Here is a 57,671-nt window from a genome sequence, read left to right as displayed (position 1 = left end):
ACCCCTGACCCTGGAACCCGCAATTACGGCCATGACCGTCTCGAATTGGATAGCGGACAATTACTACTGACCCAAGCGTCGAAAACCGGAGAATGAGCATGCTATGGAATAGCGTCTTCATAAACTCGGTGGGATGTTATCTTCCGCCCAGAGTTTCTATTGACTGTGACCCTACCATTGACCAAAAGAACACAGGTTTCGAGAGTTTCGCAAAGTCGGATAAACCTGAATACGTCATGGCTGGAATTGCGGCTAAGCAAGCACTAAAGAATTCGAGCCATGCCAATGACGCACTCTCGGCGATTGCATACGCGAGCATAACATTTAGCAGTATGGATCACTTGGCCCCGGTTTGCTACCTGCAGCGGATACTCGGCCAAAAAGAAGCTATCGCGTTCGAATTAAGCGCGGCTAGCAATGGTGGAGTCGCGGGAATAGAGGTCATTGGACGATTACTTTCTAGTGACCCTACCTCGCGTGCTGGATTGATTGCCGCGACATCAAGTTGGCCCGACGAAACAAGTCGGCAGACAAACGGGACCATAATGGGTGACGGGGCAGCTGCCGCAGTTATCTCAACAAAGCAAGGTTTCGCTCGTCTGCTTGCGAGCGCGAGGACGTGCCAGCCCGAGATCGAGGTGTTGCTCCGCAAATCTCTGGCGCAGTCAGGTGGTTTAGATGTAGGACTTTCCGATATCGAGGGAGCATCCCGGTTTGCCGAGACGATTGTACAGGAAAGTTCGGCCGCGATATATTCGGCGTTAGCTGAAGCAGAAATCAAGCTCGATGATATCTCCCACTTCTTGCTTCCTGGATTTCCGCCAGTCGTGTTAGAGCAGCTTTACCTGGCCCGTCATGGGGTTTCAATTGAGAAGACCTGTTGGAGTGAGCTTCAAAAAACGGGACACGTCGGTCCATCTGACCAGTTGCTCGGATTGTCGCATCTATTGAACACTAACCAGTTGAAATCTGGTCAATTGGTTTTGATGTTGGGTGTCGGATTGGGATTTCGATTTACGACGCTACTATTCGAAATAACCTAACTCAATTATCGCCTCTGATCACTGATCACCAGCCTGGTGGACACCACTCGATGTCACGATGCTCGAACGAGCTAAGAAACCGCGCCAAGATGGTCCCTTCCTTGGAGACGGCGGTCGTCACGCCACAGCCTCGGCTAGGTAGCCGACCATGTCGGAGAAATAGTGCAGATCAGCCTCGATTGCCACCGCGCATAGGCCGTGCATATCCGCCGGACAGGCTCGAGGAACGACCACGACCACGACAGCGACCGCAGATGATTACGCTCGTCGTGGCACCGATGACGAGTCGCTATGTGCGACTGTGCTTGTCACGTCGGATGTCAAATTGGCCGATCCGCTGCTTGACGACGGTTGGAACCACGGCCGGCCGCGACGGTTGAGAAGTAGGCCACCCAATCAGATTGGATGGGTGATCTCCTTGACCCTCGCTGCGGTGAAGATGCCGGATCAACGCCCAGTCTTCCAGGATCGGGCTGGGATCCGCCGGTTGCGCCGGGTCGGCTAAGTCTCGCAGGCCGAAATCGCACCGCAGCTGGGCCCGGCGCGCAACACAGTGGTCGCGGTGCATTCGGATTCGCCGCCGCGCTATCAACGCTCAACGATGACGACTTCGGCATGGGCGGAGATCGAGCCTGCGGAGCAAGTCGTGCTGAGCCAGTACAGACGGATGGCGACGACGGTGATCGGCTGCGCCAGCCGGCTGGGCGGGTGCGCATCCTTGGTTCGCCGAGGCCGTCGCGCGGATCCGTCCACAGCGCGGCCGTTTCGCGTTTTCTGCTAGTCCATTTGCTTGGTGAGCAGGTTCAGTGCGGACTGTGGTTCCCCGACCAGTTGGTGCTTGATCACGCCGGAGTGTTGCCGTCGTCCCCGTGTTGGTGCCGGTCGCCGTGTGTTCGCAGTACCCAGGCCCTTGATGCACGCCTCGGCCGTGTCCCCGCGCAAGCCGAGGCCGAGTGCTACGCGCCGTGAGGTTGTCGGCTCCGGTCGAATCCTGCGCAGTTTCTTCCGGGGTGGGTTCCAGTCATCGTCGCAACAGTTGATGGTCTGGTGAGGCTAGCAGGAGGGTGAAAAGCTCGGCGGGACTCCGGTGCCCGAGGATGCTCCTGGGCCGGTTATTGATCTCGTACTCGACTGCGCGCAGATGCTCTGCGGTGTACGTGTTCAGGGCGGTGCCTTTCGGGAAATATTGCCGCAGCAGACCATTGGCATTTTCGTTGCTGCCGCGCTGCCAAGGTGAGCGCGAGTCGCAAAAGTAGACCGGCGCACCGAGGTCGGCGGTGATGTCGATGTGCCTGGCCATTTCGATGCCCTGATCCCACGTGATGGATCGGACCAGCGTCACCGGCAAGTCGCTCATGGTGTCGGTGATCGCAATGCGGAGAGCGTCGGCGTCGCGGGCCGGCAGGTGTATCAGCCGAATCAGGCGCGTCTGTCGCTCGACGAGGGTGCCAATCGCCGAGCCCTGGTTTTTGCCAAGGATGAGATCTCCTTCCCAATGGCCAGGCTGGGAGCGGTCGGCGGGATCGAACGGCCGCTGGTGAATCGACAACATCGGCTGGGCGAAGCGCGGGCGGCGACGGCCAGGACGCTGGTGGGCGCGGCGATGAGTCCGTCCCGTGCGCAGCGGGCCGCGGTGCGAACTGGTGACCTTCGGCGGCCGGATCAGGCGTGATTGTGGCTGGTAGACAGCCTGATAGATACTTTCGTGGCACAACCACATCGACCGGTCCTCGGGGTACTTGCGTCGCAGATGCCGGGCGATCTGTTGCGGGCTCCAGCGTTGAGCGAGCAGCTCGGCGATCAGTTCGCATAGGGCGGCGTTCTTCTCGATCCGCCGCCGGTGACGGCGGGCTCGGCGTTGCACCGACCAGCGGTGCGCTTCGAACGGCCGGTACTGGCCATCGCGGCGACTGTTGCGGCGCAGCTCCCGCGACACCGTCGAGGGTGCCCGCCCGAGCTGGTCGGCGATCTTGCGGATACTGAGGCCCGAGCGGCGCAGATCGGCGATGTTGATCCGCTCCTCCTCGGACAGATAGCGACTACTAATTTGGCGCACAGCCAAACGATCGAGCGCGGGCACGAATCCGACGGCTTCGCCACGCCGATTCTTGTATCCCCGAGCCCAATTGTTTGCTGAGGTCCGTGACACACCAACTTCACGGCCCCCCGCCGAGACGGACCAGCCCCGAGCCCGCAGCTCCATAAACCGCTGACGCTTGGCCGACTGCGGGCGCCGGCCCGGCCCCTTTTTCACACGGCGAGACGATGACAACACAACCTCCAGAACCTAAAGAAGTGTTGCGACATCGCCTAGAAACCACCCGGCATCACCTGCTCACTTTTCGACCGGAACCGACAGAGGCCGGATAGCAGACGGGTCACGCGTAACGGGTGTGGGTGAAACCGGCGTGCAATCGGCGTGAAACCGCTTGGGGAACCCCGAAGACGCCTCAAGTAGTGAGGCACGTCCCCAACCCTTGTGTGCGTTTGCGCATTCAGGTACATTAACTATCTGTCATCAAGATGACGAATAGTCGTCATCTTGATGGTGTCAGCGCACAGGGCGCCAAACGAAAATTTTCTGTAGTGGATCCGTCGGTTTCGAATCTCGGAGTGGCCGCATGGTGGTTTCAGATTTTGAGTGGGGAGCGCCTGGAACGGCGTCCAGGAAGAAGACCATCAGCAATGCCTATCTGCACCGGTTACAGCGCCGTCACTTCATTCTGTTCGATATCTTACCTATTCTTGGAACTATAGCTGCGGTTGGGTTTATCCGAGTTCACCCGGTGGGACTAACTGAAGTCGTTTTGTTATTGACAATATGGTTTTTGACGGGAATCGGCATAACCGTCGGTTATCATCGGCTCTTTACTCACCGCACCTTTAAGGTGGCACCGTCTGTCGAAATACTGCTCGCCGTCCTTGGTTCTATGGCGGGCCAAGGTGGCGTTGTTTCGTGGGTTGCAATTCACCGCCGGCACCACGAATGTTCTGACAAAGAGGGCGATCCACACTCGCCGAACCTATCTGGGCACGGCCTCTTGGGCCGAATCCGCGGGTTAGCGCATTCTCATTTCTTATGGATGCGTCGGCACGAATACCCGAATATTGTCCATTACGCGCCAGATCTTATTAAGAACCGCCGCATCCTCCAGGTAGCCCGCCGTTATAATTACTGGTTTGCACTAGGCCTGATAATACCGGCCGTGGTGGGTGCAATCGTCTATCGAACTTGGGAAGGCGCCGTAAGCTGCCTGTTGTGGGGTGGCTTTGTTCGGGTATTCGTGCTTGAGCATATTGTATGGGCGATCAACTCTTTTCATCATCTGGTTGGAACGCGTCCCTATGCCTCAAGGGAAAACAGCAGAAATGGCGGCATCTTCTCCTTAGTTTCGCTTGGCGAATCATGGCATAACAACCACCATGCGTTTCCGGAATCACCATCGTTTGGATTGGACTGGTATCGCCTTGACCCTGGCTATTGGGTTATCAGGATTTTGGCAGCATGCGGTGTTGCCTACGATTTGCGGCTTCCGTCTGCGGAGCGGAGGGCCTCAAAAAGAATCCACCACTCGAAATCAGGGAAAACCCGCGCTACGGCGCTGTAAGGAAGCTAGGTAATGGATACACAACAAAGTTCAATAACTGATTGGTGCAGAAAGTTCATCGGCGAAGTTATCGGCGTCCCGGTGGAGCGGGTTGATCCAACTGCAGACTTTGATCGTCTCGGAGTTGATTCCGCGGTTGCGGTGGCAATGTTGATGGAAGTCCAAGAGCGCTATGGCGTAGATATTCCACTCGAAGCGTTGTTCGAGACGCCAACCATCAGTGCTGTTGCACAGTATCTTCATGCGCAAACGGCCAGCACATAGTTTGTTGCGATGACGCAAGACACAACGGGATCGAGCTCATATGCACGAGGAGATGTCGTCACGGTTCGCAGCGGCACGCAATCTTGGTTATGAGGCGCTCCTCGGCCGGCCTGATGCCATTGTCGTATCACCTAATCTGATTCTCTACAGGTGCGGTTACTGCACGAGCAACGGAAGTCAACCATGTTGAACGCGATGCCGCAGACAAAAGCCGAAGAGTGCATCCGATTCAATCCATTTACGGCTGAATTCAAACACAACCCATATCCGGTTTACAGGCGTCTTCGTGAGATAAAGCCGGTTCATAAAACTTTGGGCATGTGGGTGCTGACACGACACGCCGATGTGCTTGCGATTCTCCGGGATCGCAGCTTCAGTGCGGGACTTATCCCACAAATGGTCAGTATGCACGTGGAAAAATCGCAGATAACTGCGGACCGCGTCGAACTGCTAGGTAAGAAATCGCTAGTTTTTACCGATAATCCTGACCATGCGCGCTTGCGGGGGATCGTGAACCGCGCATTCACGCCGCAGTCAATTTCAAATCTGCGTCCACGTGTTGCAACGTTGGTGGACCAGTTCCTGGATCGCGTGTCTACCACGAGTGAATTTGACCTGATAGCCGAATTGGCGGAACCATTACCTAGTTTGGTTATGCAGGATTGGATGAGGTTGCCTGCGAGTATTCGCGATCAAGTCGGGCCCTGGGCGCACGACATCCGCTTTCTTCTTGAGCCGGGACTTATGAAACCCAGCGAGCTAAGCCGTGTACACAACGCAGTAGATGCTTTCGGTGCAGCGCTCGATGAAGCAATAGAATATCGCCGTCGGAAACCAGGCGACGACTTGATAAGTAATCTGCTTGCCGTCCAGACCAGCGGTGGCGACCGACTCAGTTCTGATGAGCTCTGCGTTATTTGTATGATGTTTTTCGCTGCGGCGAATGAGACGACGAAATCCTTGATTGGCAACGCGTTCTTGGCACTAGCGCAACATCGGGATCAGGATGCGCTGCTGCGTGAGCGGCCCGAGCTGGTTCGCAACTTTATTACTGAGGTGCTGCGATACGACAGTCCGGTTCAGGTGACAAAGCGATGCGCAACGAGGGATACCGAAATTGGTGGTGAACTGATTCGTGTCGGTGACCGCGTGCTTCTTTGCCTTGGAGGTGCGAACCGCGATCCAGCAATCTTTGAACACCCCGATCTGTTCGATATAACACGACCCGCCCAACGTCATTTAGCGTTCGGGTTCGGAATGCATGGTTGTCTGGGCGGCGCACTCGCAGAGCTACAGACGGAAATAGCTTTCGAGTGGGTATTGCGCCGCGGCGCACGCATTGAACTTACGACCGAGCAGCCCGAATGGCAGGACGAGAGCATCATCCTCCGGGGCTTGCAGCGATTTCCTGTAGTGATGCGTGGTGCACGATGAATGCGCGCATGACTGCGGGGGTATCGCTGCGAGCATTTCCGTCTGAAGCTTCTGTTGCGCTCCTTCTGATTCCCCATGCCGGTGGGGGAGCTTCGTCGTTCAACCAGTGGCTTGAGCCCTTGGCACGGGTCGTGGCGCCGATGTGCGTGCAGTTGCCGGGCCGAGAGGATGTCGCGAGCTTACCGCTGATGCGTGACGTAGCAGCAGTCGTTGAAGGGCTGTTACCTCTGATCGCCCAGGAAGTACAGGCACCACTGGCTCTCTATGGACATAGCATGGGTGCGCTCGTCGCGTTCGAACTGGCGTATGCGTTAGAAAATCTGGTCGCAAATCCGCCCTTGCACGTCTTCGTCTCCGGCCGGCGTGCCGCGCACCTACCGTCGAGCGTCCCGACCATCCATCACTTGCCAGATGACGAGTTGGCGACAGCGCTTCATGTGGCTACTGGGAGTGGCGCAGCGTGGTATCAAAGCAAGTCATTTCGCCGCTACGCGCTGCCAATCATTAGAGCCGACCTCGAGATTAACGAAGTTTACTCGTACCCACCGGGGCGAAAGGTGCAGTGTCCGATCACCGCCTTCTGCGGGATTGACGACCCCATTGCTCAACCGAGCGAAATGCGAGCCTGGTCCCACCAGACAGCAGCAACATTCACCTACCGCGCCTTGCCGGGCGATCACATCTTTCATCAGACTCGTCGTATGGATGTTATCCAACACATTATCGACACTATTGCAGGTGAAAATGGTCAAATTGCTTCCTGAACTTCTCAGTTTTCGAGCCTTCGAGGAGCCGAAACGCCGTGCATACGTGTTCGTGGACGACCATGGGCAAGAAATTGCTGAACTCACGTACCATCAACTACATGCCCGAGCCTCCACAGTTGCGGCGGTACTCCGTCGACACTGCGCGCCCGGGGACCGGGCCTTGCTTCTCTTTCCCCCCGGCTTGGATTTCATCGTTGCGTACTTTGGGTGTTTGTACGCGAATGTTGTTGCAGTACCGCTGAGTCCACCTCGACGCGGTCGCGTACAGCATTCGACTATCGCCATCATCAATGACTGCGATCCAACCGCCATATTAACCGTCGGTGACTGGGTTGACGGTATACGGACGGCAATTGAACCCGTGTTCGGTGCATTTCATTGGCTCGCGGTTGACCAGATAGAAATCGAGACAAATGTCGAGACCTTCGAGCTCGCCGCTTGCGCGCCGGAGTCGCTCGCATTTCTTCAATACACATCTGGCTCAACGGGCAATCCCAAAGGAGTCATGGTCTCGCACGGTAACCTTATCGCTAATCAAGAGATGATCAAACGTGCATTCCAGCACGGCCCTGAATCGACCGTCGTCGGATGGGCACCGTTATTCCACGATCAAGGTCTGATCGGCAATGTGCTGCAGCCACTCTATGTAGGCGCTACGAGCATCCTGATGTCGCCAATCGCGTTTATACGTCGTCCACTTCTGTGGCTGGAGACTATTTCTCGTTACCGCGCGCATACAAGTGGTGGACCAAATTTTGCGTTCGACGCCTGTGTTGCCAGAGCCTCGGCCAGCACCGTGCCGGCGATCGACCTCAGCTGCTGGAAGGTCGCATTCAACGGTGCTGAACCCGTGCAGGCTCAAACCATGGCTCGTTTCACCGAAACATTTGCACAGTACGGTTTTGATGCGACCGCCAACTACCCCTGTTATGGGCTTGCCGAGGCGACCCTGCTCGTCGCAGGCAGTCGGAAGGGCAGCGGTCCGTGGGTGGTCAATGTAGCCGTCGATCAACTGCGACGGAAACGGGTCGAACTGGATGCGGGAAGTAACACCCGGCCCTTGGTCGGGCTGGTCCTCCCGGAAGACCAGATCAGAATAGTCGATCCAGAAACGACCCGCGTTTGTCCGACTGGCGAGATTGGTGAGATATGGGTTGCTGGACCTCACGTAGCGATGGGGTATTGGCGCAACCCCCGCGCGACTGCGGCAACCTTTGAGGCGCGGATTGAAGGGCAAAGAAGTCAAACGTATTTGCGGACCGGCGATCTCGGCGCCATCGTCGGAGACGAGTTGTACGTCGTAGGCAGGTTGAAAGATCTCATTATTATCCGCGGGCGCAACTACTACCCCAGTGACATCGAGCAGACAGTCCACTCTGCCCACGTCGCATTGAGAGCGAATGGGTGCGCTGCTTTTGGGGTTTCTGGGGCTGCCGGCGAGGAACTGGTCGTGGTGCAGGAGATTGACGGTGACCACTTCGAGGACGTCGATGAGACCGACGTATGTGCCGCGATAAGGGGCGCCGTGATCCGCGAGCATGAGATTTCCATCCGCGAAGTAGTCCTGACCCCTCAAGGAGAACTGCAAAAAACTACCAGCGGCAAGGTCATGCGCGCGGCAGCACGAGAACGCTACCTGGAGTCGGGATTTAAGCAGTTAACGGCCGCCTTCCCTCAGAGGAGACAACATGAATACCAAGGTGCCATGGCCGTCCCCGAACCCAGATTATGAAGCGGCAGTAAAAGGCGCCGTCCTTGGCATGCCTGCTGCCAAATTGCTCGGGTTCAATTTTGGTCGAATGGCGCCGGGTGAAGCGGAGATCATCCAGCCATATCGCACCGAACTAACCGAACTGACTGGACACATCCAAGGGGGTGTGCTGGGTAGTCTCGCCGACTTCGCAGGGGGGTCTGCCGCGGGTACGCTACTCCCGGCCGGATGGGTGAATATGACCATCGATTTCACTGTAAAAATACTTGCGCCTGCAAAGGGCGATGAGATTATCGCTCGGGGACGGGTTATCAAGGCGAACCTCTCTACCACCACGGCGACCGCAAACGTCTACGCACGTCGTGGCGCCGATGAAGAGTCACTGTGTGCGACTGCGCTTGTCACGATGCGGAATATCAAAGTCGCAAATCGGTGAGCGGCGCTGGAAGGTCTGACCGAACACGCCGACATATGTCGGCGGTGAGATGGGCAATGCCGCACGCCGACGGGCAAATCAGCCATCGTAGTGCTCCGTACTGCGACCAAAGCCCGGAGCGTAATTCTGGTTCTCATCAGTTTAGCGAGGCCCAGGCAAATATCAGAGTTGGGAGCATTACGTTATGAGTCAATCAATCGCTGACGCTGCAGCGCCGCCTGAGGTTAGGTTGCCCCCGGCAATCTGGATCCCGAAGCTTGTGCAGGGCGTGCTGTTCACGTATTGGCGGCCACAGATAATCCAATGGCTGGGACGCCGTTACGGCAATACCTTCACACTGAACATCCCAAGATTCGGGCGCGTCATCGTCGTTGGCGATCCAAAACTGGCCAGGCAGGTATTCACTGCCAGTCCGCAAGATATCGTCAATATCAAGCCGAATCTCGGTCGAGAGTTGGGTTCCAGGGCGGTCATTGCGCTTGACGGCGACGATCATCGTCAGCGCCGCCGGCTATTGGCGTCCGTGTTCGGCCCCGCGAGCGTCGCCAATTACGAGACCCTCGTCGAGGAGGAGACCCTGCGGGAGACCGCCAACTGGCCAGAAGGGCGGTCGTTCCCGACGTGGCCGTCCACGAAGCAGATCGCAATCAACGCCATCCTGCGCGCGATTTTCGGTGGCGATGGCCAGGGTGTTGAATTCGATGAGCTACGCCAAATTGTCCCATCGTGGTGCACCCTGGCCCAGCGGGTGGCCGGCATGCCGGCCCCGAGGCGCAACTACGGCCGCTACAGCCCATGGGGCCGGATGGCCGCGGGGCGGCGGCGGTACGAGGCGATCATCGATAAGTTGATCGATGACGCACGGGCGGACCCCAGCCTCGCGGAGCGGACCGATGTGCTCGCGCTGATGCTGCGTGCTACCCATGACGATGGTTCGGTCATGTCGCGCAAGGATATTGGCGACGATCTACTCAACCAGCTGACCGCTGGGCACGAATCCACCGCGCAGCAGATGAGCTGGGTGTTCGAGCGGATAACCAGGCACCCGGATCTTCTCGCGGCTTTGGTCGAGGAGGCTGACAACGGCGGCGCGGAACTTCGGCAGGCAACAATTATGGAAGTCCAACGAACCAGAACTATGGTCGATTTTTCCGGCCGATCTGTTAATGCACCGGTTTTCCAACTCGGGGAGTGGGTCATTCCTCGAGGCGATGCAATTTTCGTTGGCCTCGCGCAGATCCATAACGATCCCAACGTGTTCCCCGACCCGGACCGCTTCGACCCGCAGCGCTATATCGGCAGTAAACCGTCTGCATTCTCATGGCTTTCATTCGGCGGTGGTAACCGACGTTGCCCGGGAGCCGCCTTCGCCAACCTGGAGATGGATGTAGTGCTGCGAACGGTTTTGCGCAGCTTCACCATCGAGACGACTACGGCTCCGCCCGAGCCGCGCTACTTCCGGGGTGTTACCTGCGCCCCGAAGTATGGCGGCCGAATTGTGGTTCACCGCCGCTGAATACATGACAATGTACAGTTCTGACGAAGCGCCTAGCTAGACAAAGAAGCATCATGCCATGTCGCGATACCTTGCACCGCAATGGGTTTCACGCGTGCCTGGATATGAGAACGTCACGGAGCCCGCCAGCGACAGCACTGAAAGACGACATCACCGGTTCGCCGGGCACGTACATCATGAGGTGAAGAGGCATTTTGCATGAGACGGCGAGTACGGAGCTCGGAAAGACGCTCGCGTGCCAGGGCGGGCGGTGTCCTGTTGGTGCCACGAAAGTTCTTTGCCACGTTCCGGACTCATCTTCCGGCCGTAGCTGGGGCAAGCGCGGCGAACGCGCCGGATACGCCCGTCACGTGCCGTCGCGAGCGCCGTCGCCTCGCGGGCACGTGGCACCGGGATCACGAATCGATCTACCCGTTCAATGACGATGCGGATGGCCAATACGGATGGACGGTAAATGCGATCTCCACTGTAGCTTCGGAATCTGGACTTCCACGTGAAAGCCCGCTCACAGAAGCTAAGTGGAACACGCGCTGTGGCGGTGCCGCGATAACCGGCTGGAAGCATCTGCGGTTGCTCAACAAACGTCCTTTGAACCACTCAAATGGGAGCGGAGGTCAGATCTGACAACCAATAAACGCTGCTGGAGCGTGTTTTGCAAAGTCAATAAAGAGAGTTAGGAGGAAGGGAAGACAGGCGTCGGCGATAGCCGTGTTCCCGCTACCCAATGAATAACGTACATAACGGCACCCTGTCCATCGCTTCAGCGCCGGCTATTAGCGATCGAGTTGCTATAATCGGCGCTGGTCCGGCTGGAATACATATGGCGCATCTGCTTAAGCAGCGGGGCCATACCAAGGTAACAGTGCTGGACTCTGAGCCTCGTGTGGGCGGAAAATCCCGCACTGTATATGTCCGCGACCTTCCTATGGAACTCGGAACCACTTGGCTTAAAACCACATATCGTAGACTGCCGGCACTTCTTACCGAAATCGGACGCAATGATGTTCGACCAGTTTTGTCGAGTGAAATATATCTCTCACAACCTGGGTCGCAAAGTAAGATTTCAGTTGCCGAATGGGTCGCCCAGATGACTGCGGCCGCTGCTGCCGCAGCATCTGACGGGCAATCTTCCGAACCGCCCACCCCGCTTACCGCGCTGGCCGCCCAGTATCATGCATGTAACGAAGCCTTATATGGCCGAAGTCCTCATCGCATACCTCAAGCACCCGGATCTGAAGCGTCCGACTTGCTCTCCAAGAACTTCGCCGAATACTTGCACGACGTATCGCTGGACCGGCTGACGGCGGCGTATTTTCTTACCGGCACCATGTTCGGTTACGGTTTCGCCGATTCCATTCCTGCCTACTACGGCAATTATTGGATGGATGCAGCGACGATAAGTGCCATGTCTAACTTCGGCAATCCGCAACCCGGCGGAGACGATCCGATATCGGGACGAGTGGAAACACCCGTAGCTTACATGCTTGCAAACGGATTCGAATTTTTGTGGAGGGATCTCGCGGACAAATCTAGCGCAGATCTGCTGCTCGGCGTCACGATAACCGGGATTGAGCGGTCCGAAGCCGGCGGCTTACGGAACAGTCCCGCGACGATTCGCTTCGTCCGCAATGGGCTGGAAGAACGTCTCGAGTGTGATTTTGTCATACTGGCGATCCCAGCGAAGCAGGCGCTGCAATTGCTCGACCAGCCGACGCCGCGGGAACTGGATAACTTTAGTGGCCAAGTATTCCAACGCAAATATGCCAACACGCTCGTTGAGGCACAAAACCCATTTTCTGGAAAGGGTCTGATTTTCTGGCCGGAAAATATGTTCGATCATTCAAGTGACCGGGTTACCTCGATACGCGAAACGTCTGCGATGCTCGATCCTTCAAAAAATGATTCAGCACGCAGCCTACTTATAGTAGGTCAATCTTACCCGACGACCGTTAATTATGACCCCGATAAATCGTTATCTGAACTCGAGCAGTTCCTGGCGAAGAACGGATACGTCATCTCCGATGTTCTTGAGCGACAAGAATGGGATTACTTCCCGCGATTTGATGCGGCCGCCATCGAGCGGGGCGCGCCGTGGGATGCGATCGCCAACCAGGGCAATATGAATACCTGGTTCATCGGGTCGTCGGTGAGTTTTGAATCGGTTGATGCGGTACTCGAATTCAACCACTTCATGATCGACAAAGCCAACGAATTTGGCCATTCCGGAGTCGAAGGAGCCCGGATGATCGGTGTCACCTGACGCCCGAACTGTTGAGGGAGTTCGACTGGCTACTGGTGCCGAATACTCGGCGGCGTGCTCCTAGCCTGCGCCGTCGTTTGCCCACGCATAGGCGTCCAGAAGGTGCACCGCGGGGGAGCGGGCACTGAACAGCGGGCACGGAACAGCACGCCGAGGCCGCTCCGGTCCGGCGCCGCTGATGTCTTGGCACCGACGAATGGGTGCGGTGCGGTGCACCGTATCGTGCAGCGAAACGTGCTGTGGGACTGCGTCTTCCGATGCATGGTGCAGCATCCCGCACCGCCCCGCCGGTGCCCGACGCCGTCGCAACCTAACCGTCGAACGAGCTCGACAAGCCAGAGCGAACTCGGCGTGTGGGCCGGCCGAACGGCACCCATCTCGACCGGCCGACGCCATGTCGGAGCCGTCGACGTCAACACCTGTCCCAGGTTCGGTCGACGGCATCGCGTGCAGTTCGCGGCCGTACCAATCTGCCACGCGCTGCGGTGTATCGGGATCAGCGAGTTGTCGACTCGTCTTTAACGAGCCCGATGCCGAGGGCAAATGCCCGTCAGAGTCGCGGTACGGTAGCTTAACGTCGTCTAGCTTCCATGTCCGCGTGCGCAATCTGGAGCCACCCTAATGCTGCTCAATCCTAAGAATCTGCAACGCCAATACCCGGACAGCCGCTCAGGGGAGATCATGGCGGCGACGGTGGACTTCTTCGAATCTCGGGGAAAGGCGCGGCTGAAGCGCGACGAACACGACAAGGTCTGGTACTCAGACTTCCTCAACCACATCGGGCGCGAACGCATCTTCGCTTCATTGCTGACGCCGGCCAATTACGGCGCGCATGACTGTCGTTGGGACACTTATCGGATCAGCGAGTTCGCCGAGATCATCGGCTTCTACGGGCTGAGCTACTGGTACCCGTTCCAGGTGACCGCCCTCGGGCTGGGCCCGATCTGGATGAGCGACAACGAGGACGCCAAGCGCAAGGCCGCCGCCCAGCTGGAACAGGGTGAGGTGTTCGCATTCGGCCTGTCCGAACAGACCCACGGCGCCGACGTCTACAAAACCGACCTGATCCTGACGCCGTCGGAGCACGGCTGGGTCGCCAATGGGGAGAAGTACTACATCGGCAACGCCAACGTCGCCCGGATGGTGTCGACCTTCGGCAAGATCGAGGACACCTCAGGCAGCCCGGAGTACGTGTTCTTCGCCGCCGACTCCCAGCACGACCGCTACGAGCTAATCAAGAACGTGGTGAACTCCCAGAACTACGTGGCGAACTACGCGCTGCGCGACTACCCGGTCACCGAGGCCGACATCCTGCACCGCGGGCCTGGGGCCTTCCACGCCGCCCTCAACACGGTCAATGTCTGCAAGTACAACCTGGGCTGGGGCTCCATCGGCATGTGCACCCACGCCTTCTACGAGTCGATAACCCACGCGGCGAACCGTCACCTATACGGAACCGTGGTGACCGACTTCAGCCACGTGCGACGGCTGCTCACCGACGCCTACGTGCGGCTGGTCGCCATGAAACTGGTCGCCACGCGGGCCAGTGACTACATGCGCAGCGCGTCGACGAACGACCGTCGCTATCTGCTCTACAGCCCGCTAACCAAGGCCAAGGTCACCAGCGAAGGTGAGCGAGTCATCACTGCCCTGTGGGATGTCATCGCGGCCAAGGGTGTGGAGAAGGACACCTTCTTCGAGACGGTGGCCCGCGAGATCGGCCTGCTGCCGCGGCTGGAAGGCACCGTGCACATCAACATCGGGCTGCTGGGCAAGTTCATGCCCAACTACCTGTTCGCCCCTGATGCCGAGCTACCCTTGATCCCGCGCCGCGACGACGCTGCAGACGACGAATTCCTGTTCGCCCAGGGACCCACCGGGGGCCTGGGCAAGGTGCGTTTCCACGACTGGCGCGCGTCGTTCGACAGCTTCGCCCACCTGCCTAATGTCGCGCTGCTGCGCGAGCAAGTCGACGTGCTCACCGAGATGCTGGCCAGCGCCACCCCGGACGCCGTGCAGCAGAAGGACATCGACTTTGCGTTTGGCGTCGGGCAACTGTTTGCGACGGTGCCCTACGCCCAGCTGATCTTGGAGGATGCCCCGCTGTCGGGTGTGGACGAGGTGTTGATCGACGAGATCTTCGGCCTGCTCGTCCGGGACTTCAACAGCTACGCCGTTGAGCTGAACGACAAGTCCGCCACGACCGACGAGCAGGCCCGGTTTGCGCTGCGGATGATTCGCCGTCCGGTGCACGACCGGGCGCGTTACGAGCAGATCTGGAAGGACCACGTCCTGCCCCTCAACGGCGCCTACGAGATGCGTCCGTAGGCCTGGCGATCCTGGCAATTCCGGCTAAGCCGCGCCTTGACTGTGAACTACCTCACAGTAGAATGACCAGTGGTCATTAACGTGGGGAGGATAAGTGCCGACGGTGACTTGGGCGCGGGTCGATCCCGCGCGTCGGGCGGCCATTGTGGAAGCCGCCGAAGCCGAGTTCGGGGCCCACGGCTTCTCCAACGGCAGCCTGAATGTCATCGCGCGGCGGGCGCGGGTGGCCAAAGGAAGCCTGTTCCAGTATTTCGCGGACAAGCGCGACCTCTACGCGTTCATCACTGACATTGCAAGTCAGCGGGTACGCGCCTACATGGAAGAGCTCATCGGCAAGCTCGACCCGGACCGGCCGTTTTTCGAGTTCCTCACCGACCTCCTCGACGGCTGGGTCGCCTACTATGCGGAACATCCACGGGAACGTGCGCTGCATGCCGCGATCACCCTCGAGGTCGACACCGAAGCGCGGATCAGCGTGCGCAGCGTCAGCAACCGTCACTACCTGGAAGTGCTGCGGCCGCTGATTCACGCCGCGCAAACCCGTGGAGATCTGCGCGGAGATTGCGATACCGATGTGCTGTTGTCGCTGCTGCTGATGATCTTCCCGCACTTGGCTCTGGCGCCCTACATGCGCGGCTTGGATCCGATTCTCGGGCTCGACGAGCCCACACCGGAGCAGCCGGCGCTGGCCGTGCGCAGGCTCGTCGCCGTGCTGTCGGCCGCGTTCGCTCCGCTGTCAGCCCCGATACGATCTGAGGAGGTCACATGACACGGACACGTTCCGGCTCGCTCGTGGCGGGCGGGCTCAACTGGAACAGCCTGCCGCTCAAGCTGTTTGCCGGGGGCAACGCGAAATTCTGGAATCCTGCCGATATCGACTTCTCCCGCGACCGAGCGGATTGGGAGAAGCTGACCGACGACGAACGTGACTACGCCACCCGGCTGTGTGCCCAGTTCATCGCCGGCGAGGAGGCGGTCACCGAGGACATTCAGCCGTTCATGGCCGCGATGCGGGCCGAAGGTCGGCTTGGCGACGAGATGTACCTGACCCAGTTCGCGTTCGAGGAAGCCAAGCACACCCAGGTGTTTCGCATGTGGCTCGACGCCGTCGGGATGACCGGCGACCTGCACGGCTACCTCGATGACCTTCCGGCTTACCGCCAGATGTTCTACGACGAGTTGCCCGACTGCCTCAACGCCTTGACCACCGATCCCTCACCGGCCGCCCAGGTTCGGGCTTCCGTAACCTACAACCACATTGTCGAAGGCATGTTGGCGCTAACCGGTTACTACGCCTGGCACAAGATCTGCGTGGAACGCGGAATTCTGCCCGGAATGCAGGAACTGGTCCAGCGCATCGGCGACGACGAGCGACGCCACATGGCGTGGGGCACCTTCACCTGCCGGCGCCATGTCGCTGCGGACGACGCCAACTGGACGGTGTTCGAATCGCGCATGAACGAACTCATCCCGCTGGCGCTGCAACTCACCCAGGACGGCTTCGCCTTGTACGCCGACCCGAAGCCCTTCGGCCTGAAAGAAGACGAGTTCCTGCAGTACTCCACCGACAAGGGCATGCGCCGGTTCGGGACGATCGCCAGCGCCCGGGGCCGGCCGCTCGGCGAAATCGACGTCGATTACTCGCCTTTGCAGCTGGAGGACACGTTCGCCGACGAGGATCAGCGCGCCCTGGCCGGTGTCTCGGCCTAGTCCCGCTCACCGCGGCATCGCTACCCGATCCACACCGTCTTGACGTTGCAGAACTCGCGGATCCCGTGTGCTGCGAGCTCCCGGCCGTAGCCGGACCGCTTGGCGCCGCCGAACGGCAGCTCCGGATAGGAGATCGTCATCCCGTTGATGAAGACCTGTCCGGCCACGATGTCGTCGATGAAGCGCTGTTGCTCGGCCTCGTCCTGCGTCCAGGCGTTGGATCCCAAACCAAAGGTCGTGGCGTTGGCGATCTCGATGGCCTCGTCGATGTTTTCGGCACGGAACACCGAAGCGACCGGGCCGAACACCTCCTCGGTGTAGAGAGCCATGTCCTTCGTGATGTCGGTGATCACCGTCGGCGGGTAGAACCACCCCGGTCCGTCAGGGCGTTTGCCGCCGCAGCGGGTCACCGCGCCCGCGGCGACAGCGTCCTCGACCTGCTTGGCCACCTCGTCGCGGCCCTGCTCGGTGGCAAGCGGGCCGACATCGGTCTGCGGGTCGGTCGGATCTCCAACCTGTAGACCTCGCATCCGCTCAACGAACTTGTCGAGGAACTCGTCGTAGATGTCGGAATGAGCGATGAACCGCTTTGCGGCGATGCAGGATTGGCCGTTGTTCTGCACCCTGCCGGTAACCGCAGTTTGGACCGCAGCGTCGAGATCCGCGGATGGCATGACGATGAACGGGTCGCTGCCGCCGAGCTCGAGCACGGTGGGCTTGATCTCGTCGCCGGCGATGGCGCCGACGGACTGGCCGGCCGGTTCGCTACCGGTGAGGGTGGCCGCGGCGACACGAGGATCGCGCAGGATTCGCTCGACGGCACCGGAGGGGACCAGCAGTGTCTGGAAGCAGCCGTCCGGGAAACCGCCGCGGGCAATGACGTCGGCGAGATACAACGCGCACTGCGGCACGTTCGATGCGTGCTTGAGGATGCCGACGTTGCCCGCCATCAGCGCCGGCGCGGCGAACCGGACGGCCTGCCAGAGCGGAAAATTCCACGGCATCACGGCCAGTACCACGCCGAGTGGCTGATACCGTGCGTACGCCCTGGATGCGTTAACTTTTGCGGCGTCGGCCGGCTCGTCGGCCAGCAGCGCTTCGGCGTTCTCGGCGTAGTAGCGAAAGCCCTTGGCGCACTTGAGTGCCTCCGCCTTGGCGGCGGTCAGCGTCTTGCCCATTTCGAGGGTCATGAGGGCGGCGGTCTCGTCGGCTTCGGCCTCCAGCAGGTCGGCGGTGGCATTGGCCCACTGGGCCCGTTGGGCGAAGCTGGTCTGTCGGTAGTCGGCGAACCGCTGGTAGGCGCGGGCTATTGCCGCCTCGACTTCATCGTCGGTTGCCGGGGTGAAGGTCTTGACTGTCTCGCCGGTGGCCGGGTTGATAGTGGCGATTGGCACGCTGACCATCCTTCGTCTGGTTTGGCTTGTGAGATGTCTGCGTATCCAGCCTGCCACTATCGTGGCCAGAGGGAGGTGCCCGGATGAGTACAGCCGCTGAGCTGATGGTCAAGTGCCTGGAAAACGAGGGGGTGACGGTCGTCTTCGGGTTGCCTGGCGAGGAAAACATTCGTTTCATCCAGGCGTTGGCGGCGTCTGACATTCGGTATGTGCTCACCCGGCACGAACAGGCCGCGGCGTTCATGGCTGAGATGTATGGGAGGGTCACCGGCCGCGCTGGCGTGGTCTCGGCCACCTTGGGGCCGGGCGCGATCAACATGCAGCTCGGGGTCGCCGATGCCACCACAAACAGCACCCCGATGGTCGCGATCTCGGCGCAGGTCGGCCAGGACCGTCAGTATAAGGAGTCCCATCAGTATGTCGACCTGGTGTCGATGTTTGCTCCAATCACACGCTGGGCTGCCGGCGTCCCCACCGCGCGTGCCATACCGGAGATGTTCCGCAAAGCGTTCAAGGTCGCCGAAACCGAACGCCCGGCCGCGGTCTATCTGGCCGTCCCCGAGCACATAGACGAAGATGCTGCTGACTATTCCGACCTGACACCATTGCCGCGCAACGTCGTTCGAGCCGACGCGCCAGCACCACGTCAGGTGGAACGCGCCGTCGACATCCTGCGTAACGCGAAGCGGCCGGTGGTGCTGGCCGGACATGGCGCTGCCCGCAGTAACGCCACCGCGGCATTGATCCGGTTCTCCGAGGAGCTCGGTATCCAGGTCGCCAACAGCTTCCACGGCAAGGGTGTCATGCCCGACGATCATCCCAACAGCATTGGGACGCTTGGATTCATGCGGCATGACTATGTGAACTTCGGATTCGACAACGCCGACGTCGTCATTGCGGTCGGCTATGAGCTGCAGGAATTCGATCCGGTGCGGATCAACCCGGGTGGCGACAAGGAGATCATTCACATCCACCGCTTTCCCGCCGAGGTCGACGCGCACTATTCGGTTAGCGTCGGGATAATCGGCGAGATCAGCGACTCGCTGAATGCGGTTGCTGACGCGCTGGCCGGCCACCGCTTCCGCGACACCGGCGATGCTCCCGGATCTGGCTTATTGGCCGAGGAATTTGCTCGGGGACAACAGGATTCACGGTTTCCATTGGCCCCTCAGCGAGTGGTTGCCGACATCCGGGCCGCGCTGGGTCGCTGCGACGTGGTACTGGTCGACACCGGCGCCACGAAGATGTGGATGGCCAGGTTGTATCCGACGTACGAGCCCAACACCTGTTTGGTCTCAAACGGTCTATCTACCATGGGGTTTGCGTTGCCTGGTGCACTTGGGGTCAAGCTGGCCCGCCCGGAGGTTAAGGTGCTGGCCGTGGTGGGCGACGGCGCGTTCATGATGAACTCCCAAGAGATAGAAACCGCCGTGCGGGAACGTATCCCATTGGTGGTCCTGATTTGGGACGACGGCGGCTACGGCCTCATCGAGTGGAAAATGGACCTCGAACTCGGCGAGCACCACTATGTTTCGTTCGACAATCCCGATGTGGTGAGTTACGCGGAAAGCTTCGGCGCCAAAGGATATCGGATCACCAGCGCCGACGAACTGTTGCCGACGCTCAAGGCCGCCCTGGACGACGACGGCGTGACGCTGATTTCCTGCCCCGTCGACTATTCCGAGAACCTGCGCCTGACCGACCGGCTGGGCGAACTGGACGAGACGCTGTAATGTCCGCGGCATCGGGTGTGCGCCTAGGGTGACGACACGCCGATCGGCGCCGCCCAGGCTGCACGCTCAAAGCCCAGGGCGCACACTCTGTCACTTCCCCAGCGACATCGGCGAGACATACCGCCCGATCAGCGTGCGATGCCACCAAGCATGATCGCGTCGCAGCTCCCGGAACGTCGTGAAGCGGTAGACGTAGAGTTGCGCGCGCACATACCGAGGCGGGAACTCCGGGAACGGGTTGTGGTGCAGCAAGCGGAGCGTCGGCGGATCGTTGCGCAGCAACCGCGTGAGAAACGGCGTCATCCACGGCAGCGCGTAGCCCGGCGAGATGGCGGCGAACCACATCAGCCAGTCCAGCCGCAGATGGTACGGCGCAAATTGCCGGGGCAGCCGGCGCAAACCCGTGGGCTTGCCCTTGAATTCGTACTCCTTCCAGACCGTCTGCTCGGTGATCTTGGATTCGGAAGTGCCTTCGATCACCACTTCCCGGCGGATGCGGCAGATGCTGCCGAAGGCGCCGTAGGTATTGGCCAAGTGAAATGGGTTGAACGACATGTTCATTCGCTGTTCGGCGGACAACAGGTTGCGCGCCGGCCAGTAGCTGAGCACCAGCATGACACCAGTGAATGCGATTACCAGGCCGGCGAACCACGGCGGCGCTTCCGGCAGCACGGGCTGGACCGGTACCGGCAAAAGCCGCGCCGCCGATGAGTAGTCGATTGCGCTGCACGCCAACAGGATCGTCACCCAATTGAGCCAGGCGAAGTTGCCCGACGTCACCAGCCACAACTGCGTGACGACGATGATGGCCGCGGCAATGCTGGCCACGGGCTGGGGAGCGAATAGCCCGAACGGCACGACGAGCTGAGCAAAATGGTTGCCCGCCACCTCGATTCGGTGCAGCGGCTTGGGCAGGTGATGGAAGAACCAGCTCGTCGGGCCCGGCATCGGTTGTGTTTCATGGTGGTAGTACAGGCACGTCAGATCCCGCCAGCACCGATCACCGCGCATTTTAATCAGTCCGGCGCCGAATTCGACTCGGAACAGCAACCAGCGCGCCAATAGCAACGTCAGCAACGGCGGGGCCACCCGCTCGTTGCCGAGGAAGATCATCAGGAACCCGGTCTCCAAGAGCAGTGACTCCCAACCGAACGAGTACCACGCCTGTCCGACGTTGACGATTGACAGATAGAGCACCCACAGCGTGAGCCACATCAGCATCCCGGCCCACAACGGCACCAGGCCGGCTGCGCCGGCGACGATAGCCGCCGAAAGCGCGGCACCGAACCAGCACGCGCTCGCGAATAGCCGGTCGGAATAGCGAAAGTGAAAAAGGCTGGGCGCCCGGCGAAACGACTGCTCGGCGATATACCGCGGCACGGGCAGCATCCCGTGTTCACCGATAAGCGCACGGAACTGCCGGGCGGCCCCGACGAAGGCAATCAGATAGATGACCGCGGTGCCACGCTCGAGCACCAGAGCCCCGAGCCAGTATTCGGGCGCCGAAAACCAACCCACTTATCCAGTCAACCAGCCGGCAAACCGGTAGCCAACTACCCGTCGCGACCGTGGCGCACGCTCACCGCCGAAGCCGCCACAGCGGCAAGCGAAATCATTGCCAGCAGTTGGACGCTCGCGGAATGCCCGGCGTACCCGTCGACGGACCGCCACGGGTACCGGGACAGTACCGCCCCTGCCAGGATCAAGCCGCCGGCGCTGAGTCCGACGGTGAGCCTGTCGCGTAGCCGCTCTCGATGACGTAGCGCAACCCGCAGACCCAAGGCGGCTCCAACAACGACAGCGCCGGCCGGGCCGGCAATCAGCACCCCGGCCACTAGCGCACCGACAGCGCCCCAGCCGCCAGGACGCCACGGCTGCGCGCCTGTATGACCACCGGGACCCCGTCGCCTCCAGAACGCCAGGAACGCCAGCAACGGCAACAGGGCCAGGCCCACCGCCAGGCCTGCTCGATACAGCGTGTTGGAGGCGAACGTCAAGGTGATGCTGCCGGGGTCGCCGGCGGGCACCACCCAGCCTTGTTGCCACCCGTTGACCGCGACCGGCGTTAGCCGGATCCCGGCGCTGGTGCGGGCCACCCAGCCGGGGTTGATGCTCTCGGGTATCACCAGCAGCCGAGCCCTGTCCGATGCCGGAGCCCGCACCTCGCGCCGATCCGAGCCCCACACCCCGATAGCGGCGGGAAAAACAGCGGCGCTGGGCAATTCGGCTTCCGGCAATACAGACAACCGCGCGCCGTCGACAACGAACTGGGCGCCGGGGCTGATCAGCAACTCCTGCTGTCCGGCCGGCAGCGCGATCGGGTCGCGGTCGCACGCGACGGCTGCAACCGGCTCGCCGTCCAGCAACGCGCCGACGGTGGTCCGGATCGTGGTGTGCACAAACCGGCCCGCGACGGCAATCACCGGGCCGTGATCGCAGTCGACCGTAACCTCCCGCGCGCGATTTCGGGTGGCGTCGGCGGGCGCTACCGCACGGCCGTCGGGGCCGAGCACCGCGACCTCGGCCAGCCCTGGCGGTTTGAGCTGGTCGAATCCCAGGGCATTGCGGTCAATGATGTCTTCCCAGTCGAGCAGGCTGATGGTCACGGTGTCGGTAATCCGGGGCGTGAGCGACAGGGCTTGCGGCCCGCCGTCACCGTTCTTCACCTCCAGGACCTGAGGACCGTCGCCCAGGTTCACGGCCACCATCGTCGGATGGGCGGGGACCGTCGATCTACTGGGCGCCAGGCGCAGACCGGTGACTTCGGTGGGCCGCGGCAGCGTGAGCGTCAGCGTCGGCGGCGTCCGGTGTTGCACCACGTGCTGCGGCGCGGTCCACGCGGTCGCCGGATCGCCGTCGGTCGCCGCATATGCCGAGCCGAGGACATCGACCAGATCGGAATCACCCCGGGCCCGAGTGGTGTGCGGCTCGGCGATCAGGTCCGCCAGCTTGGGACCCTGCCGCGGCCGCACCCACACCGTCGGCGTCACCGTCATCGGACTCGGAACCGTCAGCGTCCGACTGAAATTGACCGGCTCTTCGGGTGCCAGCGCCATCGGAGCGGCGCACTGCACGCTGTCGGGCCCTGCCGCGCAGCCCGGTCGGCCCAGCAGCTCTGATCCCAGGTCCCAGCGCGTGATTGCCGAACCCGGCGGTGGCCCGGGCACCAGCACGGTGTGCCGCAACTGCACGGGGTGAGCGAATCCGGACGCGTCGTACTGGGTGATCGACAAATCGGTGATACCAAACTGCACACCGGCCGAACCGTCGTCGGTGGCGGCCGCGGTGACCCGCACCCACGGCGTTTCGCCAACTGGTAGCGCCGCGGTGAGCGGCTTTCCGGCCTCGTCGTAGCGCAACGTGGTGCTGCCGTTGACGGTCTCGACCACGATGCGGCGGATCTGGGCGCCGACGGCCGTGGCGCTGGGCGTCACCGTGATGACGGCGCTGGTCACCGGGTGATCGAAATCGACTTGTAGCCACTGCCCGACGGCGGATTGCAGTGCGTTGGACACCCATGAGGTCGCCGGGTCGCCGTCGATCGCGGCGGCGGGTGAGGTCGCCGGGGCGACGTCGGGAAGTGCGGTGGAATCCGACGACGAGCTGGATGCGGTAAGACGTCCACCGGTCCACCCGCCGTAAACCGTCTCCGCCCCGGGGACCGGGTAGTCGGGCACCCTGTTGTAGGTGTGCCTTGCGTCGCCAACCGCCCGAATCGCCGACGAGTGCTGGTCGACCCGGCCGTAGTCGGTTTCACGGGCTAGCGGCGTGTCGGTGACCACGACTCGCGGCACCGGCAGCCCCGCGGCGCGCGCATCCGCGGTCATTAGTACCGGGCCCAGCGCGGACTGGCGCTGCAGCCGTCGCCGTTCATCGAGACGCAACAGCACTTCGGGTCCGCCGTCGATACGCGCCAGCCGATCGACGTCGGCGAAATACGGCGCGCCTGTGTCGCCGCCACTGCCCACCCGGAAAACCTCGACGGCCGGATACCGCGGTCGCAGTCCACCGTCGCTGACGAAGCCCGCCAGCGAACCCGGACCAACCGATGGGCCGAATTCCGCCACCTTCGTCAGCCCCGGCGACCCGTTGATGGCGCGATGCACCAGGATCGGGCGTGCCGAGCGCGACGTCTCGGGATCCAGATCGTTGCGCAGAACCACATACGAAATGCCTTGGCGGGCAAGGGTATCGGCGAGCCCAAGCGATGGTCGCCCGGCCGCGAACAGACGCTGCACCGAATCCAGCGCCCGAATGGTCTGCGGCGGGGTCAGCGGAATGGAGTCGCGTACCCCCCACGGGCTACTGCCGAGCACCTGCAGCGGCTCGTCGTGACTATTCCCCCAGACCTGGGTGGCAAATGGCGCGCCGGGGACTACCAGAACGCGCCCGTTCTTGTGTTCGCTGAGCCAGTCGGCGGCCTGATGCCAGTACCCCGGTATCGCGGTGAACGTGCCGGGCGGGGTGAGCCGGCCGGTCCACGCCAGTGAGGTGCTGACCATCAGCGCGGTCAGAGCGACGATTCCGGCCGCGACGCGTTTGTCGCGCTCAGGATGGGCAAATGCGTTTAGCCGCAAGGGCACGCGCGCTAACAGTTCCGCGAAGCCCAGCACCAGCGGCAGCCGCACCACCGGCCCGACCTTGTGCACGTTGCGCAGTGGGGTGCCCGCGGCGTCGAGGAACGTCTGCACCTGGTGGGCCACGGGCGAGCCCAGCCCGCCGCTATAGCCGACGGCCAGCAACACCACCCCGACCAGCAGCATCGTCACCAGCCGTCCGCGCGCCGGCATGCCACGAAGCGCCAACCCGGCCAGGCCGGCCGCCGCGACCAGACAGGTGCCCAGGACGGCCACCGATCCGGTGACCAGTGGCGTCCCCGCGGTCGCGTTGGGCGCCACGAACGGTGTCCAGCTATCGGTGCCGCGCAGCAGCTCCACCAGTGAGGACCATTGCGTCGTCACGCCGGAGGATTCGATGAAGTCCAGGAACGGCGGACTGACTCCGCGCAGCAGGGCCAGTGCCACCACCCACCACAGCATCGCCAGGACAAGCGCCAGCAGCCACCACGCGGTGTAACGCCACCACAACCGATTCGGCCGGTGACACGCCCACCAGATCAGCGCGGGCAGACAACCCGCCAGGGTCGCGATGGCATTGACCGCGCCCATCAACGCCACCGCCAGCCCGGCCTGGGCGCCCAGTACGCGTACCGACCTGCCCGAGCCGCGCAACGCCAGAATCGTCGGGAGCAGCACCCACGGCGCCAGCATCATGGGCAGGGTTTCCGAAGAGATCGACCCCAGCGTCGTCAACACCCGCGGCGACAGCGCGAACGCCGCCGCACCGAGCACCCGCGACGTCGGGCTGCCGATGCCCAGCGCCTCGGCGACGCGCAGCAGCCCCCAAAAGCCGACGGTGAGCAGCACAGCCCACCACAATCGCTGGGTAATCCATCCGGGCAGGCCCAGCAGGTGGCCGATCACAAAAAAGGTGCCGTGCGGAAACAGATAGCCGTAGGCCTGATTCTGCGACTGTCCAAATGGCAGTTCGCTGCTCCACAGGTTGGTCGCGCGGGCTAGGAAGCGCAGCGGGTTGGCGGTGAGGTCGAGCTTGGTGTCGGGGGAGACCTGCCCGGGGGACTGGGCGAACGTCAGCGCCAGCGCGACCGCGGAGACCAACAGCAGCCAGCGACGAGTAAGCGGTGCCACCACAGAGCCCAATGCAGCTTCCGCAGGCGCAACCTGAGCCGCTGGGCTAACTACGGTTGCCGTACTCGACCCGGTTGAGCACTGAGGACGACGGATCGCCCCCGGGGAGTGGCGGTTTCGTGTCCTGTTGCACCATCAAGGTGACACCGAAGATTGCGGCCGCACCCAACAAGAGGCCAACCACCACGCTGGCGGCGGCGGGCGCGACGATCCGGTTCATAGCGTCAACCTAGCAGAAGAGCTTGCCCAGCTTGTGCGACCCAAGCCGAGCCCCAAGTCGGCGTTGAAACGCCGCCATGACAGCATGTCCGGATGTTCTTTCGGCACACCCTGGTTGTGCTCGCTGCGGTATCGGCCCTGGTGGCAGGGTGCCACAGCGGCACCAAGACCGGATCTTCGTCGACCACCACCAGTCAGCCGCCCGCCGCTCCGATGCCCATCGCCGCTCCCGCGCCTCGGATCTGCGCGGAGCCGACGGCCGTTCCGGCGATGCTGTCGCCCCGCGACAAGCTCGCCCAGCTCTTGATGGTGGGGGTGCGTGACGCGGCCGACGCCAAGGCGGTGGTCAGCAATTACCGCGTCGGCGGCATTTTCATCGGCAGCGATACCGACTTGTCGATATTCAATGGCCCGCTGGCCGAGATCACGTCCGGCGCCGGTCCGCTGCCGCTGGCGGTGAGTATCGACGAAGAAGGCGGTCGGGTGTCGCGATTGAGGTCGCTACTCGGGGGCCGAGGGCCGACAGCCCGCGAGCTGGGACAGACGCAATCCCCCCAGCAGGTCCATGACCTGGCGCTGGACCGCGGCCGCCAGATGAAGAAACTCGGCATCACCGTCGACTTCGCCCCGGTGGTCGACGTCACCGACGCCCCGGACGACACCGTCATCGGGGATCGGTCGTTCGGTTCGGATCCGGCAAAGGTCACCGTCTACGCAGGGGCATACGCGCAGGGTTTGCGCGACGCCGGTTTGCTGCCGGTGCTCAAGCATTTTCCCGGCCACGGCCACGGGTCGGGTGATTCGCACACCGGGGGGGTCACGACGCCGCCGCTAAGCGACCTGGTGGCCGATGACCTGGTCCCGTACCGGACATTGGTGACCCAGACGCCCGTCGGGGTGATGGTGGGTCATATGCAGGTTCCCGGCTTGACCGGCAGTGACCCGGCCAGCCTGAGCAAGGCCGCGGTGGAATTGCTGCGCACCGGCACTGGATATGGTGCCCCGCCCTTTGACGGCCCGATCTTTAGCGATGACCTTTCCGCCATGGCGGCGATCTCCGATAGGTTCGGCGTGGCCGAGGCGGTGTTGCGCACCTTGCAAGCCGGCGCCGACATTGCGCTGTGGGTCACCTCCAAAGAGGTGCCCGCGGTCTTGGACCGGCTGGAGCAAGCGCTGAACGCGGGCGAATTACAGACGCCGGCGATCGACCAATCGGTCGTGCGGGTCGCGGCCATGAAGGGCTCTAACCAGGGGTGCGGCCGCTGAACGTGTGGGCTACCAGCGCATATGTGTCTACTCTAGAGTCAGATAGACAAGCTAGAGAGTCGCCCAAAGGGGAAAGCGATGGCAGGTGGTACCAAGCGGTTACCTCGTGCTGTCCGCGAGCAACAGATGCTCGACGCCGCCGTTCAGATGTTCTCGGTCAACGGCTACCACGAAACCTCAATGGACGCGATTGCGGGCGAAGCGCAGATCTCCAAGCCCATGCTCTACCTGTATTACGGCTCCAAAGAAGACCTATTCGGTGCCTGTCTCAACCGTGAGATGAGCCGGTTCATCGATGTGTTGCGCGCCGGCATCGACCTGAACCAAAGTCCAAAAGACTTGCTGCGCAACACCATTGTGTCGTTCTTGCGCTACATTGACGAAAACCGGGCGTCGTGGATCGTGATGTACACCCAGGCGGTCAGTTCGCAAGCGTTCGCCCAGACGGTTCGCCAGGGACGTGAGCAGATCATCGAACTCGTCGCCGGACTGGTGCGCGCGGGTACCCGCAGCCCGCGATCGGACGCCGAAATCGAGATGATGGCCGTGGCCCTGGTCGGTGCGGGCGAAGCGGTGGCCACCCGGCTCAGCGCCGGGGACACCGACGTCGACGAGGCCGCCGAGTTGCTGATCAATCTGTTCTGGCTCGGTCTCAAGGGAGCGCCGCCGGATCGGGACATCGGATCTAACGTCGCCACGGGCTAGATTCGCTTGGTGCGGCCGCACCGGAACCTGGACTTCTTCTGCGCGGTAGTCATCGTCGGCCTGCTGGCCGGGGTCGCCGGATTGTCCACAACCGTGGTATTGCGTGTCGTCGAGCACCTCACCTACCACTACACCTTCGGTCCCCTGCTCGGCGGAATTACCGGCAGCAGTGCGGTCCGTCGCGCGGTCGGCCCGATGGTTGGTGGTGCGCTGGCAGCCTTGGGCTGGTGGATCCTGCGGCGTAGAACTGACGTGCCGCCGCTGGCCGGGACCATCGCCCGCCACGAGCGGATACCGCGGCTCTCCTGGAGCATCGACGCCATGCTGCAGGTGGTGTTGGTTGGCTCCGGCGCATCGCTGGGACGGGAAGGCGCTCCGCGCCAATTCGCTGCGGCGCTAAGCGATTTGGCTACGGGATGGCTGAACCGTTTGTCACCGGGCGACCGCGAGATCCTGCTGGCTTGTGCAGCCGGGGCCGGGCTGGGTGCGGTGTACGCCGTTCCGCTGGCCGGCGCGCTTTTCGCCGTCCGGATCATGCTGAACACCTGGCATCCGCGGGCACTGGGCGCGGCGTTGACTACCTCCAGCCTGGCCGTGGCGATCGGCTCGGCCATTACGCACGATCGCCCGCAGCTCGACTGGCCCAGCGCGGATTCGACGTACCTGCTTACCGCCCACGGCTTGTTATTGGCGCCGCTTGCCCTCGCGGTGGGTTTGGCGTTCAACCGGGTCATGGCCGCGGCGCGCCCGGCTCACCTGATGCGGTCCTGGGTGCTAATCCCTGCTATCTCGGCCGCAGGGTTGCTGACCGGCATCTGTTCGCATTGGTGGCCCGAACTGCCCGGCAACGGCAAAAGCATTCTGACCGTCAGCCTCGCCTCCGGGATGACACTGTCGGCGGCGGCCGTGATTCTGGTGTTGAAGCCGCTGCTAACCGCGCTGTTCCTGCGCGCCGGCGGAGCCGGCGGGATGCTGACGCCGTCGCTGGCAACCGGCGCCGCGGCGGGATCGCTGCTGGTGCTGGCAATCAACTCGGCGGCCGGAACGCACCTGCACGTGCCCGCGGTTTCGCTGGCCGGTGCGGCCGGCGTCCTCGCGGTCACTCAAGGCTCACCGATCTGGGCGTCGATCTTCGTCTGGGAACTCGCCCGACCCCCGATTTGGCTGCTGCTGCTATTCCTGGCTACCGCCGTCGCGGCCCACGGGCTCAACGCAGCGCTCGAACGGTACCGGCCAGGTGCGGGTATCCCTTAGATACATTACGCAGGTCGAGATTCCAGCCGTCGCCATGTTCTTCGACATAGAGTCCCGCCGTGGCCGGCAGCACCACCGGCTTGGCGAACCGCACCGAATAACGCACGGCGTCCGGAAACCGCCCTTCAATGTTGGCCAATACCGCTGCGGCACTGAACATCCCATGCGCAATGACGGTTGGGAACCCGAACAGTTTCGCGGCAATCGGGTTGGTGTGGATCGGATTGTGGTCGCCTCCGACGACCGCGTAGCGGCGGATCCGGCCGGCGGTGATGCGCAGGACGGTAGGCGCCGGAGGCAATTTGGGTTGCTTTTGCGGCGGCGGTTTGGGTTCGTCGGACAAGCTAGTGCGTTGCTGATGCAGGAACGTCGTCACCTGGTGCCAGGCAACCTCATTGCCCACGCTGACGTCGGTCACAATGTCGACCAACAGGCCCTTTCGGTGTTCGCGGAGATTCTCGGCATGCGCCTGAACACCAACCGTGTCGGTGACCGCGATCGGGCGGTACTGGGTGATCTGGTTCTCGGTGTGCACCGCTCCCATTGCGGCAAAAGGGAAGTCGAAGCCGGTCACCAGTGACATCACCGAGGGAAAGGTCAAGGCGAACGGGTAGGTCAGCGGCACATTGTTGCCATAGCGCAGACCGGTGACCGCCGCATACGCCGCCACGTTGGCGTGGTCAATGGGGAGTTCCTCGACGGTCACCGTGCGGCTGGGCAGCTGATCTCCCCGCGGCACCACGGGCAACGCCCCGGCCGCCGCGCGCAGCATATTTCGAAGGCCACTTGGTTGGTTCATGCGCCGATCATCGCCTGGCCGCAGACCCGAATGACGTTGCCGGTCACCGCGTTTGAAGCCGGACTGGCGAAATAGGCGATGGTCTCGGCGACGTCGATGGGCTGACCGCCCTGCAACAGCGAGTTCAGCCGACGGCCCACCTCGCGGGTGGCCAGCGGGATTGCGGCCGTCATCTGGGTTTCGATGAAACCCGGCGCGACGGCATTGATCGTGATGCCCTTCTCGGCGAGCACCGGTGCCAGCGCCTGGGTGATGCCGATCATCCCGGCCTTGGTGGTGCCGTAGTTGGTCTGTCCGCGGTTGCCCGCAATGCCGGCGATCGACGACAGCCCGATCACCCGACCACCCTCGCCGATGGCGCCGTTGCCTACCAATCCTTCGGTGAGCCGAAGGGGCGCAAGCAGATTGACAGCCAGCACGGCATCCCAGCGCGCGTCATCCATGTTGGCCAATAGCTTGTCGCGGGTAATGCCGGCGTTGTTGACCAGGATGTCGGTCCGGCCGCCGTGGTGGTCGCGCAGGTGCTCGGCGATCTTGTCGACGGCGTCCTCGGCGGTGACGTCAAGCCACAGCGGGGTGCCACCGACGTTGTTGGCGGTTTCGGCCAGGGTCTCCTCAGCCGATTCCACGTCGATGGCGACGACGCGGGCGCCGTCGCGGGCGAACACCTCGGCGATTGTGGCGCCGATCCCGCGCGCGGCCCCGGTCACAATGGCGACCTTGCCGTCCAGGGGCTTATCCCAGTCGGCCGGTGGGGTGGCGTCTTGCGCCCCGACATAGAAAACCTGGCCGTCGACGTAGGCGGACTTGGCCGACAGGATGAATCGCATGGTCGACTCCAGGCCGGTGGCGGCCGGTTTGGCGTCCGGCGCCAGATATACCAGCGCCACGGTGGACCCGTTGCGGACCTCCTTGCCCAGCGAGCGGGTGAAGCCCTCCAGCGCACGCTGCGCGATCCGCTCGTCGGTGTTGGTGACCGCTTCGGGCGTGGTGCCCACGACCACGACGCGTGCGCAGTGGGTGAGGTTGCGCAGCAGCGGCGTGAAAAATTCGTGCAAGGCCTTCAATCCGGCCGGTGTCGTGATCCCGGTGGCGTCGAAGACCAGTCCGCCAAACTTGTCGGCCCAGCGTCCGCCCAGGTTGTTGACCACCTGGTCATAGTCGCTGTCCAGTGCCGCCCGCAGCGGCTCGACGACTCGGCCCGCACCGCCGATCAACAGTGACCCGGCAAGCGGGGGATCGCCCGGACGGTAGCGGCGAAGCGTCTCGGGTTGCGGAACTCCGAGTTGCTTGGCCACGAACGATCCGGGTCCGGAGTTGACGACCTGCGAGAACAGATCCGACGAGCGCCTGGGGGCCACTGAGCTGCCTTCCGTGTCAGGGACGAACTTACTTCAGAGTAAGAACAGTGGGTAGTATTGCCTGCTGAGGTGGATACCCCAAAACTAACCCCCTACGAGTGGCGACACACGGAGAAAAAAATTGGCCCCTGCAAGCTCTGAGCCGAGCCCGTCGAGACGAAGGGTTGCCGTTCTTGGCGGCAACCGCATCCCCTTCGGTCGATCCGACCGCGCCTATGCCGAGGCGTCCAACCAGGACATGTTCACCGCCGCACTCGGTGGGCTGGTCGACCGCTTCGGGCTGGCCGGCGAGCGGCTGGGCGCGGTTGTGGGCGGTGCGGTGCTGAAGCACAGCCGCGACTTCAACCTGATGCGCGAATGCGTGCTGGGATCCGAGCTGTCCTCGTACACCCCTGCAGTCGATCTGCAGCAGGCTTGCGGCACCGGTCTGCAAGCGGCGATCATCGCCGCCGACGGCATCGCCGCCGGCCGCTACGAAGTTGCCGCCGCCGGCGGGGTGGACACCACGTCGGACGCGCCGATTGCGCTGGGCGACGACTTACGCCGCACCCTGCTGAAGCTGCGCCGCTCCAAGTCCAACGTGCAACGGCTGAAGCTGGTGGGCAACTTGCCCGCCAACCTCGGGATCGCGGTACCGGCCAACAGCGAGCCGCGGACCGGGCTGTCGATGGGCGAGCATGCAGCCATTACCGCCAAGCAAATGGGCATCAAGCGCGTCGACCAGGACGAGCTGGCCGTCGCCAGCCACCGCAATATGGCCGACGCCTACGATCGGGGTTTCTTCGACGATCTAGTCACGCCGTTCCTGGGCCTGTATCGCGACGACAACCTGCGCCCCGACGCCAGCATCGAGAAGCTGGCCGCGCTGCGCCCGGTCTTCGGGGTAAAGGCTGGCGACGCGACGATGACGGCGGGCAATTCGACTCCGCTGACCGACGGCGCGTCGGTCGCTTTGCTGGCTACCGACGAATGGGCGGCCGAGCATTCACTGACCCCGCTGGCCTACTTCGTGGATGCCGAGACCGCGGCAGTGGACTACGTCAATGGGAACGACGGCCTGCTGATGGCCCCCACCTACGCGGTGCCCCGGCTTTTGGCGCGGAACGGCCTGACCTTGCAGGATTTCGATTTCTACGAAATCCACGAAGCGTTCGCTTCGGTGGTGCTGGCCCATCTTCAGGCCTGGGAGTCCGAGGAATACTGCAAGCAGCGACTGGGCCTGGACGCTGCACTCGGGTCGATCGATCGGTCCAAGCTCAACGTCAACGGTTCGTCGCTGGCTGCCGGGCACCCCTTCGCGGCCACTGGCGGACGCATTCTTGCCCAGACTGCGAAGCAGATCGCCGAGAAGAAGGCGGAGCAAAAGGGCAAATCCGGCAAGCCGGTTCGGGGGCTGATTTCAATCTGTGCCGCGGGTGGCCAAGGTGTGGCCGCGATTCTGGAAGCCTGATGCCAGCCCGAATGGCATTTCTAAATGGGTGGGTTAGTAAATCAGCGATTTGGGTATCCCGACGCTCGGATAGCCCCGTGTTGTGGTCTGACCCCCCGACCCCGACGGCAACGCGGGGCAATCCCTAAGGTCGACCGCCGGTCTGCGGAGACGGGCGTACGAAAAAGACCGCCGCTGGAATGAGGGGATCCAGCGGCGGTCTTTTTTGGGCACACCCCCTTTGGTGGCCTGGCCGTCGCCGAGATTGAAACCAAACACACTCGCTGCGGCATGTCGTGTGCGTGGTGTCAGTGTCGTGGTACAGGCCTACACGCCAAGATCCCCCGTTCGTAGGAACGGAGGATCTTGGTGTTTATGGCCTAGAAGGCGGCCTCGTCGAGCTCCATGATCTCGTTGTCGAGCGTCTCGATCACCTCGCGGGTGCTGGTCAACAGCGGCAGGAAGTTCTTCGCGAAGAACGACGCCACCGCGACCTTGCCCTCGTAGAACGACCTTTCGGCACCCGTGGCACCGGCATCGAGCGCCTCGACGGCCACCGCCGCCTGACGCTGCAGCAACCAGCCGATAACCAGGTCGCCGACGCTCATCAGGAAGCGCACCGAACCCAGGCCGACCTTGTAGAGGCTGGTGACGTCCTGCTGCGCGGCCATCAGGTAGCCGGTCAACGAGGCGGCCATCGCCTGCACATCGGTAAGCGCCTTGGCCAGCAGCGCGCGTTCGGTCTTCAGGCGGCCGTTGCCGGACTCGCTGTCGACGAACTCCTGGATCTGACCCGACACGTGGGCCAGCGCCACACCCTTGTCGCGGACGATCTTGCGGAAGAAGAAGTCCTGCGCCTGGATGGCGGTGGTGCCCTCGTACAGGGAGTCGATCTTGGCGTCGCGGATGTACTGCTCGATCGGGTAGTCCTGCAAGAAGCCGGACCCACCAAGCGTCTGCAGGCTCTCGGTGAGCTTCGCGTAGGCCTGCTCAGAACCGACGCCCTTGACCAGCGGCAGCATCAGGTCGTTGACCTTGACGGCCAGGTTGGCGTCCACGCCGTGCACCGCCTCGGCGACCGCCGCGTCCTGGTAGGTGGCGGTGTAGAGGTATAGCGCACGCAGACCCTCGGCGTAGGCCTTCTGGGTCATCAGCGACCGGCGTACGTCGGGGTGGTGAGTGATTGTCACCCGCGGCGCGGTCTTGTCGGTCATCTGGGTCAGGTCGGCGCCCTGCACGCGGGATTTGGCGTATTCCAGCGCGTTCAGGTAGCCGGTCGACAGCGTGGCGATGGCCTTGGTGCCGACCATCATGCGGGCCTGCTCGATGACCTCGAACATCTGCGCGATGCCGTCGTGCACCTCGCCGACCAGCCAGCCCTTGGCCGGCACACCATGCTGGCCCAGCGACAGCTCACACGTCGCCGAAACCTTCAGGCCCATCTTGTGCTCGACGTTGGTGACGAAGACGCCGTTACGCTCGCCCAATTCGCCGGTCTCGAAGTCGAACAGGAACTTGGGCACGAAGAACAGCGACAGTCCCTTGGTGCCTGGACCGGCGCCCTCGGGCCGGGCAAGCACGAGGTGAAAGATGTTCTCGAACAGGTCATCGGAGTCACCCGAGGTGATGAACCGCTTGACACCGTCGATGTGCCAGGAACCGTCCTCCTGCTGTACAGCCTTGGTCCGGCCGGCACCTACGTCCGAGCCGGCGTCCGGCTCGGTAAGCACCATCGTCGAACCCCAGTTGCGCTCGGCCGCCGTCACGGCCCACTTCTTCTGCTCCTCGGTTCCGAGGTGGTAGAGGATGTTGGCGAAGCCGGCGCCCCCGGCGTACATCCACACCGCCGGGTTGGCACCCAGGATGTGCTCGTGCACCGCCCACACCAATGCCTTGGGCATGGCCATGCCGCCGAGTGCCTCGTCGATGCCGGCCTTGTCCCAGCCGGCCTCCAGCACTGCATTGACGGACTTCTTGAATGACTCCGGCAGCGTCACCGAGTGGGTGTTCGGGTCGAAGACCGGCGGGGTGCGGTCGCCCTCGATGAATGATTCGGCGACGGGGCCCTCGGCTAACCGGCTGACCTCGGCAAGCATTTCGCGGGCGGTGTCGGCGTCGAGGTCGGCGTATTCGCCGGCACTCAAGGCCTTGTCAACGCCCAAGACTTCGAACAGGTTAAATTCCTGGTCGCGGACGTTGCTCTTGTAGTGGCTCACTACGGTCCTCCTCATTGAGAGTGCCACCTGATGGTTGGGTACTCACAGCAAGTTACCCACCAGTAACACCGTTAAAATATCTCCGTTGCATAGTTGAACGCAAGTCAGTGTGAGCAAGATTGCACCATCTAACTAACCATCCGGTTGGAATGGTGCTGATCGCAGCCCTGGCAGGCACGTCCACCTGCGACGATGATGGTCAGATGACCCATCCGGGGGATGTCACGACGCTACCGGTGTTGGACCTGCGTGCGGACCCCGAACACTTGCGCACCGGCCTCCGCGAGGCGGCCCATGAGGTGGGCTTCTTCTATCTGATCGGCCACCAGGTGCCCCAGGCGCTCGCGGACAGGGTGCTCGCGGCCGCGCGTCGGCTGTTCGCGTTGCCGCAGGCCGATAAGGACGCTGTCGCGATGGTGCACAGTCCACATTTCCGCGGCTACACCCGGCTGGGCGGTGAGCTGACTCGGGGTGCGGTGGACTGGCGCGAACAAATCGACGTTGGACCGGAGCACCCGCCGATCGGCGGTCCGGGTAAGCCCGATTACTTGTGGCTGCAGGGCCCCAACCAGTGGCCGGCGGCCCTGGCGGAGTTGCCCGTCGTTATCGCCGAGTGGGATGCCGCGCTGTCAGAGGTGGGCCGGACGCTGCTGCGGCATTGGGCGGCGTCGCTGGGCAGCCGAGCCGACGTGTTCGACGAGGCGTTCGCCGAAAAGCCCGCCACCCTGATCAAGATCGTGCGCTATCCCGCCCGCGCGGCCACCTCGCAGGGCGTGGGTGCGCACAAGGACGCCGGGGTGCTCACGCTGCTGCTGGCCGAGCCGGGCAGCACGGGCCTGCAGGTGCGTCGCAGGGACGGGGTCCAAGATTGGATCGACGTGCCTCCACTGGCCGGGGCGTTCATCGTCAACATCGGTGAGCTGCTGGAGGTCGCGACACGCGGCTACCTGCGGGCCACTGAACACCGGGTGAAGCTGGGCCACTCGGCGTCGGATCGAATTTCGGTGCCGTACTTCTTCAATCCGCGGCTGGACGCGCAGATACCGATGCTGACGCTGCCCGACGAACTGGCCAGACGTGCCCGCCTAATGGAGGACCCCTCGGACCCGATCTTCACGGGCTACGGGCGCAACGCCTGGAAGAGCAGGCTGCGAGCCCACCCGGATGTGGCTGCCGCGCACGGGTACTCGGCGGGTAGGGTCACATACGAGAATTCCGTTCTCGGCTCAACGGACGAATGAAGACCGGTGAACTCGAATAGCAATCTGACACCGTCGTCACTGCGCGAGGCCTTCGGTCACTTCCCCACCGGGGTAGTGGCCATCGCAGCCCAGGTTGATGGGGTGCGGGAAGGCCTGGCAGCCAGCACCTTTGTGCCTGTCTCGCTGGAACCACCGTTGGTGTCGTTCTGCGTACAGAACACCTCTACGACCTGGCCGAAACTCAAAGGCGTGCCGATGCTGGGCATCAGCGTGCTGGGTGAGGCCCATGACGCCGCCGTGCGCACCCTGGCCGCCAAGACCGGGGATAGGTTTGCCGGCTTGGAGACGGTGTCCACCGGTAGCGGCGCGGTCTTCATCAAAGGCACCGCGTTATGGCTCGAGAGTGCCATCGAACAACTGATCCCGGCCGGGGATCACACGATCGTGGTACTGCGGGTCAGCGAGGTCACGGTGGATTCGGACGTGGCGCCGATCGTATTCCACCGCAGCGAATTTCGCCGACTCGGCGTCTAAACGCTCCAACGCTCAATTCGACACACCGCATACGGCTCGACGGTGCCAACAGTGCACTTTGCACAACCCGAGCGCTAAACGATTTGACACGAAACGCTGGCGCCATCCCTTTACCAGTTAGTAATGTCTTGTCCACTTTCCACGCAGGAGGACCACGTGTACATCGATCGAGACGATGTCTTCGCGATTCTCGGTGGCGTGGATACAGTTAGCCTTCTAGACCGCTCGACTAAGGGCGCAGAATCAGTAGCCCCAAAAACAAACACCACAGTGTTGCGACCGGTCGATTGGGTTAAGCCATCCGTCGATCGCGACAGCCGGTTTGAGCGCCGGCTCTTATTTGAGAACTTCACGATCGCGGGATTCACCGAACTGCGCGCAGAGCTGGAAGATGAGCTTCGGATAGCGCCAACCGACACCGTTCGCTATGAGCTCGCGACTGTTCTCGCCCAATGCATGCCGACCCGGCTTTCGTTGGAGCGTGCTAACTACCTTTTGGGTCGTGCCACGGGCCCCGGTAGCGATCTTTCCAATAATCTGCGAGACCGCGCCGCTGAGGTCCACCGGAGCGTCCGCACGATGCTCGCCGAATCGAAATCAGGCGCCAGCGGCAAGCTCACCCAGGTGAATTGGGGGATCTATAACCGCTGCCCCCTGGTGTGCGTGGGCTGCTACAACATCTTCAACTCTCGCACGCTCCCGCTGCGCAACGCCATGATGGTGGCCGAAAAGCTGGTCGCCGCGGGAGTTGAGGAACTGGTGATATCCGGCGGCGACCCGCTGGAATGGGACGACATTCTCACGTTCGTCGACCATGCGTATCACTGTGGTCTTCGCGTTGCCATCGACACTGTCGGGTACAGCCTCACGGCCGAAATGGCCGAAGCGCTCCGGGGGAAAATCACTTATCTAGGTCTACCGGTCGACGGTTCAGCGCAAGATGTAATCGCGGGCTTCCGCAAGGGCAAAAATGATTTGTTTGCCCGTATTCGGTACGCGCTTGAACTTTGTAGTGAATACGAGATTGCGGTAAAAGTGAATACGACGGTTACGGCCGGCAACATCGACGACATGGAAGACGTCGCGCAGATGCTCTGCCAGTATGGGTCGATCGTGAGTTGGTCGATGTTTCAATGGTGGGACCTGCGTGCAACTCCTGCCCTGACAGCCCGGATGCAAATCGAGACAACCCATTTCCGTGAACGAACACGGCAACTGAAGCGGGCCTACCCTCAACTGGGAATCTGGGCCCAAGATGTGGATCGGCGGGCGCGGACGCATTTTTTCATTTCGGCCAACGGCGAAGTCTACACATTTGACTCTGGAGCTCTTGCGACGATCATTATCGGTGACATAGGTGCTCAGACGGTCGCAGAGTTGATTGCATCACCCGCACTGCGTAAGGATTCTCCGAAGTTCACGCGCTCCTTTCCGGTCTCACGCCGTGAACAAGAAACCTTGGTGGGGTGATGAGCACCCAGACCAACCTGCGCTAGAGCATGGTAGGAACATCGCAGTCGGCGGGCCACATCGATGGCACGACCAGGCGCGTTATTTGGTTGATAATCACGCAGAGCGGCTTTTATCGGACCGCGCTTCAACTCGGGAATGTCCCAATCGTGCTGCCGTTCGTGGTCGCCGAACTCCACGCCGAATTGTGGATAGCAGCTCTGATTTTTCCCGCCTTCACGGCCGGTGGAGCGATCGGGAATGTGCTTGCGCCGGCAGCATTAGCGGCGGTCCCCGGGCGTCGCCGCCTGGTCACTATCGTGTCCTGTTTGGCAGTACTGGCGGGCGTCAACGCCTTGTGCGCAACGATCGGCAACGGAAACTTCGCCGGAATCCTATTCGTAGTCAATGTGATTCTGATCGGGGCGGTGTCGGCGTTCTCCTTCGTCGCGTTCGCGGACTTGGTGGCGGCTATGCCGTCAGGAACTACCAGAGCTCACATCCTTCTGACCGAAGCCGGCGTGGGGGCGGCCTTGACGGCCATGGCCACGGTGGCGTTGTCATTCGTACACCGCGAAGATCAGTTGACGAACAATGTCCGCCTCCTTTGGACGGCTACTGCGGCAATGGCCATTTCGGGGCTGGTGTGCCTGGCGCTACCTCACCGGATAATCCCCAAGGTTCACCGTGCGCCCCGACTGAACAAACTCATGCATGTCGGTTGGGTGACCGTCCGGACCAGTAGTTGGTATCGCCGGTATCTGCTGGTCCAGGTGCTCTTCGGATCGGTCGTCCTAGGGTGCGCGTTCTACAGCATCCGCGTCGCAGCGACACCGGGGGACGAGCACGACAACGTCGTGGTCGTCGTCCTTTTCGTCTGTGTTGGACTTCTGGGTGCGATCCGGTTGTGGAACCGCATCCGCGAGAGATTCGGTCTGATCGGCTTGTTTGTCGGCAGTGCGCTCATCAGCATCGCTGCGGCAGTAGTAGCCATCGCGTTCCAGGTAGCCGGATCGTGGCCCAACATCGTCGCCATTGGTCTCGTGATTGCGCTTGCATCGATCGCGAATCAAAGCGTATTCACGGCAGGTCAACTTTGGATTGCCCACTACGCCGACCCGGCGCTACGGATTTCGCTCATTTCCTTCGGACAGCTGGTCATCAGCGCCGGCTTGATCGGTTTGAGTTCGGTGCTGTGCCTCATCGCCCAGGTCCATGACGCGTGGTGGCCGGTGGCGATAGTACTTCTGCTAAATGTGATGGCCGGCTACTCGGCGAAGCGGCTCGCTCCCGCAGATTGAGTGAACGCTACCCGCGAACAGACGGAATTCGGGCGCCAGGCGACTCGAATCGACCAGATCCGCCGTCTCGATAAGTGATCCCATCACCAAGCCGACAGTCTATCGATCTGCCAATTGCATTGCTGTACAATGCATTTCGAATCAATACTTATCTCGCGTAGCGCGCCTTCTCAGAAGATCGGTTGTGACTCGAGCATCGACCCCGGCCTCGAGATCGACTGTGAATTCACGGCTTTCAGCGTGTGTCCAGGGCGGGATCCGGCCGGTCTTCCCTCCCAGAATTCACCCTCAAAGGTCAGGTTTCACACCGGATCCCTGATAAGAGTAGGGTCAAAGGCACCGCGCTATGGCTGGCGAGTGCCATCTAACAACTGACCCGGCCGGGGATCACACGATCGTGGTGCTGTTGGTCTGCGAGGTCACGGTGGATTCGGACGTAGCGTCGATCGTATTCCACCGCAGCGAATTTCGCCGACTCGGCGAATAGCTGCGCCAATCATCCGTCACCACGACAAGTTTCGTCGAAGGCGGGACCGCACGGGTCCAACGGAACCGACGGCGCCTCGGGCTGATCGGACTGGGAACCGAAGGCTAGCGGCGGAACAACTTGTTACCCAGCCACACCACCGGGTCGTACTTGCGGTCGGCGACCCGCTCCTTCATCGGGATCAGCGCATTGTCGGTGATCTTGATGTTTTCCGGGCACACCTCGGTGCAGCACTTGGTGATGTTGCAGTAGCCCAGGCCGTGCTCCTCCTGCGCCAGGTTGCGCCGGTCCCGGGTGTCCAGCGGGTGCATCTCGAGCTCGGCGATCCGCATCAGGAACCTTGGCCCGGCGAACGCTTCCTTGTTTTCTTCGTGATCACGCACCACGTGGCAAACGTTTTGGCACAGGAAGCATTCGATGCACTTGCGGAACTCCTGCGAGCGCGCGACATCGACTTGCGCCATCCGATACTCGCCGGGCTGCAGTTCCTTGGGGGGAGCGAAAGACGGGATCTCGCGCGCCTTCTGGTAATTGAATGAGACGTCGGTGACCAGATCGCGAATCACCGGGAAGGTCCGCATCGGGGTCACGGTGACGATCTCGTCCTCGGCGAAAGTCGACATCCGGGTCATGCACATCAGTCGCGGTTTGCCATTGATCTCTGCCGAACAGGATCCGCACTTGCCCGCCTTGCAGTTCCAGCGCACCGCCAGGTCCGGCGATTGCGTTTGCTGCAGACGCAGGATGATGTCGAGTACCACCTCGCCCTCGTGAACCTCGACGGTGAAATCGCGAAGTTCGCCGCCGGTCTCGTCGCCGCGCCAGACCCGCATGCTCGCGTTGTAGGTCATTTAACCTCTCCGTCCTGGATGCTCGGCCAGCTCTTCGTCGGTGTAGTACTTCTCCAGCTCCGAGATCTCGAAGAGCTCCAGCAAGTCCGGCCGCATTGGTACCTGCGGCTGCCGCGTGATGCTGACGTGGGAACCGTCGGCGTTGCCTTCGGTGGCGCGACAGACCAGCAATGTGTTGCGCCAGTTGGGGTCCATGCCGGGATGGTCGTCACGGGTGTGGCCGCCCCGGCTCTCCGTGCGTTCCAGGGCTGCCTTGGCCACGCACTCGCTGACCATAAGCATGTTGCGCAAGTCGATGGCAAGGTTCCAGCCCGGGTTGTATTGCCGGTGCCCTTCGACTTGCACGCGCTGGTACCGCTGCCGCAGCTCGCCCAGCAGGGTCAGCGCCCGGGATATCTCTTCCTCGTTGCGGATGATCCCGACTAAGTCGTTCATCAAGTACTGCAAATCCATCTGCAGCGCATACGGATTCTCCGGCGCTGAGCCATCTTTCGGGCCTTCAAAGGGCAGCAGCGCCTGCTTGGCCGCGGTATCGACGGCCTCCGGGGACACCGCCGGACGGCTGCTCAGCGCGCGCACGTAGTCGGCGGCCCCGAGACCCGCTCGCCGGCCAAAGACCAGCAGATCGGACAGTGAATTGCCGCCCAGCCGGTTGGAGCCGTGCATGCCGCCGGAGCATTCGCCGGCGGCGAACAGACCGGGCACCGTCGCCGCGCCGGTGTCAGCGTCGACCTCAACACCGCCCATCACGTAGTGACAGGTTGGCCCGACCTCCATTGGCTGCTTAGTGATATCGACTTCGGCGAGCTCCATGAACTGGTGATACATCGACGGCAGTCGACGCTTGATGTCGGCAGGTGTCAGCCGCGATGCGATATCGAGGTAGACCCCGCCGTGGGGAGTTCCGCGGCCCGCTTTGACCTCCGAATTGATGGCGCGGGCAACCTCATCGCGGGGCAGCAAGTCCGGGGTGCGACGGGCCGAGTCGTTGTCCTTGAGCCACTGGTCGGCTTCTTGTTCGGTCTCGGCGTACTGGCCTTTGAACACCGGCGGGATGTAGTCGAACATGAATCGCTTGTCCTCGGAGTTTTTCAGAACTCCGCCGTCACCCCGAACACCCTCGGTGACCAAAATCCCCTTCACACTGGGCGGCCACACCATGCCCGTCGGGTGGAATTGGACGAACTCCATGTTGATCAGTGACGCGCCGGCGCGCAGCGCCAAGGCGTGCCCGTCGCCGGTGTACTCCCAGGAGTTGGACGTCACCTTGAACGACTTACCGATTCCGCCGGTGGCGAGCACGACCGCGGGGGCTTCGAACAAGATGAACCGGCCGCTTTCCCGCCAGTAGCCGAACGCTCCGGCGATGCGCTCCTGGCTTTCGGGACCGTCCTTGATCAGTTCGGTGATCGTGCATTCGGCGAACACCTTGATCCGGGCCTCGTAATCGCCGAGCTCGGCGTGATCTTCCTGCTGCAGCGACACGATCTTCTGCTGCAAGGTTCGGATCAGCTCCAGGCCGGTGCGGTCGCCGACGTGCGCCAGCCGTGGATAGGTGTGCCCGCCGAAGTTGCGTTGGCTGATTCGACCGTCATTGGTGCGGTCGAAGAGCGCGCCGTAGGTCTCCATCTCCCAGACCCGGTCCGGCGCCTCCTTGGCGTGCAATTCGGCCATGCGCCAGTTGTTGAGGAACTTCCCACCGCGCATGGTGTCGCCGAAATGGGTCTTCCAGTTGTCTTTCGGGTTTGCGTTGCCCATCGCGGCGGCGCAGCCACCCTCGGCCATCACCGTGTGGGCTTTGCCGAATAGGGATTTGCATACCACCGCGACCTTCAGGCCACGTTCTCGCGCCTCGATCACAGCACGCAACCCAGCGCCGCCGGCACCGATCACCACTACGTCGTAGGCGTGCCGTTCGACCTCAACCATGAAACCTCGCTAGCCTAATTCTGGTAATCTCGAAATGGCTTATCAGCCAATAAACCTGAAGTCTTGGATGGTGCCGCTGGCGACCAGCATGATGTAAAAGTCGGTCAGCGACAAAGTCCCCAAGGTGATCCACGCAAACATCATGTGCCGAGTATTCAACTTACTGACTTGTGTCCAGATCCAATACCGGACAGGGTGTTTGGAGAAATGCTTCAACCGGCCGCCGGTAACGTGCCGGCACGAATGACACGAAACGGTGTAGGCCCACAGTAGGAGCACATTGACCACCAAAATCACATTGCCCAAACCGAATCCGAAACCAGTGGGCGAGTGGAACGCCACTATCGCGTCGTAGGTGTTAATCAGTGACACCACCATCGCGAAGTAGAAGAAGTAGCGGTGGCTGTTCTGAATGATCAACGGCAACCGGGTTTCCCCGGTGTAGTGCGCCCGCGGTTCAGGCACCGCGCAGCCGGTCGGTGACTGCCACACCGACCGATAGTAGGCCTTGCGGTAGTAGTAACAAGTAATCCGGAAACCGAGCAGGAACGGTAATACCATCGCTCCCAACGGAATCCACCAAGGGAAATGTCCAAACCAGACCCCCAGGTGGCTGGCACCCGGCGTGCATGACGCGCTGACGCACGGTGAGTAGAACGGTGTTAGGTAATGGTATTTCTCAACCCAGTACCCGCTGCCCCAAAATGCCCGCGTTGTCGCGTAGAGGATGAATGCCAGCAACCCGACGTTGGTTATCAGCGGTGCCGACCACCAGCGGTCGGTACGAAGTGTCCGCTCGGGTATTTGGGCCCTGCCGGGTGAGAAAACGCCGGTCACAGGACGGTTCGCCGTGGGTGCGCTCATCTAATGTGTTCCTCTTCGAACGGGCTGTCTGTCGAAGGGTACACAGAGTGAGAGCCCCCTATTTAGGGGGGCTTCGTTGTCAGTACCTGCTGTGACCTCCGACACCCTCGTCGTCGACATCACGCCAGAAATCCCGGTCGTAGTCGGTGTCGGGGATGGCGATCTTCTCGCCGGATTGCTGCACAGTGGCGCGATCCAAATCCAATTCAGACACATCGGTGTCGAGCAATTGAATGTCACTGAGGATTCGATCGGCGTCGATGACGATGCGCCGCATCGCCGGGTTGTCGCCGTAGCGGGTCTTCAGCGAGGTCACGCACCGCCGCAAACCACCGATGAGGTCGTGCAGTTCGGCGAGTTCAGTAGTCGCGGACAACGGATGCTCCCTGGGCTAACGGGTGTTATGGATCACAGTACGCCAACCGATACTATCCACAGTCCAAGCCAGACGTCGGATTACTCTCGCCGTATTCAAGGGTCACCTGATCAGGAAGCAATGCTCATGCCAGGTCAAACCACGCCGGCCGACCGTGCCAGGACGTTGCTGGAGCTGCATCAACCGGGCAACCCCGTAGTGCTGCCGACGGTGTGGGATGCCTGGTCGGCGCGGCTGGCCACCGATGCCGGATTTGCGGCTCTGACTGTGGGGAGCCATCCGATGGCCGATTCGGTCGGCAAAGCGGACAACGAAGGCATGTCGTTTGACGACGTGCTCACTCGGGTTGCTCAGATCACTGCGGCCGTTGACGTCCCGGTATCGGTGGACATCGAATCCGGCTATGGGCTGCCGGCGTCCAGTCTGATCGACGGCCTGTTGAGTGTTGGTGCCGTTGGGCTGAACATCGAAGACACCGTGCATTCCGAAGGCAAGCGGCTGCGGTCTTCCGGTGAACATGCTGAACTGGTGGGTGCGTTGCGGTCGGCCGCGGATGCGGCCGGCGTGCACGTGGTGGTCAATGCCCGCACCGATCTCTTTCTGCGCCAAGACGGTGCCGAGGCAGATCGCGTCGAGCGGGCTATCGCGCGGCTGACCGACGCCGCGGCAGCCGGTGCCGACGTGCTCTACCCGGTGGGTCGCCACGAGCCAGATACGTTGCGGCGCTTAGCGACCGAGTTGCCGTTGCCGATCAATGCGATCGCGTTGCCCGACCAGGACGACCTGGCAACCTTCGGTCCGCTGGGCGTTGGCCGAATCAGCTTCGGCCCGTTTCTGCAATACGCCTTGTCCGCCCGGACCAAGGAGCTGCTCGCCCGCTGGCGGTAATGCCGAGCAGACGCAAATGCCCCCGACTCGCCGGGCGTGTGGGGGCAGTTGCGTCTGGTCGCGCCGTTACTTCGTGATTGCGATGCGCTGCGCCTGAGTCCCGGTGTAGGCCCCGGTTACCCGGACCGTTAACACACCGGCGTCGTAGGAAGCCGAAATGGCCTCGCTGGTGACGTGCGCGGGCACCTGGAAGGACCGCCGGAACGAGCCGTAACGGATCTCGCGCAATGTGCGGCCATCCTGCTCCTCCGAGTGCTCGTCGCGGTGTTCGCCGTGAATCACTAGCCGGCCTCTGTCCAGCTCGACGTTAACGTCGTTTTCGACGTCAACACCCGGCAGTTCCAGCCGAACCACTGCGTCATCGCCGTCCTTGACGATCTCGGCGGCTGGGTTGAATCCGCTGGTCACTGGCTTGTACCAGTCCAGAGACGCAGGGCCGAAGAAGTCGCGCAGCCAGCGATCGGTGTCCCAGGCCGGACGCGACCACAGTGCGAGATTGCTCATGGATATCTCCTTATACTTCTTTGTGAGTTTGCTGTGTCCGGCGCCTTGTCGGCCGGCTACTACCAATAACTTGAGTCGACCACGCTTAAGTTCCACCTGGGCGTTCGCGCTAGGCGAACGGAGTCACACAGCTTCTCGCCAGGTGTGATCACAGCGTCATCCGCGCGTCACATTTGGCGATTTTTCGGTAATTTCCCGCCCTTACCCTCAGATCCATGTCCTCAGCCGGAAATCTGCGCGCGCGCGATGCCGACTCACCCTGCCCGAGCCATGTGCTCGTGGTGGGGCACGGCATGGTGGGCCACCGGTTTGTGGAGGCGCTCCGCGCACGTGACACAAGCGGCTCCTGGCGGATCACGGTGCTGGCCGAGGAGGCCGACCCGGCCTACGACCGGGTCGGCCTGACCTCCTACACCGAACGCTGGGATCGGAACCTGCTGGCTCTGCCGGGCAACGACTACGCCAGTGACGAACGGGTTCGCTTGCTGCTGAACACCCGGGTCACCGAGATCGACCGTGCGACAAAGTCGGTGGTTACCGCGGACGGCCAGCGGCACAGTTACGACACCCTGGTGCTGGCCACTGGATCCTACGCCTTCGTTCCGCCGGTGCCCGGCCATGACCTGCCCCTCTGTCACGTCTACCGCACGCTGGACGACCTCGACGCCATCCGCGCCGGCGCCCAGCGCGCCCTGGACTCCGGACACGCGGGCGCAGGGGTGGTCATCGGCGGCGGCTTGCTGGGGCTCGAAGCCGCCAATGCGTTGCGCCAGTTCGGTTTGCGGACACACGTCGTCGAGATGATGCCGCGATTAATGGCCCAGCAAATCGACGAGGCCGGCGGTGCGCTGCTGGCCCGGATGATCGGCGATCTGGGAATCGCGATCCACGTCGCTACGGGCACCGAATCGATTGAGCCCGTTGCGTATTCGGATGGTTCGGAGGCGATACGGGTACACCTCACCGATGGTGAGGTTATCGATGCCGGCGTGCTGATTTTCGCCGCTGGGATCCGACCGCGAGACGAACTAGCGCGGGCCGCCGGGTTGACGATCGCGGAGCGCGGCGGTGTGCTCACCGACTTGTCCTGCCGGACAAGCGATCCTGACATTTACGCAGTTGGCGAGGTCGCGGCGATCGAGGGGCGGTGCTACGGCCTGGTCGGACCGGGCTACACCAGCGCGGAGGTGGTGGCCGACCGCCTGCTCGACGGCACCGCGGAGTTCCCGGAAGCCGACTTGTCGACCAAGCTCAAGCTGCTAGGGGTCGATGTTGCCAGCTTCGGTGATGCAATGGGTGCGACCGAGAACTGCCTCGAGGTCGTCATCAACGATGCGGTCAACCGCACCTACGCCAAACTTGTGCTCTCCGACGACGCCAAGACCTTGCTCGGCGGTGTGCTGGTGGGCGATGCCTCGTCGTACGGGGTATTGCGGCCCATGGTCGGTAGCGAGTTGCCCGGTGACCCGCTGGCGCTGATCGCACCGGCCGGGTCTGGCGAGGGCGCTGGCGCTTTGGGAGTTGGGGCGCTGCCGGATTCGGCGCAGATCTGCTCGTGCAACAACGTCACCAAGGGCGATCTGAAGTGCGCGATCGCCGATGGCTGCGGCGACGTTCCCGCGCTCAAGGCGTGCACCTCGGCTGGCACGTCGTGCGGATCGTGTGTGCCCCTGCTCAAGCAGCTGTTGGAAGCCGAGGGCGTGGAGCAGTCCAAGGCGCTGTGCGAGCACTTCAGCCAGTCACGGGCCGAACTTTTCCAAATCATCACCGCCACCGAAACCCGGACATTCTCCGGGCTGTTGGAGCGCTTCGGCCGCGGAAAGGGTTGCGACATCTGTAAACCCGCGGTCGCCTCCATCCTGGCGTCCACCGGCTCCGACCACATTCTGGACGGCGAGCAGGCGTCACTGCAGGACTCCAACGACCACTTCCTGGCCAATATCCAGAAGAACGGCAGCTACTCGGTGGTTCCCCGGGTGCCCGGCGGTGACATCAAGCCCGAGCACCTGATCCTGATCGGCCAGATCGCGCAGGACTTCGGGTTGTATACCAAGATCACCGGCGGCCAGCGTATCGACCTGTTCGGCGCCCGCGTGGATCAGCTGCCGCTGATCTGGAAACGGCTGGTCGACGGCGGCATGGAATCGGGCCACGCGTACGGCAAGGCGCTGCGCACCGTCAAGAGCTGCGTGGGCAGTGATTGGTGTCGCTATGGGCAGCAGGACTCGGTGCAGCTGGCGATCGATCTCGAACTGCGGTACCGCGGTCTGCGAGCACCCCACAAGATCAAGCTGGGCGTCTCGGGCTGCGCGCGGGAGTGCGCCGAGGCCCGCGGCAAGGACGTTGGTGTGATCGCCACCGAAAAGGGCTGGAACCTCTACGTCGGCGGCAACGGTGGGATGACCCCCAAGCACGCGCAGCTGCTGGCCAGCGACCTCGACACCGAGACGTTGACCCGCTACGTCGACCGGTTCCTCATGTACTACATCCGCACCGCCGACCGGCTGCAGCGCACCGCACCGTGGGTGGAATCGCTTGGGCTCGATCACGTGCGCGAGGTCGTATGTGAAGACTCGCTGGGCCTTGCCGGGGAATTCGAGGAGGCGATGGAGCGGCATGTTGCCAACTACAAGTGCGAATGGAAGGGCGTGCTGGAGGACCCGGACAAACTGTCGCGGTTCGTCTCGTTCGTCAACGCCCCCGACGCGGTCGACGCCACAGTGGCATTTACCGAACGCGCCGGGCGCAAAGTGCCTGTGCCCATTGGCATGCCGCGGGTTAGATCGTAACTAGGGAGGAATCATGACGCTTCTCAACGACATTCAGGTATGGACCACCGCCTGCGACTATGACCGCCTCATCCCGGGGCGCGGCGTTGGCGTCCTGCTCGACGATGGCAGCCAGGCGGCGTTGTTCCGGCTGGACGACGGCTCGGTGCGTGCGGTCGGCAATGTCGACCCGTTCTCCGGTGCGGCGGTGATGTCGCGCGGGATCGTCGGCGATCGCGAAGGCCGTGCCACGGTCCAATCGCCGATCCTGAAGCAGGCTTTCGCGCTCGACGACGGTTCGTGCCTTGACGACCCGCGCGTGTCGGTGCCGGTGTACTCGGCGCGCGTGACGCCCGAAGGCCACATTCAGGTTGCGCGGATGGCGGCCTGAGCCAATCGGCGGCTTGAGCTTCAGTCGATCTTGCCGACGAGATAGCGCTGCATCGTCGGGCCAATGGCGTCGACGAGGGCTTCTACCGACATCGAGTGCAGGGGTTCGGAGCGTACGCCGTAGCGCATGATGCCCAAACCAACAAGCTGAGAGGCGCACAACGACGCCCGGATGGCGATCTTGTCCGCACCCAGCATCTTGAGCAGCGGGTTGAAAATTGGCCCGATGAACATGGACTGCACGATTTCGGCGGTTTTGGCGAGCCCGGTGGATGCGACGGCGCTTGCCGCGAACGGACCGCCGCCTGCCGCATCCCACGTGGTGATCAGGACGTACAGCGTCCGCCTGCCAACCTGATTGACGCTCCCGGTGACGATCTTGTCGATGAACTCTGGTGTGCCGAACGGTAACCGCAGCATCTTCGCTACCGGGTCGAGGAGCCCACGCGACGGCTCTTCGTTACGGGCCATGGTGTCAGGATCGCCCGGAAGGCATCAAAGATCAAGCGTCGCCGTCCCCGGCGCGCCTTGCCGGCAAAGCTGTGCGCGCCACGCAATTCGGTAGGTGGTGCGGCCGTTGAATGCCTGCTCGGCGCGGCGCTGCCCTGCGGAATCGATTGGCAATCAGCCGCGCTACACCGGGATGGGTGCCCACCGGTGTGGTTACCAGATCGGCGCCGCAGCCGCGTAACCGCTCTTGGAACAGACCTTCGGCAAGCAAGTAAGAGGCAACCACGACACGGCCGGCGCCATTGCGGCGGGCGTTAGAGACCGCCTCCTGTACATCCGGATATCCGGTGGCCGCAAAGCCCAAATTCACCCGCGATCCGATCAGCGCGGACAGCAGCGCCGCGGTGTGACACAGATCTGCGTACGCCCTTCGGTCCGATGTGCCCGCGGCCCCGAGGATCACCGAATCGCCGGGACGCCAACCCGATTCCATCAGCTGCTGGGCGACTATCCGCGCAATGTCGGGACTTGGCCCCAAAGCGGGGGTGACGATGACATTCGGGTGCCCGCTTGCGATGACATGGGCGGGCAGGTCGGCGCGAACATGGTATCCGCGGGACAAGAAGGCCGGCACCACAATCGCGGGCCGCCCGCAAGCCTCGGCTTGACAGAGCGCGGAAAGCACTTCGCCTGGTGTGGGTCCCAGCACGTCGACGAAAGCAACCTGCACGGTCGACTCGACAAGCGCGCTCACTCGCGCGGCAAGGTCGCCGATCATGGCGATGCCCGACGGCCGACGGGTTCCGTGTGCCGCGAGGACAAGACTCACCGGGCACTCCGCTCGGGGTCCACGGCCAGCCGGTAACCACGTTTGACCACCGTCGCCACGATGTTCTTGTCGCCCAACGCCGTTCGCAGCCGCAGTACGGCGGTGTCCACCGCGTGGGTGTCCCCGCCGTTACCGGGCAGCACGCGTAGCAGGTCCCCGCGTGCGACGACGTCGCCGGGACGTTGCGCCAGCGCGCGCAGGATCGCCATTCCCGACCCTGAGAGTGTCTTGACCGAACCGTCGACCAGCACGCAGGTCCCGCGAATGTCGATCAGGTGGCCGGCGACCTTCAGACTGCATGACCCCAGCAGCGGCAGCTCCTCGGCAATGTGGCGGGCCAAGGCTCCCAACCGCATTCGCTCGGGCGCCGACGTCGGTATCCCCCTTCGGATCAGCGGCCGCGACGTTACCGGGCCAACGCACATCGCGTGTACCGCCGTGCGCATCGCTTCCACCAATTGGTCCTCGATGTCCAACTCGCGGCCACGTTCCAGCACCGCGGCCGCGGCAGGTGCCGACGTGAAACTGACCGCGTCGAACTGTCGCCGGGCAATCCCGGTGACCAACTGGTCGAATTCACCGCCCAGTGGTGTTGGCTTCCAGCGGTACACCCGGATGGGCACCACTTCGGCACCGGCGGAACGCAACCCGCTGAGAAAATCGGGGAACGGATCCCACGCATCGGCGGCGCCATGCAACTGGATAGCGATGCGCATTCCGGATACGCCTGATTCGAGCAGATATTCCAGCACTTCCTGCGACGACTCCGACTCTGGGGACCACTCCTCGCGCAGGCCGGCGGCGCGCAAGGCCCCGGTAGCTTTTGGTCCACGCGACACGATCCGGGCCGACGACAACGATTCGATGAGCTGACTGGCCAGCCCCCAGCCCTCCGCCGCTGCCACCCAGCCACGAAAGCCAATGCCCGTGTGCGCTACCAAGATGTCGGGCGGGTTAACGATCAATGCCTCAGTGTGACTGTGCAGTTCATCGTCGTCGGGCAGGGCGATCATGCTGATCGCCGGCGCACTGTAGACCTCGGCCCCCTGGCGGCGCAGCATGGCGCACAGCTCCTCGGCGCGGCGAGCTGACGTCACCGCAACCCGGTAGCCGGTTAGTGGCGCAGGGTCTGGCTGGGCCATATGAAGTTTGTATGCCTAGGAAATTTCAGCCGCGTTACCAAGCAATTGCTGACGCATTGCCCCCTTCAGCGGCGTCAATCACACCTGGGCTGATACGCATTCAGCTTTCGTCTGGGGGATGTTTACTGCCGAAAATGGCCTTCGTACATACATCACCCAGGTTAGGAGCGCAGCAACGACATACGAGGCCATGAACAACCAGTACGCCGACGTCTCCGTGCCGCTGCGGAGGTAGGACTCGCGCAGCGCCAAGTTGATGCCCACTCCGCCGAGTGCGCCGACCGCCGCACAGAATCCGATCAGCGACCCAGACATGGCGCGCGACCAGTGGCGGCGTTCCGCCTCGCTGATATTCAATCGGCGACTTCGTGCTTCAAAGATCGACGGGATCAGCTTGAACACCGATCCATTGCCCATGCCGGCAAGAATGAACAAAGCAATGAATCCAACGACGTAGCCGATCAGGGTGACGGCACTCGTGCTGGCGCCGTTGTCGTCCAGGGTGCTGATGCCGACCAGCAGCCCGGCTGCCAGAATCATGCCGCCCAGCACGCCGAGGGTGACGCGGCTGCCGCCGATGCGGTCGGCCAGCCGCCCACCATATATCCGGGCCAGCGAACCCAATAACGGTCCAACAAAGGCGATCTGCGCGGCGTGTAGCGACGCGTGCTTCACACTTTCGCCGCCCGCCTCAAAATTGACCTGCAGCACCTGGCCGAACGCGAATGCAAACCCGATCCAGGAGCCAAAGGTGCATATGTAGAGCAGCGAGATTACCCAGGTGTGACGCACGAAAAGGATGGAACGCATGGTGTTTGCCTCGATGCCATGATCGAGGTTGTCCATGAACAGTGCCGCCGCGATCCCAACGATTGCCAATAGCACCAGGTAGACCGCGCAGACCCAATACGGCGCTTCGTGGCCCGCGGTTGCGAGCACCAGCAGGCCGACCAATTGGATCACCGCGACGCCCAGATTGCCGCCGCCGGCGTTGACCGCAAGCGCCCACCCCTTGAGCCGCTGTGGGTAGAACGCGTTGACGTTGGCCAGCGATGCCGCGTAGTTGCCGCCGCCAAGGCCGGTCAGCGCCGCGCACACTACATACGGCCACAGCGGTAGCCCGGGGTTGGCCAGCAGCACGATGGTTCCCACGGTCGGGATCAGCAGCACGAACGCCGAGAATGTTGTCCAGTTGCGGCCGCCGAATTTGGCGATGCCCAAGGTGTAGGGGATGCGCACGCAGCCGCCGACCAGAGTGGCTACCGCACCTAGCAGCAGCTTGTCGCCCGAGGTAAGGCCGTACACGGATGCCGGCATGAACAGCGTCATCACCGACCACAGGGACCAGATCGAAAAACCTAGGTGGTCGCCGGCCACCGTGCACAGCAGATTGCGCCGAGCGATCTTGTTGTTGCCGGCTTCCCACGCCGCGGAGTCTTCAGGATTCCAGTCCGCGAGGTGATGGTTTCGCCCCATACGGTCTTCGCCTTTCGTGGCCGATCCATAGAACGGGTTGTGTCCGAATCGATGTGATGCTGGCCGATGTGCTGGCCCGGTGGGCGCCTCAAGATGAACAGTCGTGCAGCCCCGCGTGTTTCGATGCTCACATCGATGATGGAATACAGTCAAATCGATTGGGGCAATATCGGCTGAAAGTTGAATCCCAGTTCTCTGGTAGGTCGCTGACAGATCAATTCTTGTGGCGTGCACCACAAATGCGGGTTACCAGACATCTCCTGCGCGCCAATCGCACATCAGCTCCGCGGAGGTATCTAGCTCGATGTCGACTGGCAATACGAAGATAGTTCCGTCGTCGTCGGGTGTGCGCATCGGACCGGTCGGAGCCAGCACCGACGTCGGGCCGAGCCAGGGCAACCAGCCGCGCGATGCGTAGAGCCCGCGAGCCCGTGCCGAGGAGCTGAGCGCTCCGAGTTGGTAGGCGCCGCGCATTACCTGTTCGACCCCGTCCAGCAGCGCCCGCACCAGCCCCTGGCCACGCCAATCCTCCCGTACCGCAACACCTTCGACGTAGCCGCACCGCAGCGCTCTGTCGCCGTATATCAGGCGGCGCTGCACCACCGCAGCATGCGCGATGATCGCGCCGTGATGCCAGATCAGGGCATGCATCCCGCCGAGTGTGTGCTCCCAGTCCGTCTCGGTGAAGTCGCCAGCGAAGGCACCGGTGACCATCTCGCGGATGCCCTGACGAGTCTCGCTGTCGAGATCGGCGGTGTGGACCAGGCGAGCCGTGTGTACCTGTGGGTGCAATTAGGACCGGGTTCCCACCCGAGAGCGCGGCCGCGCCCAGTGCATCCGCACATACTGGCCGGGCCGCACCTGGGCGACCTTGTCGATGTCCTCGTCGACCACGACGCCGACGACAGGGTAGCCGCCGGTGATCGGGTGATCGGGGCCCAGGATCACTGGTAATCCATTGGGCGGCACCTGAATCGCGCCACGGGTAGCGCCCTCACTGGGCAATTGACGGTTTGGGTCGCGATATTGCATCGGGCGGCCTTCCATTCGCATGCCCACCCGGTCGCTGCGGCTGGATGCCATCCAGATCGTGTGCACCAAGGCATCGGGATCGACGAACCAATCGTCGCGCGGCCCGGGAACCACCATCAGTTCAACTAGATGCGCGGCAATTGCGGGCACCGGGGCCTGGTCGAGTTCTGGGTAGTCGTCGGTGTGTTCGCCGACCGGAAGTACATCACCGGCCTGCAGTGGCAGTGGTCCGATCGCCGACATCACGTCGTAGCTGCGCGACCCCAGCACCGGCGTGACGGATATCCCGCCGCGCACCGCCAGGTACGACCGCAGGCCGGCGCACGGGGTGCCCAGTGAGATCACCTGGCCATCGCGGACATGGTGAATGCTGTTGGTGCCAAACAATTTTCCGTTCACGGTTGGGTCGGTATCGGCGCCCGTCACTGCGATATCGACGTCACCGCCGCGCACCCGCGCCGCGAAGCCGCCGAAGGTCACTTCGATGGTGGCACGGTCGCCGGGATTGGCGACCAGCCGGTTGGCCAGCGTGTGCGAGCGGCGGTCGGCGGCACCGGACCGGCCGACGCCGAGGTGAGCCAGGCCCGTCCTGCCGAGATCTTGGACGACGGCCAGCGGTCCACTATGCAGGATTTCCAGAGTTGTTGTCACGGCCATCCTCCTCTTCGGGCTCGCCAACTGTCGATTACGCGGCCCGGAACCGGACCCAGGTGCCCTGGGTAAGCAGCGCCGGGTTGGGTCGGTCGATATCCCACAGGTCGGCGTCGGTGTGGCCGATGATCTGCCACCCGCTGGGCGATTGGCGTGGATATATGGCGCTGAATTCGCCCGCGAGGGCGACCGAACCGGCCGGCACCAACGTCCGCAGCTCGGCCCGACGCGGCACCCGCAGACGCGGGTCACCGCCTAGGAGGTACGCGAAACCCGGAATGGCCCCGCTGAAGCCCACGCGCCAGGGGGTGCTGGTGTGGGCGTTGATGACTTGTGCGGTGGTCAGGCCGGTTTGGCTGGCGACCTCGGTGAGGTCTGGGCCGTCGTAGACGACGTCGATCACCACGATGTCCTGGTGATCCGCCGAACCGGTGGCGTCAGGGTTAACCCGCAACTTGCGCATCCGCTGCCGGGTGACCCCCTGGTAGCGGGGTTCGTTGAGCTTGACCAGCACGGTGCGTGAGGCCGGGACTATATCGACCACGCCGGGTAGCGCCGCCTCACGCAACGCCGCTGTCCATGCCAATACGTCAGCGGTGCTGTCACATTCCAGCATCAGCGCTTGGTCGCCGTAATCGAGAACCGGGCACGTCAGCGGGTCCGTGGTCGGTTCCATTGAGAGATCCGTCACACTCATTCTTCGACGGTAACGCCGGAATCCGAGGGTCGGCCAGGATTTTCGAGGTCTGCCAGAGGTGCCTTAGCAAACGCTCATGAGCCCGGCAATTACCCCAGGATCTTCGCGATCAACGGGGGTAGTTGATCGGCCACCACGGGATAACTCAGCACGGACGAGAAGGCGATCGCCCCGGCTTGGTCCTTGGTGGTGAAGATGTGGCGGTTCTCCGCGGTCGCCCGCGACGCCGCGACCCCCCGGGCGGCCAGCAATGCCTGTTGTTCCTCCGGACTCTCCGTGGTCCCGATCAATACGTCCGCCGAATCAAGGACCGCTTTGATGTGATCGCGCGGGATGACGGCGCGGTGATCGCTGCCAAAGGGCTTGATGCTGTCGGCGATGACGAGGCCCATCTGGTTCAAGAAATCGGTCCGCCAGCCCGCCATGGTTGCGACTACCGTGCCTTGCCAGAGCTGGCCCTGCATCAGTAGCGCCTTCTTGCCCTTCCATTGCGGATTCCGCTGACCGATGTCGGCGAATTTCCGGTCGACGGCGTCGATCAGCGACTTCATTTGGTCCGCCTGGAATACCGCCTGGCCGATCGCGGTGGCCTGGTCCTTCCACGGTTCAAAAAAAGCGTCGCCGTCCGACTGCGCGACGGTCGGGGCGATCGCGGAAAGCTTTTGATAGGTATCGGCGTCGAGGCCGGCATTGATGGCCACGATCAAGTCGGGTTTCAGGCCGGCGATCTGGTCGATTTGAATTCCGTTATCCAGGTTCAGGACTACCGGTTGCGCCGTGCCGAGCTTGGGCTGGGCCCACGGCCACACCGCGAACGGCTGGTCACCGAACCAGTTGGTCACGGCGATGGGCACCACTCCCAGCGCGAGCAAGTCGTCCTGTTCGGTGTATCCGGCGCTGACCACGCGCTTGGGTGGTTCCTTGATGACGGTCTGGCCGAACAGGTGGGTGATTGTGACCGCCCCGCCGCCCGCGGTGCCCGGCGCCGGCTTCGGCTTAGAGCATGCCGCGAGCAGCCCTGCAGCCGCGGCGACCTGCAAGAACACCCGCCGATTCCATCGCTGTTGCACCGCGTGAGAGTAGCGCGTTTCCGATCCGCGCCTGCACCAACGGGCCGCTCGACCCCTCAGCGCAAATAGCACGCCGTCGTCAGCCGCGGTGCGTTCCCAGATGGTGGTCAAACGGGCGTGCCGTATCCGCCGCCGCCCGGGGTTTCGATCACCAGCGTGTCGCCGGGTCCGACCTCCGCCGAGTCACACCCGGCCAGGTCGACCGTGCTGCCGTCGGCGCGTTCCACTCGGTTGCGTCCCAGTTTCCCGGGTGAGCCGCCGGCCATGCCGTAGGGCGGAACCCGCCGATGACCGGACAACGTGCTCACGGTCATGGGCGCGGTGAACTCGATCCGACGGACCGCTCCGTCACCGCCACACCACCGCCCGGCGCCACCGCTGCCACGCCGAATGGCGAACTCCTGCAGCAACACCGGAAAACGCGATTCGAGCACTTCGGGATCGGTGAGCCGGGAGTTCGTCATGTGCGTCTGCACTACCGGCACCCCGTCGAACCCATCGCCGGCGCCGGAGCCGGACCCAACGGTCTCGTAGTACTGGTGCTGGTCGTTACCGAAGGTGACGTTGTTCATCGTCCCGGATCCCTCGGCCTGCACACGCAGCGCGGCGAACAGAGCGCCGGTGATTGCTTGCGAGGTTTCCACGTTCCCGGCGACAACCGCGGCCGGGTAGGTCGGCGCGAGCATCGAGCCTTCCGGCACGACGATGCGCAACGGTCGCAGGCAACCGTCGTTGAGTGGGATGTCGTCGGCGACCAGAGTGCGGAACACGTAGAGGACCGCTGCGTTCACCACCGACGAAGGCGCGTTGAAGTTGGTGCTCAGTTGGGGCGAAGTCCCGGTGAAGTCGATGATCGCGCTGCGGGCGGCGCGGTCGACGGCGACGCGAATGGCGATCGTGGCGCTGGAATCCATGCGGTAGCGGTATTCGCCATCATCGAGCCGATCGATGACGCGGCGGACCGCCTCCTCGGCGTTGTCCTGGACGTGGCGCATGTACGCCTGCACAACATCGAGTCCGAAATGATCGATCATCTTGGCGACCTCGTCGACGCCCTTTGTGTTGGCGGCGATCTGCGCACGGAGATCGGCGAGGTTGGTGTCGGGATTGCGGGATGGGAACGGCGCCTCGCTGAGCAGCCGCCGGGTCTCGGCTTCGCGGAACTGCCCGTCTTCCGCGAGGAGCCAGTTATCGAACAGCACGCCCTCTTCGTGGATCTGGTGACTGTCGGCGGGCATGGAGCCGGGGGTGATCCCGCCGATTTCGGCATGGTGTCCTCGGGACGCGACGAAAAAAAGGATCCGCTGACCCGGGTCGTCGAACACCGGGCTCACGACGGTGACATCCGGCAGGTGGGTGCCGCCGTGGTAGGGGTCGTTGACCGCGTAGACGTCGCCGGGATTCATAGTGCCGTGGCGACGGCGGATCACCTCCTTGACAGTGGTGCCCATCGAGCCGAGATGCACCGGGATGTGCGGTGCGTTGGCGACGAGGTTGCCGTCCGGATCGAACAACGCGCACGAAAAGTCCAGGCGCTCACGGATATTCACCGACTGTGCGGTGGCCTCCAATCGGAAGCCCATCTGCTCGGCGATCGACATGAACAGGTTGTTGAAGATC

47 protein-coding genes and 1 pseudogene (2 of these 48 running past the window's edge) are annotated in these 57,671 nt (G+C 62.7%); 26 read left to right on the top strand and 22 right to left on the bottom strand.

The window, feature by feature from the left end:
• Window positions 1-70, top strand: part of the annotated coding region (locus MSIMFI_RS04275; protein ID WP_224770071.1) for an acyl carrier protein (this coding region is incomplete at its 5' end). The annotated region extends 1,124 nt beyond the left edge of the window; 70 of its 1,194 annotated nt are in view.
• A 262-nt stretch (window positions 71-332) separates the two neighbouring features.
• Window positions 333-1,043 (top strand): 3-oxoacyl-[acyl-carrier-protein] synthase III C-terminal domain-containing protein, encoded by a 711-nt coding sequence (locus MSIMFI_RS04270; RefSeq protein WP_191496263.1) that lies wholly within the window; start codon window positions 333-335, stop codon window positions 1,041-1,043.
• A 1,021-nt stretch (window positions 1,044-2,064) separates the two neighbouring features.
• Here MSIMFI_RS04270 and MSIMFI_RS04265 read toward each other — a convergent pair.
• Window positions 2,065-3,318, bottom strand: coding sequence for an IS30 family transposase (locus tag MSIMFI_RS04265; RefSeq protein ID WP_449868298.1), 1,254 nt, complete (start codon window positions 3,316-3,318; stop codon window positions 2,065-2,067).
• A 346-nt stretch (window positions 3,319-3,664) separates the two neighbouring features.
• Here MSIMFI_RS04265 and MSIMFI_RS04260 point away from each other — a divergent pair, with 346 nt between their 5' ends.
• The 11 genes from MSIMFI_RS04260 (at window position 3,665) to MSIMFI_RS04210 (ending at window position 17,077) form a co-directional block, all read left to right on the top strand.
• Window positions 3,665-4,651 (top strand): acyl-CoA desaturase, encoded by a 987-nt coding sequence (locus MSIMFI_RS04260; RefSeq protein ID WP_191496261.1) that lies wholly within the window; start codon window positions 3,665-3,667, stop codon window positions 4,649-4,651.
• Window positions 4,652-4,663: 12 nt separating this feature from the next.
• On the top strand, window positions 4,664-4,915 hold the full coding sequence (locus MSIMFI_RS04255) for an acyl carrier protein (protein ID WP_191496260.1): 252 nt from the start codon (window positions 4,664-4,666) through the stop codon (window positions 4,913-4,915).
• Window positions 4,916-5,098: 183 nt separating this feature from the next.
• Window positions 5,099-6,349, top strand: coding sequence for a cytochrome P450 (locus MSIMFI_RS04250; RefSeq protein ID WP_224770070.1), 1,251 nt, complete (start codon window positions 5,099-5,101; stop codon window positions 6,347-6,349).
• 8 nt (window positions 6,350-6,357) lie between these two features.
• Window positions 6,358-7,113 (top strand): thioesterase II family protein, encoded by a 756-nt coding sequence (locus tag MSIMFI_RS04245; protein ID WP_191496259.1) that lies wholly within the window; start codon window positions 6,358-6,360, stop codon window positions 7,111-7,113.
• The gene (locus MSIMFI_RS04240; protein WP_191498015.1) at window positions 7,094-8,848 is read left to right on the top strand and encodes a fatty acyl-AMP ligase; all 1,755 of its coding nucleotides are present in this window, start codon (window positions 7,094-7,096) and stop codon (window positions 8,846-8,848) included. The genes MSIMFI_RS04245 and MSIMFI_RS04240 overlap by 20 nt, the downstream gene beginning before the upstream one ends.
• Window positions 8,805-9,263, top strand: coding sequence for a PaaI family thioesterase (locus tag MSIMFI_RS04235; RefSeq protein ID WP_191496258.1), 459 nt, complete (start codon window positions 8,805-8,807; stop codon window positions 9,261-9,263). Before MSIMFI_RS04240 ends, MSIMFI_RS04235 begins: the two co-directional genes overlap by 44 nt.
• A gap of 184 nt (window positions 9,264-9,447) precedes the next feature.
• Window positions 9,448-10,779, top strand: a complete 1,332-nt coding sequence (locus MSIMFI_RS04230; RefSeq protein WP_191496257.1) for a cytochrome P450 — start codon at window positions 9,448-9,450, stop codon at window positions 10,777-10,779.
• 724 nt (window positions 10,780-11,503) lie between these two features.
• Complete coding sequence (locus MSIMFI_RS04225; protein WP_224770069.1) at window positions 11,504-13,039, top strand: FAD-dependent oxidoreductase; 1,536 nt, start codon at window positions 11,504-11,506, stop codon at window positions 13,037-13,039.
• Window positions 13,040-13,660: 621 nt separating this feature from the next.
• Window positions 13,661-15,367 (top strand): acyl-CoA dehydrogenase family protein, encoded by a 1,707-nt coding sequence (locus tag MSIMFI_RS04220; protein WP_191496255.1) that lies wholly within the window; start codon window positions 13,661-13,663, stop codon window positions 15,365-15,367.
• A gap of 94 nt (window positions 15,368-15,461) precedes the next feature.
• Window positions 15,462-16,136, top strand: coding sequence for a TetR/AcrR family transcriptional regulator (locus MSIMFI_RS04215; RefSeq protein WP_191496254.1), 675 nt, complete (start codon window positions 15,462-15,464; stop codon window positions 16,134-16,136).
• Window positions 16,133-17,077, top strand: a complete 945-nt coding sequence (locus tag MSIMFI_RS04210) for a R2-like ligand-binding oxidase (RefSeq protein ID WP_191496253.1) — start codon at window positions 16,133-16,135, stop codon at window positions 17,075-17,077. The genes MSIMFI_RS04215 and MSIMFI_RS04210 overlap by 4 nt, the downstream gene beginning before the upstream one ends.
• Window positions 17,078-17,097: 20 nt before the next feature.
• Here the strand turns inward: MSIMFI_RS04210 and MSIMFI_RS04205 are convergent, their stop codons facing one another.
• A complete protein-coding gene (locus MSIMFI_RS04205; RefSeq protein WP_191496252.1) occupies window positions 17,098-18,471 on the bottom strand; it encodes an NADP-dependent succinic semialdehyde dehydrogenase in 1,374 nt (457 codons plus the stop codon).
• An 83-nt stretch (window positions 18,472-18,554) separates the two neighbouring features.
• Between MSIMFI_RS04205 and MSIMFI_RS04200 the strand changes: the two genes are divergently transcribed.
• Entirely contained in the window at window positions 18,555-20,204 is a 1,650-nt protein-coding gene (locus tag MSIMFI_RS04200) for an acetolactate synthase large subunit (protein WP_191496251.1), read from the top strand.
• A 90-nt stretch (window positions 20,205-20,294) separates the two neighbouring features.
• Here MSIMFI_RS04200 and MSIMFI_RS04195 read toward each other — a convergent pair whose 3' ends face one another.
• The 3 genes from MSIMFI_RS04195 to MSIMFI_RS04185 are packed head-to-tail and all read right to left on the bottom strand — an operon-like array spanning window position 20,295 to window position 26,132.
• Entirely contained in the window at window positions 20,295-21,722 is a 1,428-nt protein-coding gene (locus MSIMFI_RS04195) for a lipase maturation factor family protein (protein WP_191496250.1), read from the bottom strand.
• A gap of 35 nt (window positions 21,723-21,757) precedes the next feature.
• A complete protein-coding gene (locus MSIMFI_RS04190) occupies window positions 21,758-25,912 on the bottom strand; it encodes an alpha-(1->3)-arabinofuranosyltransferase (protein ID WP_191498014.1) in 4,155 nt (1,384 codons plus the stop codon).
• 46 nt (window positions 25,913-25,958) lie between these two features.
• Window positions 25,959-26,132: a DUF2613 domain-containing protein gene (locus MSIMFI_RS04185; protein ID WP_064774890.1), complete on the bottom strand. Its 174-nt coding sequence runs from the start codon at window positions 26,130-26,132 to the stop codon at window positions 25,959-25,961.
• Between the two features lie 92 nt (window positions 26,133-26,224).
• On the opposite strand from MSIMFI_RS04185, the gene MSIMFI_RS04180 reads away from it, so the two are divergent.
• The 3 genes from MSIMFI_RS04180 to MSIMFI_RS04170 all read left to right on the top strand — a co-directional run bounded on the left by MSIMFI_RS04180 (window position 26,225) and on the right by MSIMFI_RS04170 (window position 29,356).
• Complete coding sequence (locus MSIMFI_RS04180; protein ID WP_191496249.1) at window positions 26,225-27,397, top strand: glycoside hydrolase family 3 N-terminal domain-containing protein; 1,173 nt, start codon at window positions 26,225-26,227, stop codon at window positions 27,395-27,397.
• 78 nt (window positions 27,398-27,475) lie between these two features.
• Window positions 27,476-28,102: a TetR/AcrR family transcriptional regulator gene (locus MSIMFI_RS04175; protein WP_191496248.1), complete on the top strand. Its 627-nt coding sequence runs from the start codon at window positions 27,476-27,478 to the stop codon at window positions 28,100-28,102.
• A gap of 9 nt (window positions 28,103-28,111) precedes the next feature.
• Entirely contained in the window at window positions 28,112-29,356 is a 1,245-nt protein-coding gene (locus MSIMFI_RS04170; protein WP_224770068.1) for a chloride channel protein, read from the top strand.
• On the opposite strand, the gene MSIMFI_RS04165 is transcribed toward MSIMFI_RS04170, so the two are convergent.
• Window positions 29,310-30,155: a MaoC/PaaZ C-terminal domain-containing protein gene (locus MSIMFI_RS04165; RefSeq protein ID WP_191496247.1), complete on the bottom strand. Its 846-nt coding sequence runs from the start codon at window positions 30,153-30,155 to the stop codon at window positions 29,310-29,312. The two genes, MSIMFI_RS04170 and MSIMFI_RS04165, sit on opposite strands and share 47 nt — an antisense overlap.
• A complete protein-coding gene (locus MSIMFI_RS04160; RefSeq protein WP_191496246.1) occupies window positions 30,152-31,516 on the bottom strand; it encodes a 3-oxoacyl-ACP reductase in 1,365 nt (454 codons plus the stop codon). The genes MSIMFI_RS04165 and MSIMFI_RS04160 overlap by 4 nt, the downstream gene beginning before the upstream one ends.
• A 121-nt stretch (window positions 31,517-31,637) precedes the next feature.
• Between MSIMFI_RS04160 and MSIMFI_RS04155 the strand changes: the two genes are divergently transcribed.
• Window positions 31,638-32,966, top strand: coding sequence for an acetyl-CoA C-acetyltransferase (locus MSIMFI_RS04155; protein WP_191496245.1), 1,329 nt, complete (start codon window positions 31,638-31,640; stop codon window positions 32,964-32,966).
• A 359-nt stretch (window positions 32,967-33,325) separates the two neighbouring features.
• On the opposite strand, the gene MSIMFI_RS04150 is transcribed toward MSIMFI_RS04155, so the two are convergent.
• Window positions 33,326-35,161 carry an acyl-CoA dehydrogenase gene (locus MSIMFI_RS04150; RefSeq protein WP_191496244.1) on the bottom strand — a complete coding sequence of 612 codons (1,836 nt, stop codon included), beginning with the start codon at window positions 35,159-35,161 and terminating at the stop codon, window positions 33,326-33,328.
• Window positions 35,162-35,364: 203 nt separating this feature from the next.
• On the opposite strand from MSIMFI_RS04150, the gene MSIMFI_RS04145 reads away from it, so the two are divergent.
• The 5 genes and pseudogenes from MSIMFI_RS04145 to MSIMFI_RS04125 form a co-directional block, all read left to right on the top strand.
• Window positions 35,365-36,402 (top strand): isopenicillin N synthase family dioxygenase, encoded by a 1,038-nt coding sequence (locus MSIMFI_RS04145; protein ID WP_191496243.1) that lies wholly within the window; start codon window positions 35,365-35,367, stop codon window positions 36,400-36,402.
• A gap of 6 nt (window positions 36,403-36,408) precedes the next feature.
• Entirely contained in the window at window positions 36,409-36,897 is a 489-nt protein-coding gene (locus tag MSIMFI_RS04140; protein ID WP_191496242.1) for a flavin reductase family protein, read from the top strand.
• A 156-nt stretch (window positions 36,898-37,053) separates the two neighbouring features.
• Complete coding sequence (locus MSIMFI_RS04135) at window positions 37,054-38,367, top strand: radical SAM protein (RefSeq protein ID WP_191496241.1); 1,314 nt, start codon at window positions 37,054-37,056, stop codon at window positions 38,365-38,367.
• Between the two features lie 29 nt (window positions 38,368-38,396).
• Window positions 38,397-39,647, top strand: a complete 1,251-nt coding sequence (locus MSIMFI_RS04130; protein ID WP_191496240.1) for a hypothetical protein — start codon at window positions 38,397-38,399, stop codon at window positions 39,645-39,647.
• Window positions 39,648-39,976: 329 nt separating this feature from the next.
• Window positions 39,977-40,134 (top strand): annotated as a pseudogene (locus tag MSIMFI_RS04125) (oxidoreductase); the annotation flags it as partial.
• A 104-nt stretch (window positions 40,135-40,238) separates the two neighbouring features.
• Here MSIMFI_RS04125 and MSIMFI_RS04120 read toward each other — a convergent pair.
• The 4 genes from MSIMFI_RS04120 to MSIMFI_RS04105 all read right to left on the bottom strand — a co-directional run bounded on the left by MSIMFI_RS04120 (window position 40,239) and on the right by MSIMFI_RS04105 (window position 44,154).
• Window positions 40,239-40,985 (bottom strand): succinate dehydrogenase/fumarate reductase iron-sulfur subunit, encoded by a 747-nt coding sequence (locus MSIMFI_RS04120; RefSeq protein WP_191496239.1) that lies wholly within the window; start codon window positions 40,983-40,985, stop codon window positions 40,239-40,241.
• Window positions 40,986-42,914, bottom strand: a complete 1,929-nt coding sequence (locus MSIMFI_RS04115; protein ID WP_191496238.1) for a fumarate reductase/succinate dehydrogenase flavoprotein subunit — start codon at window positions 42,912-42,914, stop codon at window positions 40,986-40,988.
• Between the two features lie 42 nt (window positions 42,915-42,956).
• On the bottom strand, window positions 42,957-43,778 hold the full coding sequence (locus MSIMFI_RS04110) for a hypothetical protein (RefSeq protein WP_186241266.1): 822 nt from the start codon (window positions 43,776-43,778) through the stop codon (window positions 42,957-42,959).
• Window positions 43,779-43,857: 79 nt separating this feature from the next.
• Window positions 43,858-44,154, bottom strand: coding sequence for a hypothetical protein (locus tag MSIMFI_RS04105; protein ID WP_085251612.1), 297 nt, complete (start codon window positions 44,152-44,154; stop codon window positions 43,858-43,860).
• A gap of 126 nt (window positions 44,155-44,280) precedes the next feature.
• Between MSIMFI_RS04105 and MSIMFI_RS04100 the strand changes: the two genes are divergently transcribed.
• Window positions 44,281-45,042, top strand: a complete 762-nt coding sequence (locus tag MSIMFI_RS04100) for an isocitrate lyase/PEP mutase family protein (RefSeq protein WP_191496237.1) — start codon at window positions 44,281-44,283, stop codon at window positions 45,040-45,042.
• Window positions 45,043-45,108: 66 nt separating this feature from the next.
• On the opposite strand, the gene MSIMFI_RS04095 is transcribed toward MSIMFI_RS04100, so the two are convergent.
• Window positions 45,109-45,546, bottom strand: coding sequence for an Hsp20/alpha crystallin family protein (locus MSIMFI_RS04095; protein WP_191496236.1), 438 nt, complete (start codon window positions 45,544-45,546; stop codon window positions 45,109-45,111).
• A 215-nt stretch (window positions 45,547-45,761) separates the two neighbouring features.
• Between MSIMFI_RS04095 and nirB the strand changes: the two genes are divergently transcribed.
• Both nirB and nirD read left to right on the top strand, forming a co-directional pair.
• Window positions 45,762-48,335 (top strand): nitrite reductase large subunit NirB, encoded by a 2,574-nt coding sequence (gene nirB, locus MSIMFI_RS04090; RefSeq protein WP_191496235.1) that lies wholly within the window; start codon window positions 45,762-45,764, stop codon window positions 48,333-48,335.
• 13 nt (window positions 48,336-48,348) lie between these two features.
• On the top strand, window positions 48,349-48,705 hold the full coding sequence (nirD, locus tag MSIMFI_RS04085) for a nitrite reductase small subunit NirD (protein ID WP_191496234.1): 357 nt from the start codon (window positions 48,349-48,351) through the stop codon (window positions 48,703-48,705).
• Between the two features lie 20 nt (window positions 48,706-48,725).
• Here the strand turns inward: nirD and MSIMFI_RS04080 are convergent, their stop codons facing one another.
• From MSIMFI_RS04080 to MSIMFI_RS04040, 9 genes are all read right to left on the bottom strand, one after another.
• On the bottom strand, window positions 48,726-49,175 hold the full coding sequence (locus tag MSIMFI_RS04080) for a TetR/AcrR family transcriptional regulator (protein ID WP_191496233.1): 450 nt from the start codon (window positions 49,173-49,175) through the stop codon (window positions 48,726-48,728).
• Window positions 49,176-49,206: 31 nt separating this feature from the next.
• Window positions 49,207-49,983 carry a sirohydrochlorin chelatase gene (locus tag MSIMFI_RS04075; protein WP_191496232.1) on the bottom strand — a complete coding sequence of 259 codons (777 nt, stop codon included), beginning with the start codon at window positions 49,981-49,983 and terminating at the stop codon, window positions 49,207-49,209.
• On the bottom strand, window positions 49,980-51,125 hold the full coding sequence (locus tag MSIMFI_RS04070; RefSeq protein ID WP_191496231.1) for a uroporphyrinogen-III synthase: 1,146 nt from the start codon (window positions 51,123-51,125) through the stop codon (window positions 49,980-49,982). Before MSIMFI_RS04070 ends, MSIMFI_RS04075 begins: the two co-directional genes overlap by 4 nt.
• Window positions 51,126-51,203: 78 nt before the next feature.
• Window positions 51,204-52,601: a nitrate/nitrite transporter gene (locus tag MSIMFI_RS04065; RefSeq protein WP_191496230.1), complete on the bottom strand. Its 1,398-nt coding sequence runs from the start codon at window positions 52,599-52,601 to the stop codon at window positions 51,204-51,206.
• A 246-nt stretch (window positions 52,602-52,847) separates the two neighbouring features.
• On the bottom strand, window positions 52,848-53,393 hold the full coding sequence (aac(2')-Ic, locus tag MSIMFI_RS04060) for an aminoglycoside N-acetyltransferase AAC(2')-Ic (RefSeq protein ID WP_186241275.1): 546 nt from the start codon (window positions 53,391-53,393) through the stop codon (window positions 52,848-52,850).
• Window positions 53,394-54,284 (bottom strand): 5-oxoprolinase/urea amidolyase family protein, encoded by an 891-nt coding sequence (locus MSIMFI_RS04055; RefSeq protein WP_396819395.1) that lies wholly within the window; start codon window positions 54,282-54,284, stop codon window positions 53,394-53,396.
• 34 nt (window positions 54,285-54,318) lie between these two features.
• Entirely contained in the window at window positions 54,319-54,981 is a 663-nt protein-coding gene (locus tag MSIMFI_RS04050; protein WP_191496228.1) for a 5-oxoprolinase subunit B family protein, read from the bottom strand.
• An 89-nt stretch (window positions 54,982-55,070) separates the two neighbouring features.
• Window positions 55,071-56,051, bottom strand: coding sequence for an ABC transporter substrate-binding protein (locus MSIMFI_RS04045; protein ID WP_191496227.1), 981 nt, complete (start codon window positions 56,049-56,051; stop codon window positions 55,071-55,073).
• Window positions 56,052-56,158: 107 nt separating this feature from the next.
• Window positions 56,159-57,671 carry the final stretch of a hydantoinase B/oxoprolinase family protein gene (locus tag MSIMFI_RS04040; protein ID WP_191496226.1) on the bottom strand. It continues 2,093 nt past the right edge of the window, so the window shows 1,513 of its 3,606 coding nt (coding positions 2,094-3,606); its start codon lies off the right edge, out of view; its stop codon occupies window positions 56,159-56,161.

Source organism: Mycobacterium simulans, from assembly GCF_900232995.1.
Lineage (GTDB): Bacteria > Actinomycetota > Actinomycetes > Mycobacteriales > Mycobacteriaceae > Mycobacterium > Mycobacterium simulans.
This window is presented reverse-complemented; position numbering and strand designations above follow the sequence as displayed.

What these genes read in the sequence shown, in the direction of transcription:
- MSIMFI_RS04270 (WP_191496263.1), top strand. Translation starts at nt 333, where the DNA reads ATGGATCACTTGGCCCCGGTTTGCTACCTGCAGCGGATACTCGGCCAA.
- MSIMFI_RS04260 (WP_191496261.1), top strand. Translation starts at nt 3,665, where the DNA reads ATGGTGGTTTCAGATTTTGAGTGGGGAGCGCCTGGAACGGCGTCCAGG.
- MSIMFI_RS04255 (WP_191496260.1), top strand. Translation starts at nt 4,664, where the DNA reads ATGGATACACAACAAAGTTCAATAACTGATTGGTGCAGAAAGTTCATC.
- MSIMFI_RS04250 (WP_224770070.1), top strand. Translation starts at nt 5,099, where the DNA reads ATGTTGAACGCGATGCCGCAGACAAAAGCCGAAGAGTGCATCCGATTC.
- MSIMFI_RS04245 (WP_191496259.1), top strand. Translation starts at nt 6,358, where the DNA reads ATGACTGCGGGGGTATCGCTGCGAGCATTTCCGTCTGAAGCTTCTGTT.
- MSIMFI_RS04240 (WP_191498015.1), top strand. Translation starts at nt 7,094, where the DNA reads ATGGTCAAATTGCTTCCTGAACTTCTCAGTTTTCGAGCCTTCGAGGAG.
- MSIMFI_RS04235 (WP_191496258.1), top strand. Translation starts at nt 8,805, where the DNA reads ATGAATACCAAGGTGCCATGGCCGTCCCCGAACCCAGATTATGAAGCG.
- MSIMFI_RS04230 (WP_191496257.1), top strand. Translation starts at nt 9,448, where the DNA reads ATGAGTCAATCAATCGCTGACGCTGCAGCGCCGCCTGAGGTTAGGTTG.
- MSIMFI_RS04225 (WP_224770069.1), top strand. Translation starts at nt 11,504, where the DNA reads ATGAATAACGTACATAACGGCACCCTGTCCATCGCTTCAGCGCCGGCT.
- MSIMFI_RS04220 (WP_191496255.1), top strand. Translation starts at nt 13,661, where the DNA reads ATGCTGCTCAATCCTAAGAATCTGCAACGCCAATACCCGGACAGCCGC.
- MSIMFI_RS04210 (WP_191496253.1), top strand. Translation starts at nt 16,133, where the DNA reads ATGACACGGACACGTTCCGGCTCGCTCGTGGCGGGCGGGCTCAACTGG.
- MSIMFI_RS04200 (WP_191496251.1), top strand. Translation starts at nt 18,555, where the DNA reads ATGAGTACAGCCGCTGAGCTGATGGTCAAGTGCCTGGAAAACGAGGGG.
- MSIMFI_RS04185 (WP_064774890.1), bottom strand. Translation starts at nt 26,132, where the DNA reads ATGAACCGGATCGTCGCGCCCGCCGCCGCCAGCGTGGTGGTTGGCCTC.
- MSIMFI_RS04180 (WP_191496249.1), top strand. Translation starts at nt 26,225, where the DNA reads ATGTTCTTTCGGCACACCCTGGTTGTGCTCGCTGCGGTATCGGCCCTG.
- MSIMFI_RS04175 (WP_191496248.1), top strand. Translation starts at nt 27,476, where the DNA reads ATGGCAGGTGGTACCAAGCGGTTACCTCGTGCTGTCCGCGAGCAACAG.
- MSIMFI_RS04165 (WP_191496247.1), bottom strand. Translation starts at nt 30,155, where the DNA reads ATGAACCAACCAAGTGGCCTTCGAAATATGCTGCGCGCGGCGGCCGGG.
- MSIMFI_RS04145 (WP_191496243.1), top strand. Translation starts at nt 35,365, where the DNA reads ATGACCCATCCGGGGGATGTCACGACGCTACCGGTGTTGGACCTGCGT.
- MSIMFI_RS04130 (WP_191496240.1), top strand. Translation starts at nt 38,397, where the DNA reads ATGGTAGGAACATCGCAGTCGGCGGGCCACATCGATGGCACGACCAGG.
- MSIMFI_RS04120 (WP_191496239.1), bottom strand. Translation starts at nt 40,985, where the DNA reads ATGACCTACAACGCGAGCATGCGGGTCTGGCGCGGCGACGAGACCGGC.
- MSIMFI_RS04115 (WP_191496238.1), bottom strand. Translation starts at nt 42,914, where the DNA reads ATGGTTGAGGTCGAACGGCACGCCTACGACGTAGTGGTGATCGGTGCC.
- MSIMFI_RS04110 (WP_186241266.1), bottom strand. Translation starts at nt 43,778, where the DNA reads ATGAGCGCACCCACGGCGAACCGTCCTGTGACCGGCGTTTTCTCACCC.
- MSIMFI_RS04100 (WP_191496237.1), top strand. Translation starts at nt 44,281, where the DNA reads ATGCCAGGTCAAACCACGCCGGCCGACCGTGCCAGGACGTTGCTGGAG.
- MSIMFI_RS04095 (WP_191496236.1), bottom strand. Translation starts at nt 45,546, where the DNA reads ATGAGCAATCTCGCACTGTGGTCGCGTCCGGCCTGGGACACCGATCGC.
- nirB (WP_191496235.1), top strand. Translation starts at nt 45,762, where the DNA reads ATGTCCTCAGCCGGAAATCTGCGCGCGCGCGATGCCGACTCACCCTGC.
- nirD (WP_191496234.1), top strand. Translation starts at nt 48,349, where the DNA reads ATGACGCTTCTCAACGACATTCAGGTATGGACCACCGCCTGCGACTAT.
- MSIMFI_RS04080 (WP_191496233.1), bottom strand. Translation starts at nt 49,175, where the DNA reads ATGGCCCGTAACGAAGAGCCGTCGCGTGGGCTCCTCGACCCGGTAGCG.
- MSIMFI_RS04070 (WP_191496231.1), bottom strand. Translation starts at nt 51,125, where the DNA reads ATGGCCCAGCCAGACCCTGCGCCACTAACCGGCTACCGGGTTGCGGTG.
- MSIMFI_RS04065 (WP_191496230.1), bottom strand. Translation starts at nt 52,601, where the DNA reads ATGGGGCGAAACCATCACCTCGCGGACTGGAATCCTGAAGACTCCGCG.
- MSIMFI_RS04050 (WP_191496228.1), bottom strand. Translation starts at nt 54,981, where the DNA reads ATGAGTGTGACGGATCTCTCAATGGAACCGACCACGGACCCGCTGACG.